The organism is Altererythrobacter sp. CAU 1778, from assembly GCF_054482795.1.
Genome location: NZ_JBTLRP010000001.1, coordinates 432319 through 489989, shown reverse-complemented (window position 1 = coordinate 489989; position 57671 = coordinate 432319). Strand labels below are relative to the sequence as shown.

General features: G+C 64.5%; 44 protein-coding genes, 1 tRNA gene and 1 pseudogene (2 of these 46 only partly in view). 27 read left to right on the top strand and 19 right to left on the bottom strand.

The genetic code is table 11. From position 1 onward, the window contains the following. Nucleotides 1-891: the 3' portion of an aldose epimerase family protein gene (locus ACXYN8_RS02100; protein ID WP_458887630.1), read on the top strand. 258 nt of this gene lie to the left of the window's left edge; only the last 891 of its 1149 coding nucleotides appear in the window; the start codon falls outside the window, past its left edge; the stop codon is at nt 889-891. 18 nt (nt 892-909) lie between these two features. On the opposite strand, the gene ACXYN8_RS02095 is transcribed toward ACXYN8_RS02100, so the two are convergent. The 4 genes from ACXYN8_RS02095 to ACXYN8_RS02080 are packed head-to-tail and all read right to left on the bottom strand — an operon-like array spanning nt 910 to nt 4413. Further along, complete coding sequence (locus tag ACXYN8_RS02095) at nt 910-1833, bottom strand: Gfo/Idh/MocA family protein (RefSeq protein WP_458887629.1); 924 nt, start codon at nt 1831-1833, stop codon at nt 910-912. Then, nucleotides 1830-2819, bottom strand: coding sequence for an AraD1 family protein (araD1, locus tag ACXYN8_RS02090; protein ID WP_458887628.1), 990 nt, complete (start codon nt 2817-2819; stop codon nt 1830-1832). The genes ACXYN8_RS02095 and araD1 overlap by 4 nt, the downstream gene beginning before the upstream one ends. Further along, on the bottom strand, nt 2816-3436 hold the full coding sequence (locus tag ACXYN8_RS02085; RefSeq protein ID WP_458887627.1) for a beta-xylosidase family glycoside hydrolase: 621 nt from the start codon (nt 3434-3436) through the stop codon (nt 2816-2818). Before ACXYN8_RS02085 ends, araD1 begins: the two co-directional genes overlap by 4 nt. Continuing rightward, a complete protein-coding gene (locus ACXYN8_RS02080) occupies nt 3433-4413 on the bottom strand; it encodes a family 43 glycosylhydrolase (protein WP_458887626.1) in 981 nt (326 codons plus the stop codon). The genes ACXYN8_RS02085 and ACXYN8_RS02080 overlap by 4 nt, the downstream gene beginning before the upstream one ends. Before the next feature lie 191 nt (nt 4414-4604). Here ACXYN8_RS02080 and ACXYN8_RS02075 point away from each other — a divergent pair, with 191 nt between their 5' ends. After that, the gene (locus tag ACXYN8_RS02075; protein ID WP_458887624.1) at nt 4605-5414 is read left to right on the top strand and encodes a FadR/GntR family transcriptional regulator; all 810 of its coding nucleotides are present in this window, start codon (nt 4605-4607) and stop codon (nt 5412-5414) included. A gap of 8 nt (nt 5415-5422) precedes the next feature. Here ACXYN8_RS02075 and ACXYN8_RS02070 read toward each other — a convergent pair whose 3' ends face one another. Then, nucleotides 5423-7207 (bottom strand): IlvD/Edd family dehydratase, encoded by a 1785-nt coding sequence (locus ACXYN8_RS02070; RefSeq protein WP_458887623.1) that lies wholly within the window; start codon nt 7205-7207, stop codon nt 5423-5425. 98 nt (nt 7208-7305) lie between these two features. Here ACXYN8_RS02070 and ACXYN8_RS02065 point away from each other — a divergent pair, with 98 nt between their 5' ends. From ACXYN8_RS02065 to ACXYN8_RS02050, 4 genes are all read left to right on the top strand, one after another. Beyond that, a complete protein-coding gene (locus ACXYN8_RS02065; protein WP_458887621.1) occupies nt 7306-8604 on the top strand; it encodes a sugar MFS transporter in 1299 nt (432 codons plus the stop codon). Between the two features lie 144 nt (nt 8605-8748). After that, nucleotides 8749-9255: a 2Fe-2S iron-sulfur cluster-binding protein gene (locus ACXYN8_RS02060; protein WP_458887619.1), complete on the top strand. Its 507-nt coding sequence runs from the start codon at nt 8749-8751 to the stop codon at nt 9253-9255. Then, nucleotides 9252-10238 carry an FAD binding domain-containing protein gene (locus ACXYN8_RS02055; protein WP_458887617.1) on the top strand — a complete coding sequence of 329 codons (987 nt, stop codon included), beginning with the start codon at nt 9252-9254 and terminating at the stop codon, nt 10236-10238. Before ACXYN8_RS02060 ends, ACXYN8_RS02055 begins: the two co-directional genes overlap by 4 nt. Continuing rightward, nucleotides 10235-12430, top strand: coding sequence for a xanthine dehydrogenase family protein molybdopterin-binding subunit (locus ACXYN8_RS02050; RefSeq protein ID WP_458887616.1), 2196 nt, complete (start codon nt 10235-10237; stop codon nt 12428-12430). The genes ACXYN8_RS02055 and ACXYN8_RS02050 overlap by 4 nt, the downstream gene beginning before the upstream one ends. A 119-nt stretch (nt 12431-12549) precedes the next feature. Here ACXYN8_RS02050 and ACXYN8_RS02045 read toward each other — a convergent pair whose 3' ends face one another. The 4 genes from ACXYN8_RS02045 to ACXYN8_RS02030 all read right to left on the bottom strand — a co-directional run bounded on the left by ACXYN8_RS02045 (nt 12550) and on the right by ACXYN8_RS02030 (nt 16948). Continuing rightward, a complete protein-coding gene (locus tag ACXYN8_RS02045) occupies nt 12550-13326 on the bottom strand; it encodes an alpha/beta fold hydrolase (RefSeq protein ID WP_458887614.1) in 777 nt (258 codons plus the stop codon). 61 nt (nt 13327-13387) lie between these two features. Next, nucleotides 13388-14482: a sensor histidine kinase gene (locus tag ACXYN8_RS02040; protein ID WP_458887613.1), complete on the bottom strand. Its 1095-nt coding sequence runs from the start codon at nt 14480-14482 to the stop codon at nt 13388-13390. A 91-nt stretch (nt 14483-14573) separates the two neighbouring features. Continuing rightward, a complete protein-coding gene (locus ACXYN8_RS02035) occupies nt 14574-15599 on the bottom strand; it encodes a LacI family DNA-binding transcriptional regulator (protein WP_458887612.1) in 1026 nt (341 codons plus the stop codon). A 14-nt stretch (nt 15600-15613) separates the two neighbouring features. Beyond that, nucleotides 15614-16948 carry an MFS transporter gene (locus ACXYN8_RS02030; protein ID WP_458887610.1) on the bottom strand — a complete coding sequence of 445 codons (1335 nt, stop codon included), beginning with the start codon at nt 16946-16948 and terminating at the stop codon, nt 15614-15616. 177 nt (nt 16949-17125) lie between these two features. Between ACXYN8_RS02030 and ACXYN8_RS02025 the strand changes: the two genes are divergently transcribed. The 3 genes from ACXYN8_RS02025 (at nt 17126) to ACXYN8_RS02015 (ending at nt 21655) form a co-directional block, all read left to right on the top strand. Beyond that, the gene (locus ACXYN8_RS02025) at nt 17126-19600 is read left to right on the top strand and encodes a TonB-dependent receptor (RefSeq protein WP_458887608.1); all 2475 of its coding nucleotides are present in this window, start codon (nt 17126-17128) and stop codon (nt 19598-19600) included. A gap of 91 nt (nt 19601-19691) precedes the next feature. Then, nucleotides 19692-20783 (top strand): glycoside hydrolase family 68 protein, encoded by a 1092-nt coding sequence (locus ACXYN8_RS02020; protein WP_458887607.1) that lies wholly within the window; start codon nt 19692-19694, stop codon nt 20781-20783. Beyond that, a complete protein-coding gene (locus ACXYN8_RS02015; protein ID WP_458887605.1) occupies nt 20780-21655 on the top strand; it encodes an ROK family protein in 876 nt (291 codons plus the stop codon). The genes ACXYN8_RS02020 and ACXYN8_RS02015 overlap by 4 nt, the downstream gene beginning before the upstream one ends. Before the next feature lie 60 nt (nt 21656-21715). On the opposite strand, the gene ACXYN8_RS02010 is transcribed toward ACXYN8_RS02015, so the two are convergent. Then, a complete protein-coding gene (locus ACXYN8_RS02010) occupies nt 21716-24304 on the bottom strand; it encodes a glycoside hydrolase family 9 protein (protein WP_458887603.1) in 2589 nt (862 codons plus the stop codon). Nucleotides 24305-24529: 225 nt separating this feature from the next. On the opposite strand from ACXYN8_RS02010, the gene ACXYN8_RS02005 reads away from it, so the two are divergent. The 5 genes from ACXYN8_RS02005 to ACXYN8_RS01985 all read left to right on the top strand — a co-directional run bounded on the left by ACXYN8_RS02005 (nt 24530) and on the right by ACXYN8_RS01985 (nt 33887). Further along, nucleotides 24530-26986 carry a glycoside hydrolase family 9 protein gene (locus tag ACXYN8_RS02005; protein WP_458887602.1) on the top strand — a complete coding sequence of 819 codons (2457 nt, stop codon included), beginning with the start codon at nt 24530-24532 and terminating at the stop codon, nt 26984-26986. Nucleotides 26987-27148: 162 nt separating this feature from the next. Further along, on the top strand, nt 27149-30322 hold the full coding sequence (locus tag ACXYN8_RS02000) for a DEAD/DEAH box helicase (protein WP_458887600.1): 3174 nt from the start codon (nt 27149-27151) through the stop codon (nt 30320-30322). A gap of 31 nt (nt 30323-30353) precedes the next feature. Continuing rightward, entirely contained in the window at nt 30354-30659 is a 306-nt protein-coding gene (locus ACXYN8_RS01995) for a PadR family transcriptional regulator (RefSeq protein WP_458887598.1), read from the top strand. Beyond that, nucleotides 30656-31297: a hypothetical protein gene (locus ACXYN8_RS01990; RefSeq protein ID WP_458887596.1), complete on the top strand. Its 642-nt coding sequence runs from the start codon at nt 30656-30658 to the stop codon at nt 31295-31297. The genes ACXYN8_RS01995 and ACXYN8_RS01990 overlap by 4 nt, the downstream gene beginning before the upstream one ends. Before the next feature lies 1 nt (nt 31298). Next, nucleotides 31299-33887 (top strand): hypothetical protein, encoded by a 2589-nt coding sequence (locus tag ACXYN8_RS01985; RefSeq protein ID WP_458887595.1) that lies wholly within the window; start codon nt 31299-31301, stop codon nt 33885-33887. Nucleotides 33888-33983: 96 nt separating this feature from the next. Here ACXYN8_RS01985 and ACXYN8_RS01980 read toward each other — a convergent pair. Continuing rightward, nucleotides 33984-34057: transfer RNA gene (locus tag ACXYN8_RS01980), tRNA-Gly, on the bottom strand. A 106-nt stretch (nt 34058-34163) separates the two neighbouring features. On the opposite strand from ACXYN8_RS01980, the gene ACXYN8_RS01975 reads away from it, so the two are divergent. Beyond that, on the top strand, nt 34164-35219 hold the full coding sequence (locus ACXYN8_RS01975; protein WP_458887594.1) for a LacI family DNA-binding transcriptional regulator: 1056 nt from the start codon (nt 34164-34166) through the stop codon (nt 35217-35219). On the opposite strand, the gene ACXYN8_RS01970 is transcribed toward ACXYN8_RS01975, so the two are convergent. Then, a complete protein-coding gene (locus ACXYN8_RS01970; protein ID WP_458887593.1) occupies nt 35200-36291 on the bottom strand; it encodes an AI-2E family transporter in 1092 nt (363 codons plus the stop codon). The genes ACXYN8_RS01975 and ACXYN8_RS01970 overlap by 20 nt on opposite strands. Before the next feature lie 158 nt (nt 36292-36449). On the opposite strand from ACXYN8_RS01970, the pseudogene ACXYN8_RS01965 reads away from it, so the two are divergent. After that, nucleotides 36450-37700 (top strand): annotated as a pseudogene (locus ACXYN8_RS01965) (serine hydrolase domain-containing protein); the annotation flags it as partial. Between the two features lie 83 nt (nt 37701-37783). Here ACXYN8_RS01965 and gyrB read toward each other — a convergent pair. After that, the gene (gene gyrB / locus ACXYN8_RS01960; RefSeq protein WP_458887592.1) at nt 37784-40312 is read right to left on the bottom strand and encodes a DNA topoisomerase (ATP-hydrolyzing) subunit B; all 2529 of its coding nucleotides are present in this window, start codon (nt 40310-40312) and stop codon (nt 37784-37786) included. Between the two features lie 125 nt (nt 40313-40437). On the opposite strand from gyrB, the gene ACXYN8_RS01955 reads away from it, so the two are divergent. Together ACXYN8_RS01955 and ACXYN8_RS01950 are read left to right on the top strand one after the other, a co-directional pair. Continuing rightward, complete coding sequence (locus tag ACXYN8_RS01955) at nt 40438-41136, top strand: ZIP family metal transporter (protein WP_458887591.1); 699 nt, start codon at nt 40438-40440, stop codon at nt 41134-41136. Nucleotides 41137-41425: 289 nt separating this feature from the next. Next, nucleotides 41426-42967, top strand: a complete 1542-nt coding sequence (locus tag ACXYN8_RS01950) for a class I adenylate-forming enzyme family protein (RefSeq protein ID WP_458887590.1) — start codon at nt 41426-41428, stop codon at nt 42965-42967. Here the strand turns inward: ACXYN8_RS01950 and ACXYN8_RS01945 are convergent, their stop codons facing one another. After that, nucleotides 42968-44194, bottom strand: coding sequence for a TCR/Tet family MFS transporter (locus ACXYN8_RS01945; protein ID WP_458887589.1), 1227 nt, complete (start codon nt 44192-44194; stop codon nt 42968-42970). 118 nt (nt 44195-44312) lie between these two features. Between ACXYN8_RS01945 and guaA the strand changes: the two genes are divergently transcribed. The 4 genes from guaA (at nt 44313) to ACXYN8_RS01925 (ending at nt 48415) form a co-directional block, all read left to right on the top strand. Beyond that, on the top strand, nt 44313-45902 hold the full coding sequence (gene guaA / locus ACXYN8_RS01940; RefSeq protein WP_458887588.1) for a glutamine-hydrolyzing GMP synthase: 1590 nt from the start codon (nt 44313-44315) through the stop codon (nt 45900-45902). Between the two features lie 83 nt (nt 45903-45985). Beyond that, nucleotides 45986-46993 carry a zinc-dependent alcohol dehydrogenase family protein gene (locus ACXYN8_RS01935; protein ID WP_458887587.1) on the top strand — a complete coding sequence of 336 codons (1008 nt, stop codon included), beginning with the start codon at nt 45986-45988 and terminating at the stop codon, nt 46991-46993. Nucleotides 46994-47005: 12 nt separating this feature from the next. Next, nucleotides 47006-47722 carry an endonuclease III domain-containing protein gene (locus ACXYN8_RS01930; protein ID WP_458887585.1) on the top strand — a complete coding sequence of 239 codons (717 nt, stop codon included), beginning with the start codon at nt 47006-47008 and terminating at the stop codon, nt 47720-47722. A gap of 6 nt (nt 47723-47728) precedes the next feature. Continuing rightward, nucleotides 47729-48415: an endonuclease III domain-containing protein gene (locus tag ACXYN8_RS01925; RefSeq protein ID WP_458887584.1), complete on the top strand. Its 687-nt coding sequence runs from the start codon at nt 47729-47731 to the stop codon at nt 48413-48415. Here ACXYN8_RS01925 and ACXYN8_RS01920 read toward each other — a convergent pair. The 4 genes from ACXYN8_RS01920 to ACXYN8_RS01905 all read right to left on the bottom strand — a co-directional run bounded on the left by ACXYN8_RS01920 (nt 48388) and on the right by ACXYN8_RS01905 (nt 51284). Further along, complete coding sequence (locus ACXYN8_RS01920) at nt 48388-48813, bottom strand: hypothetical protein (RefSeq protein WP_458887583.1); 426 nt, start codon at nt 48811-48813, stop codon at nt 48388-48390. The genes ACXYN8_RS01925 and ACXYN8_RS01920 overlap by 28 nt on opposite strands. Nucleotides 48814-48905: 92 nt before the next feature. Then, nucleotides 48906-50327 (bottom strand): metalloprotease TldD, encoded by a 1422-nt coding sequence (gene tldD / locus ACXYN8_RS01915; RefSeq protein WP_458887582.1) that lies wholly within the window; start codon nt 50325-50327, stop codon nt 48906-48908. Between the two features lie 43 nt (nt 50328-50370). Then, a complete protein-coding gene (locus ACXYN8_RS01910; RefSeq protein ID WP_458887581.1) occupies nt 50371-50925 on the bottom strand; it encodes a DUF4402 domain-containing protein in 555 nt (184 codons plus the stop codon). Nucleotides 50926-51026: 101 nt separating this feature from the next. After that, a complete protein-coding gene (locus ACXYN8_RS01905; protein ID WP_458888887.1) occupies nt 51027-51284 on the bottom strand; it encodes a zinc-finger domain-containing protein in 258 nt (85 codons plus the stop codon). A gap of 79 nt (nt 51285-51363) precedes the next feature. On the opposite strand from ACXYN8_RS01905, the gene ACXYN8_RS01900 reads away from it, so the two are divergent. Beyond that, nucleotides 51364-52326: an ABC transporter ATP-binding protein gene (locus tag ACXYN8_RS01900; RefSeq protein WP_458888886.1), complete on the top strand. Its 963-nt coding sequence runs from the start codon at nt 51364-51366 to the stop codon at nt 52324-52326. Beyond that, a complete protein-coding gene (locus ACXYN8_RS01895) occupies nt 52323-53057 on the top strand; it encodes a class I SAM-dependent methyltransferase (protein ID WP_458887580.1) in 735 nt (244 codons plus the stop codon). The genes ACXYN8_RS01900 and ACXYN8_RS01895 overlap by 4 nt, the downstream gene beginning before the upstream one ends. Before the next feature lie 30 nt (nt 53058-53087). On the opposite strand, the gene ACXYN8_RS01890 is transcribed toward ACXYN8_RS01895, so the two are convergent. Beyond that, nucleotides 53088-53477, bottom strand: a complete 390-nt coding sequence (locus tag ACXYN8_RS01890) for a hypothetical protein (RefSeq protein ID WP_458887579.1) — start codon at nt 53475-53477, stop codon at nt 53088-53090. Between ACXYN8_RS01890 and nadB the strand changes: the two genes are divergently transcribed. The 3 genes from nadB to ACXYN8_RS01875 all read left to right on the top strand — a co-directional run. Beyond that, a complete protein-coding gene (nadB, locus tag ACXYN8_RS01885; protein ID WP_458887578.1) occupies nt 53467-55053 on the top strand; it encodes an L-aspartate oxidase in 1587 nt (528 codons plus the stop codon). The two genes, ACXYN8_RS01890 and nadB, sit on opposite strands and share 11 nt — an antisense overlap. 26 nt (nt 55054-55079) lie before the next feature. Then, entirely contained in the window at nt 55080-55976 is an 897-nt protein-coding gene (locus tag ACXYN8_RS01880; protein ID WP_458887577.1) for an alpha/beta fold hydrolase, read from the top strand. Between the two features lie 506 nt (nt 55977-56482). Beyond that, nucleotides 56483-57671: the 5' portion of a ribonucleoside-diphosphate reductase subunit alpha gene (locus tag ACXYN8_RS01875; protein WP_458887576.1), read on the top strand. Its footprint extends 845 nt past the window's final position; 1189 of the gene's 2034 nt are visible here — the first part of the coding sequence; the start codon lies at nt 56483-56485; the stop codon falls past the right edge of the window.

Sequence of the window (57671 nt, the reverse complement as noted above, 5' to 3'; positions counted from 1 at the left end):
GATTACGAGGCGTTGCCGAATTACTTCGGCGTCACCGTGGGCCGCTATGCCAACCGTATCGGCGGCGGGCGCTTCTCGCTCGACGGACGCAGCTTCCAGCTGACGCAGAACGACGCGGCCAACTCGCTCCACGGCGGGGTGGATGGTTTCGACAAGCGCGTGTGGCGGATCGCGAAGGTCGCGAACGGCCCGGTCGCGCGCGTCGTCATGACGCTCGACAGCCCGGCCGGGGATCAGGGCTATCCCGGCAACGCCGCGGTGCGCGTGACATACACGCTCGACGACGCGGGCGACCTCGGCATTCTGTTCGAAGTTTCGACCGATGCGCCGACCATCGTCAACATGACCAACCATGCGCTGTTCAACCTTGCCGGCGTGGGGGCGCCGCAAGGGGCGATGGATCACTGGCTGATGATGCCGGCGAAGACCTACACCCCGGTGAACGACGCACTGATCCCCACCGGCGAATTGACGCCGGTGACAGGCACCGTCTTCGACTTCCGGCAGCCGCGCCGGATCGAGGACGGGTTGCGCGATGCCAAAGATCCGCAAATCGTCATCGGCCGCGGCTATGATCACAACTGGGCGCTCGACAAGGGACGCACCGCGCAACCCGAACTCGCTGCCCGGCTGGTGCACCCAGCATCGGGTCGCGTGCTCGAAGTACTGAGCACCGAGCCCGGCTTGCAGTTCTATTCGGGCAACTTCCTGGTCGGAACCGTGGTGGGCAAGGGTGACACGGTCTATCGTATGGGGGACGGGATCGCGCTGGAGCCGCAGAACTATCCCGACGCACCGAACCGTGCGAACTTCCCCAGCGCGCGCGTCGATCCGGGCAAGCCCTATCGGCATCAGATGATCTACCGGGTCTCCACCGCGCCACCGATGTAACCGGGCGACGGATCGGCCCTATTCGGAAAAAGGCGGAGCGATCACGCTGCGACAGCGCAGGAAGGCGTCTGCCACCAGTTGCAGCGGCGTGAAGTCGGCTTCGCTGCAACCTGCTGCGACCGCTCGCGCGAACGCCGCGTAGATCCCTATATATTCGCGATCGGTCCCCTCGCTTTCGCCGTCTGGCAAACGAAGAATGCGCCCGCCCTGCGAAAGGGTCAGCCTTCCTTCGTCGGTATCGATGGCGATATCCCAGGTCTGCGGACCTTCCTGAAGGAAATCGAGCGTCACGCTAACGGGCACACCGGCGCTGTCGTGCATCCGGATGTATCCCGCGATGGGAGCTGCGCGATTTTCCGGCACGGCGAGATGCCCGCCCTCCACCATCAGCGGACGGGGGAGGATCATTGTCGCGATGGACAAAGCATTGATGCCGGGATCGAACACTCCGAAGCCACCGGATTCGAAAATCCAGTCCTGCCCCGGATGCCAGACGCGCACGTCCTCGCGCCAGTCGATGGTAACTGCTCGAATGGTCTTGCCCTTCAGCCACTTGCGCGCAGGCGCAACGCCATGGGCGAAGCGGGAATGCCAGGCGGCGAACAGAACCGTGCCGGTGTCCGCAGCCTTGGTCGCGAGTGCCTGCGCCGCGGATACGGTCGCAGCAGGAGGCTTTTCGACCAGCACGTGCTTTCTCGTGTGCAGGGCCATGTCGGCGAGTTCGTACCGCGCTTGGGGCGGCGTGCAGATCGCCACCGCATCGATTGCGATATCGCTCGCCAGCAAGCTTTTCAGATCGCTGAAGTGGGGTACGCCGTCGCGTGGCTGCGCGTTCGGATCGACCGTTGCGGCCAAGGCAAACGCGGCATCCCCCTCGATAGCAGGGAGGTGCTGGTCGCGGGCGATCTTTCCCAGCCCGACGATGGCGATCCGAATGGTCAAAGCGCCTTCACTCGCATCGGCTGTTCGGCTTCGTCCAAGACGCGCAGGGTGTTGATCAGAGGCAGGGTGAAAGGCGGCGCCTCGATCTCGAACACGTCGCCGTCGCGGGTCGTGAAACCATCCGCGAAACTGGCGGTCGACGTCCCAAAGAAGTGGACGTGGACGTCATCGGGCCTGCAGAACAGCTCGTATTTAAAATGATGGTGCTCCAGGTTCGCCATGGTGTGGGCCATGTTCGCTTCGCCCGTCAGGAACGGTTTTTCCCACTCCACGCTCTCGCCGCGCCGGATGCGGGCCGTGCCGCGAATATCCTGCGGCAGGGTGCCGACGTACAGTTCCGGTCCGAGCGAGGCCTGCCGCAATTTCGAATGCGCCAGCCACAGGTAATTGTGCTTCTCGGTAACGTGGTCGGAATACTCGTTGGCGAGGCAGTAGCCCAGGCGATAGGGCGTGCCGTCGGGACCGATCAGGTAAATGCCGGCGATCTCCGGCTCTTCCCCGCCGTCCAGCGCATAGGGCGGAACCTTCAGCGGTTCGCTCGGTCCGGCAAGGTGCTGGCCGTCGCCTTTCCAGAACCATTCCGGCTGCTGGCCGACTGCACCTGCTTCCGGCTTGCCGCCTTCCAAGCCTTCGAGGAACATCCGCATGGAATCGGTCGCGTCGCCGGCGGCGGCCGCCTTGTGCATCCGGTCGCGCCCCTCCGCGCTGCCGAGATGGGTCAGACCGGTTCCGGCAAGGGTAAGATGGGCGCTGTCCGGATGATCGATCGGCGCAAGCAATCGACCCGCCGCCAGTTCTTCCGCGGGATCGACGCGCTCTCCCAGTCCGGCCCGAGCCACGGCATCGAAAAGCGCAATTCCGCTGGCTATTGCATGACTTGCCAGGTCCAGCGTCGATTCGAACCCCTCGACCACCGCGGTCTCGCCGTCGACCGTCGCCAGAACCTGTCGCTGCCCGCCTTGCGTGCGGCGCTGTAGAAGCATCATTGCGCTAGATCTCCCTTAAGTCGTTCGCCGCCGTCAAAAGCGTGCAGCGCGATCATTGTCGGTGCCCCCGAAGGATCGAATGCGATTGAGAAACGCGACTGGTGCGCGCTTGCCAGGGGCTGCCATGGTCCATCGACCGGCGCGAAGTAGAAACGATATTCGCCGCGCTCCCGCACCATACGCAATCGCACCTTGTCGCCGAAGCTGCCGGGCAATGGTGCCGTGGCGAGCAGTCGCCCCGCATAGGCCACATCGCCCGCTTCGTGCACCCGCACGGCGACCAGATCCGCCGGAGTGATCGGTTCCGTCTGCAGCGAAATCCATCGCTCGCCATCCTGCATGATCGCCAGCCCAGCGACGTCGCCGTCGGCGATTTCGGCGTATTCGAGCACGACGTCGACAGTCATGTCACCGCCGGGGTCGTCGATCGCGTGCACGGACGGTGCCCTGTCGGACAGCAAATTGCCTGCCGCTGTCAGCTGGACCGGATCATGGCTGACCGTGCCGCCAGAACTATCGGCAATGGTGATCGCGCTGAAGCGCGCCACCGGCGCTGGTTGGGCGGCAAGACCGGCCCCCGACAGGCAGACCGCGGCAATCGTCGGCAGAACCTTCACTCCGCAAGGATTCCCGCCTGTGTCTGTTCGACCGGAAGTATGCGCCCTGCCTCATCGAAAAGCAGTCGCTCGACCGCCACGGCACGGCGGCCAAGGCCACCCGGCTGATCTCCGACCGTCAGCGTTCCGACGTGATAGAACAGGTACCACTCGCCCTTGAATTTCGCGATACCAGGATGGATCGTGAAGCTGTTGGCCGCGCTGCCGGTGATTTCCCCCTGCCGCGTCCATGGGCCGGTGATCGACGGAGCGGTGGCGTAGGAAATCCGTTCGTCCGGCCCGAGCCGCTGGTCCATCGAGGCATAGGCGAGGTAATATGTGCCGTTTCGTTCGAACACCCACGGTCCCTCGACGAAGTCCGGCAGTTCTATCTGCCGGATCGGGCCGGCGAAACTGACCATGTCGTCCGCAAGTTCGGCCATGTAGAGGTTGGCGTTGCCCCAGAAGAGATAGCTCTTCTCATCCGGGTTGGTCCACACGGTCGGATCGATATCGTCCCAATGATGCGGGCCGGCGGTATCCTCGTTCTTCACCAGCGGACGGCCGAGCGCATCGCGGAACGGGCCGAGCGGATTGTCCGCCACCGCGACGCCGATTGCCTTGCCATGGCTGCCCTGCGCCTCGTCATGTTCGACTGCGGTGTAGAACCAGTAACGACCGTTCTTTTCGTGGACCTGGCTGGCCCAGGCATCGCGGGATGCCCAGCTGAAGTCGGTCGGGCGCATGATCGACCCGTGATAGGTCCAGTCCTGCATGTCGGTGGTGGAATAGGCGAGCCATTCCGTGATGTTGAACATCTGGTCGCCGCGCGCCTCGTCATGTCCGGCGTAGAGGTAGAGCCGGTCACCGACGACCAGCGGCGCGGGATCGGCGGTGTGGCGATCCCGGATCAGTGGGTTTCCGGCGTTCTCGAAACTGGCCAGTCCCGCCGGCGGGGTTGCCAGTGTGCAACCGCTTGCCAACGCGGCAGCCGTCAAGATTACGAGGGCGTTCGATACGCGCCCTTTCGCCACACGAAATGCTCTCACGCCTGCCATCTTCACAACCATTCTCCCGATCTCGTCCGTTCATTACTCCGACAAATCGAACTGTCAAAGCGTCACGGGTGGCACTGGCCTGGCTTGTCACGCGGATTGATTTGCAGGCGGGGGAACGCATAGATGCGGCCATGCGACAGCCAACCAGTCCATCGCCGACCAAGCGTGACACCAACAAGCACGGAAATTCGCGCGCGCCTGCGTTCGACGACACTCCGAAGACGAGCGGTCGGCGCGTGCGCGGCGCGATCTTCGACTATCTGGGCGAGCTGATCGTCACGGGAAGCGCGGGGGTCGGAGACACCCTGCCCGGCGAAGTCGAGACAGCGGAAAGGCTGGACATCTCGCGGGGCACCTATCGCGAAGCCGTGAAAATGCTGGCGGGCAAGGGACTGGTCGAAAGCCGCCCCAAGACTGGCACTCGCGTGCAGGAGCGGTCGCGCTGGAACCTGCTCGACCCCGACGTGCTGCGCTGGGCTTTCGCAGGCCGTCCGGACCCTTCCCTCGTCGCCGACCTGTTCGAGATGCGCGGCGTGGTGGAGCCTGCAATCGCCCGGCTCGCGGCGTCGCGCCGCGACGACGAGCAGGCGCAGCGGATGCGAGAGGCACTGGCGACAATGGCGGCCAAGGGCCTGCGATCACGGGCCGGTCGCGATGCGGATCGGGTGTTCCACGAAACGCTGCTGGAAGCTTGCGGCAACGAGGTGATGCAATCGCTCGGCGCCAGCATCGGCGCAGCGGTCGCCTACACCACCTTGTTCAAGAAGCGCGCCGGCGGGTTGTCGCGCGACCCGGTGCCCGACCATCAGCGCGTGATGGACGCAGTCGATGCGCGCGACCCCGACGCTGCCGAACGGGCCATGGCGGAGCTGCTGCTGCTCGCCCGGCAGGATACCGACCAGGCCTTGCAGGATATTACCTCGCCGCAAGACCGGGCCTGACGCACCGGTCAGTGGTTGTCGCGCGGCAGGCCCTTGGTACGCACGATCTGCCGGTATTTCTCCGCCCCTTCGAGAATCGCACCGCTATCCATCTGCCCCACGAGAGCGCGCTGGATTTCCTGCCACGGCGTTTGCGATTCCGGATAGGCGAAGCCTCCGCCAGCCATCAGTTCCTGGCTCCGCCGGTCCAGTTCTTCCGGCTCGATCAGCAGGTTGACCTGCGCCTTGGCAAGATCGACGCGCAGCCGGTCGCCGGTCCGCACCAGAGCCAGCCCGCCATTGACCGCAGCTTCCGGCGAGACGTTCAGGATCGAGGGACTGGCCGAGGTACCCGATTGCCGCCCGTCGCCAATGCAGGGCAGAGCGTGCACACCCTCGGCCAGAAGATACGCCGGCGGTCGCATGTTCACGACCTCAGCCGCGCCGGGATAGCCGACCGGACCGGCCCCGCGCATTATCAGCAGGTGACGGTCGGTGATGCCGAGCGCGGGGTCGTCGATGCGGGCGTGGTAATCTTCCGGCCCGTCGAACACGACCGCCGGCCCTTCGAAAGCATCGGGATCGTCGGGATCGGACAGGTAACGCGTGCGGAATTCCTCGCCGATGACGCTGGTCTTCATGATCGCCGCGTCGAACAGGTTTCCGGACAGGACGATGAAGCCGGCATTCTCGCGGATGGGATCGGACGCAGGCCGGATAACGCGCTCGTCCTCGGTCGTGGCCGAACGGCAATTGTCGCCGATCGTCTTGCCGTTCACGGTCAGCGCGCTTTCGTGGATCAGACCGAGTTCCATGAGTTGCGCGATCACGGCAGGAACTCCGCCCGCACGGTAATAGTCTTCGCCAAGATACTCGCCGGCCGGTTGCATGTTGACCAGCAGGGGAACCGCGTGGCCGTGAACGTGCCAGTCCTTCAGTTCGAGCGATACGCCCAAGTGGCGTGCCAGCGCTGCCAAGTGGATTGGCGCATTGGTCGATCCTCCGATGGCGGAATTGACGACGATGGCATTGAGGAAGCTTTCGCGGGTCATGATGTTGGAAGGCTTCATGTCTTCCTCCACCATCGCGACGATTCGCTTGCCGGTGAGATAGGCTGCTTCCTGCCGGTCGCGGTAAGGGGCCGGGATCGCGGCGCTGCCGGGCAGCATCATGCCGAGCGCTTCGGCCAGCGAGTTCATGGTCGTCGCCGTGCCCATCGTGTTGCAGTATCCGGTCGAGGGCGCGCTGCTCGCGACCATCCGGATGAAATCGGTGTCATCGATCTTGCCTTCGGCCAGCAGCTCTCGCGCTTTCCACACGATGGTGCCGGAACCGGTGCGCTCCCCCTTGTGATAGCCATTCAGCATCGGGCCGACCGATAGCGCGATGGCGGGAATGTCCACTGTGGCCGCTGCCATCAGGCAGGCAGGCGTGGTCTTGTCGCAGCCGGTGGTGAGCACCACGCCGTCGATCGGGTAACCGTACAGCAGCTCGACCAGCGCAAGATACGCGAGGTTCCGGTCCAGCCCCGCGGTCGGGCGCTTGCCGGTTTCCTGAATCGGGTGGACCGGAAACTCCAGCACGATGCCACCTGCCTCGCGGATGCCTTCGCGAATGCGTTCGGCCAGCACGAGGTGGTGCCTGTTGCACGGCGACAAGTCGCTGCCTGTCTGCGCGATACCGATGATCGGCTTGCCGGATCGCAGCTCCTCCAGGCTGAGCCCGAAGTTCAGATATCGCTCCAGATAAAGCGCGGTCATGTCGATGTTATCGGGATTGTCGAACCAGGCCTTGCTGCGAAGTTTGCGCGTCATGTTCCCCTTCCTGTCGGGCCGCGCTTGACGCGCCGCCCGTTGCCACGCATTACTCCTACAAATAGCGGTCTAGCAAGACCTGTGGGGAGACATCGGGAATGGCGCAGGTGAACGGGACACAAGGTGCCGCGATCGAAGGCGGTCAGGCATTCAACTACAAGCCGGCCCTGGCGCTGCTGGCCTCGCTCTTCTTCATGTGGGGCTTCATTACGGTCATCAACAACACGCTGCTGCCGCATCTGCGCAGCGTGTTCGAGCTGAGTTACACGCAGACTACGCTGATCGAGAGCGTGTGGTTCATCGCCTATGGCGTCATGGGCATGCCAAGCGCCTTCCTGATCGAAAGGACGGGTTACAAGCGGGCAATCATCATCGGTCTCGTCATCATGGCGATCGGCGCGGTGGGCATGGTCCCGGCAGCGCACCTGCCGTCCTATGGCATCACCCTGCTGGCGCTGTTCGTGATCGCCAGCGGAATCACCTTGCTGCAGGTCGCCGCCAACCCCTACGTCGCGGTGATCGGCCCGGCGGAGAGTTCGGAGTCGCGTCTTACGCTGGTGCAGGCCTTCAACAGCTTCGGCACGTTCCTGGCGCCGTATTTCGGGGGCTACCTGATCCTAAGCCGAACGGTGGGCGGTACCTCGCTGGAAGGGACGCAACTGACCGCGGCGGAACGGCTGGCCGATGCCCGTGCGACCGAGCTTCCCTATATCCTCGTGGCGATCGTCCTGCTGATTATCGCCGTGATCATCTGGCGGTCGAACCTGCCCAAGCTCGGCTCGGCCACCAATCGCGTCGCGCGCGAAGAACGCAAGAAGCTCTCGCTGTGGCATCACCCCAATCTGGTCTGGGGCGTGCCGGCGATCTTCATCTACCTGATCGCGGAAATCGGCGTTGCAAACCTGTTCATCAACTTCGCCATCCTGCCCGATATTGCGGGCATCACGCCTGCCGAAGCGGCGAACTACCTCGTCCTGCTGTGGGGCGGCATGATGGTGGGCCGCTTTGCCGGCGCTTTCATCATGCAGAAGTTTCCCGCCGATAAGACGCTGGCCGTCTTCGCCCTGTTCGCGCTGGTGGTGATGGTGGGTGCAGCCACTCTGGATGGCCCGCTCGCCATGTGGTGCCTGATACTCGTCGGGCTGGGACACTCGATCATGTTCCCGGCGATCTTCGCCATGGGGATCAAGGGGCTCGGACCGCTCACGGAGGAGGCGTCCGGCCTGCTTATCACCGCCATCGCCGGCGGGGCTCTCGTGGTGGTGCAGGGTTGGCTTGCGGACAGCTACGGCCTGCAGAACAGCTTCTGGCTGACGGTGGCGTGCGAGGTCTATATCATCTGGTACGCACTGCGCGGATCACGGCCGAGAGCGACGCCGGCTACACCCGCCGATTGATCCGACGTTGGAGCGCCGGGTTCGGACCAAAAATTTGGCCTTCGCTGCCATCCTGACGGAGGCGACCAAGGCAAATTGTCCAGCAATTTTCGGTCTCGGGGACACCTTTGGCGTTTTGATCATTGGTGAACCGAGGAGGCCAATTTGTCCGACACCATTTCCGTCAACGGCTCGCCGCACGAACTGCCGAACGACCCGCGTATATCGCTGCTGGATTTCCTGCGTCACGATCTCGGCCTGACAGGCACGAAGAAGGGCTGCGACCACGGCCAGTGCGGTGCGTGCACGGTCATCGTCAATGGCCTGCGAATCAACAGCTGTCTTACTCTGGCCGCGATGCACGACGGCGACGAGATCACGACCATCGAAGGGTTGGGCACGCCGGAAGAACCGTCCGAACTGCAAAAGGCATTCGTCGAACATGACGGTTTCCAGTGCGGCTATTGCACGCCGGGGCAAATCTGTTCGGCGACGGCGATGTTGCAGGAAATTGCCAACAACTGGCCCAGCGATGCGAGCGAAAGCCTCGACGGCGAGATGTCGCTTTCCGGCGAAGAAATCCGCGAACGGATGAGCGGCAATCTGTGCCGCTGCGGTGCGTATGCGAACATCGTCGCTGCCATTGCCGACGTAGCGGAGAATAACGCATGAGACCCTTCGCTTACGACAAGGCACGCAGCGTCGAGGATGCAAGCAGGCTGACCGCGGACGGGAACGCCATGGCGATCGCGGGTGGCACCAACCTGCTCGACCTGATGAAACTGCAGGTCGAAACGCCGGAGCAACTCGCCGATATCAACCGCATCGGCTTCGGCGCTATAGAGGATACGCCCGACGGCGGATTGTCGCTCGGCGCCCTGGCGACCAACACGGCAACCGCCGTCCACCCGCGTGTGCGCGCAGACTACCCCGTGCTGTCCCGAGCCATCCTGTCGGGCGCGACGCAGCAGCTTCGCAACAAGGCCACCAACGGCGGCAATCTTTGCCAGCGCACCCGCTGCTTCTATTTCACCAACATCGACCAGCCTTGCAACAAGCGCGATCCGGGCAGCGGCTGCGGCGCGCTGGGCGGCATTGCCAAACTCCACGCGATATTGGGGACGAGCGATCAGTGCATCGCCACCTATCCCGGTGACATGGCCGTGGCGCTGAGCGCCCTCGACGCGACGGTGAACATCGCGTCAGCCAAGGGCGAGGAACGGTCCGTCCCCGTGCGCGACTTCCACTGCCTGCCGGGCGATACACCCTGGCGAGACAACGTCCTCGAAGACGGCGACATCATAACAGGTATCAGCTTGCCGGCCCCGGTCGGAGGCACGCAGATTTATCGCAAGGTGCGGGAGCGTTCCTCCTATGCGTTCGCGCTGGTCTCCATAGCCGCGGTCGTCGAAATGGAAGACGGCCAGTTCACGCGGGCAGACCTCGCGTTCGGCGGCGTCGCCCACAAACCATGGTACGATCCGCGCATCGGCGAAGCGCTGGTCGGCCAGGCTCCGTCGCCGGAACTCTTTGATCGCGCAGCTGACATCCTGCTCGAGACTGCAGAGGGTTTCGGGGAGAACGATTTCAAGATTCCGCTTGCCCGGCGAACATTGCACGCCGTCCTCGAACAGGCAGCCAGAGACGCAGCATGACAGTACATTTCAAACAGGACGAGCCGGACACGAGCAACCGCCTCGACGGCATGAAGCAGGGCGTGCTCGGCAAGGGCATCTCCAGGGTGGAAGGGCTCGCCAAGGTCACGGGAACCGCGCCCTACGCCGCGGAATATCCCGTCGAAGGCTGCGCCGAGGGTGTGCTGGTCACATCGACCATCACGCGGGGCAAGGTCACCGGCATGAACACGGATGCCGCGCTCGCGATGCCCGGCGTTCTCGCTGTAATCGATGATGCGAGGCTCACTACCCGCGCCGCGCAGGGCACTGCCGACGAGGCGCCCCAGCAGGATCCGAAGACCGTCTGCTACTGGGGCCAGCCCATCGCGCTGGTGGTGGCCGAGACGTTCGAACAGGCCCGCGACGCGGCCAAGCGGCTGGACGTCGAGTATCAGGAAGACGCCGGAGCACCCATCGATCCGGACGCGGTCGAAGGCGAGGAACAGGACGACGATACGGTTCATCAGGGCGACCTCGCCCATGCGATGGCGGAGGCGGCCCATTCGGTCGATGTGACCTATACGACCAAGGGTCACGCATCGGCAGCGATGGAGCCGCATGGCGCGATTGCCCAGTGGGATGGCGACAAGCTGACCGTCTACGCCTCGTTGCAGATGCTGAACTACAACATCAGCGAACTCGCCGACGCGCTCGACATGGAGGAAGCCGACATCCGGCTGATCTCGCGCTTCGTGGGCGGTGGCTTCGGTTCCAAGCTGGGCATCAGCGAGGACGTGGTGGCAGCGGCCATCGCGGCGAAGGACATCGGTCGACCGGTGCGGGTCATCCTTTCGCGCCAGCAGGTGTTTCAATGCGTCATGCGACGTTCGGAGACGACCCAGCGGCTGCGCCTTGCCGCCGGTGCGGATGGCAAGCTGACCGGGTTCGGCCACTACGCGCTGGCATCGAACCTGCCGGGCGAAACCTTTTTCGAACCGGTCCTGCAGTCGTCGCATTTTCTCTACGATGCGCCAAACCGTGAACTGAAGATCGACGTTGCGCGCATCCACCGGATGACCGCCGGTTCGGTCCGCGCCCCCGGCGAAGCGGTGGGTATGCCCGCCCTCGAAGGAGCGATGGATGTGCTTGCCGAGAAGATCGGCATGGACCCGGTCGAACTGCGCCTCGGGAACATTCCGGACAAGGATCCCGAAGAAGACCTGCCGTTCTCGTCGCACAAGCTGGCGGAATGCCTGAACCAGGGTGCCGAGGCGTTCGGGTGGGACAGAGGCCCGCGTAAGCCGAGGCAGACCTGCGAAGGCGAATGGTGGGTCGGTACCGGCATGGCCAGCGCCGCCCGCGTGCACAACATCGCGGAAGCGAAGGCTCGCGTGACGTTGAAGGCGGATGGAACCGCGCTCGTCGAAACGGACATGACCGATATCGGCACCGGCACCTACACCATCATGGCCCAGCTTGCCGGCGAAATGCTCGGGCTCGATCCCACCAACGTCCTCGTGGAACTGGGCGATACCCGCCATCCGCGTGGCCCGGGTTCCGGCGGCAGCTGGGGAGCGGCGTCGATAGGTTCGGCCGTATATGTCGCGTGCAAGGCCATCCGCGAGGAAATCGCGGACAAGCTGGACGTTGACGAAACCGACCTCGATCTGGCGAATGGCAAGGCCGCGTCCGGTCAGACGCTCGTCGACCTGCTCGGCGGCAAGGAAATTGCGCGCGAAGGCCATTACGAACCGGGAGACATCGAGGACGATTTCACCGCGTCGGGTTTCGGCGCCTTCTTCGCGCAGGTTCGCGTTAACCGTTTCACGGGCGAAACGCGGGTGGACCGGATGCTCGGCGCCTTCGGCTTCGGCCGCGTCCTCAACCCCAAGACCGCGCGGTCGCAGTGTCTTGGCGGCATCACCTGGAGCATCGGCGTCGCCCTGACCGAAGCGCTGGAATTTGATCCGCGCGATGGGCACCTCGTCAACTGCGACCTCGCGGAATATCACGTGCCCGTACATCGTGACGTACCCGATCTGGAGGTGGTTCTGGTGGAGGAGCGTGACCCCGCTGCTAGTCCCATCCAGGCGAAGGGCATCGGCGAACTGGGCATGTGCGGCGGCGCTGCGGCCATTGCGAATGCCATCTACAACGCCAGCGGAGCGCGCATCTTCGACTATCCGATGACGCCGGATCGGGTGCTGGCGGCCATGCCGAAGACGGACTAGTCAGCCCGTCTTCGGTTGTTCTTCGCGACGCTAGAGGAATTCGAGCGGAAGAAATTTGCCTCGCACACCGCGCTGCGTGGCCTTCGAGGTGCGTTGGTTCAGTCTTGCCACAAGAGGGCTCAGGCCCTGGCGTCGAGGATCACCCGAACCGTTTCCTTCGGCTCGTCCCACATCGGAAAATGACCGCTCTCTTCGAACCAGTGCATCGTCGCCTGCGGGAACTCGGCCATCGCCCTTTTCGCCTGTTGCGGCAGGCACAGCCGATCCTTGCGACCCCAGCCGATCACGACGGGGTGAGCCGTCTGCTGCACGCCCTTCTGCGTCGGTCCGCTAGCGAGGTCGTTTACCAGTGAATTGAATGTCTCGGTCTCCGCGAACGAGCGCAATTCGGTCAGAACCACGGCAGGATCGAGCGCCCAGGGCTTCGCGGAGAGCTGGAACATCAGCGCCGTTCTACTGGCGACATTGCCGGTGACGGCAGGAAGCGCTGGTTTCATGGCCCGCACGAGGGCGATCGACGCCGTGATGGTGGTCTTGAAGAAGGTGCGCTCCCATCCCTGCCAGAACCCGCCCGGATCGAGCGCTACGGTCGCACCGGCGCGGCCGCGCCGAACCATCTCGAGGACGAGCCGTGCGCCCAATGAGCTTCCGACCATGTCGACCCCTGCAAGGTTCTCGGCCTCCAGCCATTCGTCGAGGCTGCGCGCCAGCCCGTCAAACGTGCCGCTGTCGGCTGCTGCAGGTGTTTGGCCATGACCGGGCAGATCGATGGCGATCACTTCCCGGCTCTGAGCGAGAGTGTCCGCTATCGTGTCCCACGATCGCATACTTCCGCCAAGTCCATGGACGAGCAGAAGGGGTTTGCCGCGGCCGGACCGCCTGTGATGAAGGTTCATGGGAGCACAACGCCCCGCGATGGCTTTATGGTCCGTGCGACTTGATAAATGTTCAATCCGGCTAAGCTTTGGCCGAGTTGCTCCCCAACCTCAGTTCCATCCCGTCACCGCTGGCCTGCCAGTGCGGAGCGATGCTCAACGAAGAAGCGATCGACTGGATCACCCGCGTTCCCAGGCCCGACCCCTTCGCGGCGAGTTCTGCGTCCGCTGCGCCCGCGGATCCATTGTCGCGGCAGACGAGTGACCATCGATCGCCCTGCGCTTCGATCTCGATCGTGATCGAACCGTGACCCGACCCGAAGGCGTGCTTGACGGAGTTCGAGACGAATTCGTTGACGATCAGAACCATGGAATTGGCCAGTTGCGCGCCGACCCGGTCATCGCCCACGGTTATCGTGAGTTCGATCCCCTCGGGGAGCAATTGTCGCAGGTCCGTCTCGATCCGGCTGAACAGGGATTGCAGGCTTACGGAAGCCTGACCGTCCAGCTCGTGCAGCTCTGCATGGAGCGACGAGAGGGAACGGATGCGATTGCTCGCATCTTCCAGCGCGCGCTTTGCGCCCATGTCGGTCTCCCTGCGCGCCTTCATCGATAGCAATGCGCCGATCGACGCGAGCGAATTCTTCACCCGGTGGTCGACTTCCCGCCGCAGGGTCTGCTCGCGCTCCAGCGCGCTGCGAAGGTCGAGTTCGCGCATGATATGGCGCGACAGCACGCGCAGCACCTTGCGCTGGTGGTCTGACAGCGCGCGCGGCTTGTGATCGAGAATGCACAGCGTTCCCAACGGAAGGCCATTCGCCCCTTTCAGAACCGAGCCTGCATAGAAGCGGAATCCGGGATCGCCGTGGCACAGCGGATTGTCGGCCATGCGCTCATCATCGAGCGTGTCGGGTATCTCGATGTAATCGCCCTGCAGGATCGCGTGCCCGCAAAGGCTCGTCTCGAGCGGGGTCGACCTGACGCCCAGCCCGATCTCGGCCTTGAACCACTGCCGGTCCTCGTCGATGAAATTGATGACCGAAACCGGGGCTTCGCAGATATCCGACGCAATTTCGACCAGTTCGTCGAACTCGCGCTCCTTTTCGGTATCCAGGATTCCGTACCGCCGCAGTTCGCGCAAACGATCGTTTTCAAGCGGGTGTCGCTCAGGCTTCATCGGCTCCGACTAGCACCGTCTTGGTGCAAGCGAAAGCAAACGCGCCTTTCAGGCACCCCACATTCTTCCTCTTCGTGCGACCCGAAGAGGTCTAGGCTGTTCCCCTCACGATCAGTGCGGGGGGCATCACGATACTTTCCGTATCCTCACCGTTCACGCGGCGCAGAAGCAGGTCGACGATGGCGCGCGCGCCTACGGCGATGTCCTGGCGCACCGTGGTGAGAGCAGGCGAGGTCTGTTGCGCGATGGGCAGGTCGTCGAAACCGACCAGCTTGATTTCTGCGGGAACATCGACCCAAAGCTCGCGAAGCTCGCCCAGGCAGGCAAGCGCCAGCAGATCGGTGGCGGCGAACAGCCCGTCGAAGCGGCCCCGGACATCACGCATGAGAGTGGCGATCTCGGCGGTCATGCCGGAGGTTGCGAGATGTGCCGGAAGCTCGGCCAGTTCCAGTCCGAAGGACTGCGCCACCTGCCGGGCACCTGCGTAGCGGGCAGCGAATTCCGGCGCGTTGATGTCCCCCACGAACGCCAGACGCTTCGCGCCCGCGGCAATCAGTCGCTCCGCTGCCAGCTTTCCGCCGAGCAGATTGTCGGTCCCGACCACGCAATGCCGCTGACCCTCGCGATGCTGGCCCCAGACGACCATCGGGCGGTAACCGTCTGCGATGTCCTCCAGCCGGTCGAACTGGTCCGACTGGCCGACCACGATGACCCCGTCGATCATGCCCGAACCGATGAAGGGATCGAGCCAGTCCTCGTCCGCCGCAGGCACGACGCGGCGCAGCATGAGGTCGTATCCGCGCGCGGTCAGTTCGTCCGCCAGATGGCCCAGCAGGGTAAGGAAGAAGGTGTCCGACACCTGCTGCTTCTGTTCGTGCCCAAGGGGAATGATGACGCCGATCACGCCGGTCTTTTGTCGACGCAGCCGGCTGGCCATCTGGTTGGGGCGAAACCCGTGCTCGCGCGCCAGCGCCTCGATCTTCTCGCGCGTCTTCGTGTTGACGAGGCTCTTGCCCGCCAGCGCGCGCGAAACGGTACCCGCCGAAACCCCGGCCAGCCGCGCCAGATCGCTTATCGTGCGAACGGAGTTCTGATCGGAGGAAGAATCTTGGGACATCGTGATACCCTAGCCTAGCTCGTACGCGGCTGCATTACCTTTGGCACCGGACGCCCGGCATCGACGAACATCGTGGCGATCGCGCCAATGATCATCAGCGCGCCGCCCAGCAGCAGGACGTTGCGCGGGTCGCCCCCCAGCACCGGTTCGTAGATCAGCGGCATGGTCAGCGTCTGGATGAGCATGGGGATCACGATGAACATGTTGAAAATCCCCATGTAGATGCCGTTGCGCTCCGGCGGGATAGCATCGGCGAGCATGACGTAGGTGTTGCCCATCATTCCTGCCCAGCCAATCCCGATGCCCAGCATCAGCACGAACAGGGCGGCCGTAGTCTCGACGCCGGGGATCAGCAGCATGGCGACGCCCGAAGCCATGAGGCAGAACGCGTGGGTCAGGCGGGCGCCCAGCCGCCGCACCACCGGTATGAGGAAGAGCGCGCCCAGGAAGGCCACGAAATTGTAGAGCGCACCCGCCTGCTGCGTGGTCAGCGTGGCATCTCGGAAGGCGGCCGTCGTCGGGTCCGCCGTGTCGTAGAGCGAGCGGCCGACGGCGAAGGTGATATACTGCCAGTAGGCAAACATCGCGTACCACTGGCACAGCATCGCTATGGAAAGCTGACGCATCGCACGCGGCATCTCGCGCATGGCGCTGCCGATTTCGCCCAGCGTCCCACCGATGGTGAGAGGCTTGGCGGCCAGCTCTGCCTGTTCCGCCTCGCTCAGCGGAAGTTCGGGCACCCGCCACACCGACCACGCGATGGTGCTAATCGAGAGAATGGCACCGATGATGAAAGCGATCTTCACCACGACCGGAATGCCGTTCGCATCGAGCACGTCGCGCGCCACGAAGCTCGTCAGGAGTGTCGGCGCGAGATAGGAAAGCGTCTGGGCAAGACCGGTAAAGGCGCTTTGCGTCAGAAAGCCGACGGAGCGCTGCTCTGGCGCGAGACGATCGGCCACGTAGGCGCGATAGGGCTCCATCGTGATGTTGTTGCCCGCATCGAGGATCCACAGCAGGCTTGCCGCCATCCACAAGGCGGAGGAGTAGGGCATGAGGAACAGGCTGATCGAACAAATGATCGCGCCGATCAGGAAGTAGGGGGTGCGCCGACCCAGTCGCGAGGACGTGCGGTCGCTCATCGCGCCGATGATCGGCTGGACGAGCAAGCCCGTCATCGGCCCGGCCAGCCAGAGAAGCGGCATGGTCGCTTCCTCTGCGCCGAGGAAACCGTAGATCGGCCCCATGTTGGCCTGCTGCAGCCCGAAGCTGAATTGCAGGCCGAAGAACCCGATGTTCATCTCGACGATTCGCGGCAGCGAAAGTCGCGGTTTTGTGCCGCTGAGCATGGCAGACGATCCTCTATCCGGGCGCTTGTCGCGCCTTGTTGTGCAGCTTGGGTGACACGATTCAAAGGCAATTGCAATCGATTGCAAGAAATCTGTTGCAATCGATTGCAGCAATCCTATTAATCGTGGCGAATCGCACGCCGCATGAGCAGTGCGACGTGATGAGGAGTGGATCACATGACCTTGCGTTTTGTCCTTGCCGCTGGCGTTGCCCTGTCGGCTTTCTCGACTTCCGCCTATGCCCAGGATGCCGGCCCCGCCGCCGAAGACGAGGGGGTGATGGATGGTACGACAATCATCGTCACCGGCGTCGCGCGTGCCCAGAACCAGCTGGAAAGCTCGGTCTCACTTAGCGTGGTCGATGCAGAAAGCATCGCCGATCTCAACCCCCGTTCAGCTGCCGATCTGGTGCGCCAGATCCCGGGCATCCGCTCGGAAGCGTCCGGCGGCGAAGGCAATGCCAACATCGCCGTGCGCGGTATTCCGGTCTCCACCGGCGGTGCGCGTTACATCCAGTTGCAGGAAGATGGACTGCCGGTTCTCGAATTCGGCGACATCATTTTCGGCAATGCGGACAACTTCGTGCGGGCCGACCGCAACGTCGGCAGGGTGGAAGCGGTGCGCGGCGGTTCGGCCTCGAGCTTCGCTTCCAATTCGCCGGGCGGCGTGATCAACTTCATCTCGAAGACCGGGGAGACCCGCGGCGGCTCCATCGCGGCTTCGGTCGGCCTCGACCATGAAACCTACCGGTTCGATTTCGATTACGGTGCGCCGCTGGGCGAAGACACCTATTTCCATGTCGGCGGCTTCTACCGCACCGGCGAAGGTGCACGCGACGTCGGCTACAACGGCAGCAACGGCGGCCAGATCCGTGCGAACATCACGCAGGAATTCGAAGGCGGGTATATCCGGTTCTCGGGCAAATACCTCGATGACCGCACGCCCACCGTCCTGCCCCAGCCCGTGTTCGTGGGCGGCACCAACGCCGATCCGGATTACCAGGCGATCGCCAATTTCGATCCGCGCAGCGATGCGCTCTACAGCCGCTACATCAACAACAACGTCACGCTCGACGGCAGCAACAATCCCGCTGTCTACGATTTCCACGATGGCCTGTCGGTCCAGTCCAAAGCCTTCGGGGTCGAAGCACAGTACGAATTCGCGCCCGGCTGGACGCTGACCAACCGCTTCCGTTATTCGGACAATGCGGGTGCGTTTCTCTCGCCCTTCCCGGCCAGCGCCGGCGCGGCGCAGGAGATCGCCAACGGCATCGGGGGCGCAGGTTCGCGCATCGTCTACGCCAGCGGACCGAACGCGGGCCAGACGGCCAATGCGGCGTCCATCGGCGGGAACGGCCTGCTGACCAACATCGTCAACTTCAACACCCGGCTGGACGACCTCGGACTGGTGGCGAACGATCTTCGCATCGGTCGGGACTTCGATGTCGGCGGCGGTGTGCTGTCCTTCACCGGCGGTTTCTATGCCAGCCGCCAGAACGTCGACACCGACTGGTTGTGGACCAGCCACGTGCAGACCGTAGAGGGTGACGGCAAGGCCGTGCTGGTGGACATCATCGATGCCAACGGCAACGCGGTGACGCAGAACGGCGTCGTGGGCTTCAGCGCCGCGTTCTTCGGCAATTGCTGCCGCCGCAACTACGACGTGCGCTACGACACCTACGCACCGTTCGCATCGATGACCTACGAAACCGGTGCGCTGACCCTCGATGCCAGCGTTCGCTACGACTACGGCAGTGCGGACGGATCGATCACCGGTTCCGACAGCGGGTTCGGCAACGGGATTACCAGCTTCGACTTCAACAACGACGGCGTGATCAGCCGCGCCGAAGCCTCGACCGCGGTGCTCCCCCTGGGAAGTGCACGGCCCGTGAACTACGATTTCGACTACTTCAGCTTCTCGGTCGGCGCGAATTACCTGCTGTCGGACGACCTTTCGGTCTTTGCCCGTTACAGCCAGGGCGGTCGCCACACGGCGGACCGCAGCCTGTTCTCGCCGGCAGTCAGCACGCTCGACGGCAGCCTGCCGGGTGGGGATGACGACGGTGTCGTCGCCAATGTCGATCAGCTGGAAGGCGGCGTGAAATACCAGGCTGGCGGCCTGCGTCTCTACGGCACGGCCTTCTATGCCAAGACGGCCGAAACCAATGTCGAGATTGCCCCGCTGGAACTGACCGACAACCGGTACAAGGCCATCGGCCTCGAACTGGAAGGCAGCTATTCGGTCGGACCCTTCTCGATCTCCGGCGGCGCGACCTACACCGACTCCGAAATCGTCGATGCACTGGACGACAGCGTTATCGGCAATACGCCGCGGCGCCAGGCGGACTTCGTCTACCAGGGCACGGCACAGTACGAGAACGACTTCGTGACCGCTGGCGTGAACGTGATCGGCACGACCGACAGCTTCACGCAGGACAGCAATCAGCTGGTGCTGCCCGCCTACACGCAGGTCAACGCCTTCTTCGCCGTGCGCCCGCTCGAACGGCTGGAACTGTCGCTGAACGCCAACAACCTGTTCGACACCTTCGGTTATACGGAGGCCGAAGAAGGCTCGATCCCCGGCAACGGCATCGTGCGCGCACGTTCCATCGCGGGACGTACGGTGGTTGCCTCGGTACGCATCGATTTCTGATCTTCAGGATCGGAAAACCTCGGGCCGGCGGACGGACCTTCCCAACGTCCGCCGGCCAACTCCCCCGCTGCTCGAACGAATGGATACTATCGTGACCAGCGCCTGGACCAGCGAACACATCGCGGCACTTGCCGGCCAGTCCGCCCAGCGCCTGCCGGAACTGAACGCCGATCAGGTCGTCCGCCCGCGGGATGACCTGTATTATTGGGATATGTGGCCGGTGCAGGATCGGGACGGGCGCATCGCCAACGTTCATGGCCGCGAGCTGTGGATGATCCTGACCTCACCCGACAATGGCGATCCGGCGGGACGGCATTTCTCGGCCAAGATTCACCTGCTCGAACGCCAGGGCGAGGCATGGACCGACCTCGGCCCAGTTCTCCTCGATTTCGGCGGCCCGTTCGAGCGGGAATGGTCCGGTTCGGCCATATGGCACGACGGCATCTTCACGCTGTGGTTCACGGGCGCGGGACTGGCGACGCGTCCCGGTGGCTATCAGCAGGCGCTTTTCGAATGCAGGGCCGCAACCGGCGAGGACGGCCTGCCGGTGGACTGGAGCATACCCAAGCCGATCCTCACCCGGATCGGTGCGGAATACATCCCCGCCGACGCGCACGAAGGCGAAGCCGGGCGCATCAAGGCGTTCCGGGACCCCTTCTACTTTCGCGATCCGGCGGATGGCGCCGAGTACCTGGTCTTCACCGCTTCCTCCCCTGCCGGAGACAGCGAGTTCACCGGCGCGATCGGCCTCGCGCAGAAGATCGAGGGTGAATGGCATATACTGCCGCCCCTGATTCATTCCGGCGGCGTGAACAACGAACTGGAGCGGGCACACGTCGTTTATCGCGACGGCAGCTATCTCGTGTTCTGGGCGACGCAGTCGAGCACATTCGCCCCTGACCTGCGCCATGCCCCGACCGGGCTCTACGGTATGGTCGCCGACGATCTGCGCGGTCCGTACAGGCCGCTGAACGGATCGGGCCTCGTTCTCGCCAACCCCGCCTCCCGCCCTTCGCAAGGCTACAGCTGGTCGGTCACCCGCGAATTGCTGGTTTCCAGCTTCGTCGAGACTCTGGGCGGTGATGGCAACGCGTTTGCCGGCGCGCCCGCGCCGCTCACTGCCCTCGAGATCGATCCGAAGGCCGGCCGGGCCATGCTGGCCGACGCCGTCGTCGAATCATGACCGGCGGACTTCTCGGCGCAATCGAGGCAGGCGGCACGAAGTTCGTCCTGGCGGTTGGCGAAGGACCGACCCGGATCACCGCGACGCATGAAATCCCCACGCGCGATCCGCAGCAAACTCTCGCAGAGGCCAGCGCGTGGTTCGCCGCGCAAGGGCCGCTGCGATCCATCGGTATCGCGAGCTTCGGTCCCGTCGAACTCGATCGCGCATCGCCCAAGTGGGGGCACATCCTGCAGACCCCGAAAGCGGGTTGGTCCGATTGCAATCTGGCGGGACACTTCGCGGAGGTCTTCGGTGTGCCCGTGGGGTTCGAGACCGACGTCAACGGTGCCGCGCTGGGCGAATATCACCACGGCGCGGGAATCGGTGCATCCTCGCTAACCTACATTACGATCGGGACCGGTATCGGCGGCGGCACCGTGATCGACGGTCGGCTGGTGCATGGCGCCGGGCATCCCGAAATTGGCCACGCCTTTCCGCGACGGGCGGCGGACGATCACCAGTATCCGGGCAATTGCCCGTTTCACGGCGAATGCGTCGAAGGCCTTGCGAGCGGACCCGCAATCCTGGCGCGCTGGGGGGCGAGCCTGTCCGACCTGCCGCCGGACCATGAGGCGCACGAGCGCGTGGCGGGCTACATCGCGCAGCTGTGCCACAGCGTCTTCGCGGTGATGGCGACCGAGGTCATCGTGCTGGGCGGGGGCGTGATGAATACTCCGCACCTGCACGACAGGGTGGCACGGCAGGTGCGCGCCCTCGATGCAGGCTATCTTCCCAATCAGGAGCTTCGCCGCATAACGTCGCCGGCGCTCGGGTCGGCGGCAGGAATAACCGGCGCCATGCTACTGGCGCAGTCTGCGTCACGCACATGACGTCCTGCCGAGTTGGCGCTGAACAGGCTTAGCCTCCAACCATTGCCGGCGCGCGGCGTTTCACTGCGCGCCGCCACCTGCTCGCGCATTGGCTGCCTCGCCGTAGATGGCATCGGCAGCGAGCGCGAGGAACATATAGTTCGTCGCCCCGCCCCCCATCACATATTCGCCCTGCTGCCAGAAAAACGGCCATTCCTTCAGTTCCGGCAGATCGGGTCGTACCAGATTGGTGCCCGAGATCACGCCGCCCGGAATATACGACCAGTCGGCGCGATTGACGCCGTATGCGACTGTCGGGGAATTGACCCCCACGCCGGACACGAAGCTTTCGTTATTCGCACCGGGATGCACGCCGAAAACGAAGTTCAGCGCGTTGAGAAATCCATCCCGCGACGTCGCCTGCGGCCAACCCTTGTGAAAGAACCACTGCCGCACGCCGAGTGACTGGATGGTCCAGCCCGCGCCCCAGATCTGCGGTTCGTATGGCACGCCATAAGGGCTGTCGGTGCGCGCGCTCGCTTCCACTTCCTGCTGATGCTTCATTACCGCCTCGGCAAGGCGACCGCGAAAGCCCGCGGGCAGCCGATCCTCGATCGAAGCCAGCCGCCAGGCGCTGTTGGCGACGTCCGCCAGGATCGCGGGCTCCATGGCAGAGAGGCGTTCGATATACTCGCGCTTCCCCGTCGTCTCGGCCAGTTCGGCCAGCGCGAAGGTCTTGTTCGGCACATCGTTCGAGCGCGCGAACGCCAGCGCCGTTATCTCTTCGGCGGCAGCGATGGCTTCATCCGCCAGCGGCGAGCCATGGGCGCGCATCACCCGTCCGGCCGCCGCCAGTCCGCCCGCGACATAAAGCTCGCGATCGGGATTGTCTTCGGTGAAGACCCAGCGATCGTCCCACCGGATCGGATCGCCGTTATTGTCGACACCCAGCTCGTCGACCGCCTGCTTCGAGCGGTTGTCGGTGTGGTTGGCTGCGTCCCCCAGCATGACGTAGGCGCGCAGACTGGGCGTGATGATCCCGCGATACAGCCTGCCCAGCGCGCGGTAACCGCCGAGCACGTTGAGGAGACCGTGCTCGATTTGCTGAACGGCATCGTTGGCGCCGTCCGGATCGTGCATTTCGACCACGCGGTTCGTTTGGTCGATCGTGGTCGCATCGTAGTCCAGCCCGAATTCCTCGACCATCTTGGCGAGCATGTAGATCGTGCCGATCTGCGATTCCACGCGCAGGTCGTAATCGCCCGCATCGTGCCACCCGCCGCGGTCGAGATCGGGGACATGGTCTCCGGGCTGATAGCTAGTGAGCGTCGCGTCGCCTTGCACGTAGCCATCGAAGTGATTGAGCGAAATCGGTGCCATCAGCGCATCGTCGAGGTGATCGCGGCCATGCCAGATGCGGTATTTCTGATTCACCTGCATGTGACACATCTGGACGGGAAGGAAATATTCGAGCGTCGGTTGCCAGGCGTGGCGCGAATAGACCGCCGCATCGATGCGGAACGGATGCGAGGTCACCCCGCCATATTCCACCTGATACAGCCCGGGCTGCGTGACCTCGGTGAAGTCGAAATGCGCGTAGTCGTAGCGCAGGAAATCGCCCCATTGTTCGGGGCTTTCGGACTTGACCCGTACCCTTCCCTCGGCCCCGAGACGATAAAGCACCGCTTCGCCCGAAGCGGCGGTGCCACGGGCCAGTTCGATCACCGAGCGCTTGGGCTGCGCGGGTGCATATCCGATCTGCGACACCTGGATGACCGGGCGGTAAGTCCAGTCGGGATCGGTTGTTGGCGTGACTATCCATTCCACCGCCGCCTTCGTCGCACCTGCCGGAATGGCGGTGCGCACGATGAACCAGCCGTTGGGATGGGCCGATCGTCCGTCGATCAGTTCCAGTTGTCCCGGCCCTGCGTTGCGGAATTCGATCCGCTGCGTCGAAGTTTCGGGTGCGACCGTCAGGCGCTGTCCGGTGGCGAGAGGTGCTGCAAGGACCTGTCCGTTGGGATCCTGCACCGGTCCGTTGGCCTGCACTGCACGGGGCACCGCTACTGCCGGGCCGTCGAGCGTCACCAGCGGTCCCGCGGGATCGCGATGGAACAGGCCCGTGGCATCGTCCAGCAGCCAGGCGCGTCCGAACAACTCGCCGGGAAACAGCTCCATGTTGAACCCCGCGCGGCCGACCCATTCGGCCGGCAGTGGCTGCGCAAGATCGACCGTGATGCGAAACGCATTGCCGCCCGCGGGCGTCACCGAGACGCTGTAGTCAAGATCGAGATCGGGATAGAAGATCGGGTTGAAGCCCTTCCCGTTCTTCGACGGATCGGGATAGCGCAGCGTCTGGGTGATGGTGCCGGTGGCAGGATCGATCGTCCGCTGTCCGGCCGATACGGGCATCGGTGACCACTGGCCCGGTTCCGGCTCCAGCCGCAGATCGCCGTTCGCCGCCACCCTGCGCCCGTGCTGAATGATCGTGACCCCGGTCTGATGGCCATCGGGGTAGATGTCGTCGAACACGATGACGTCCAGCCCATCGGCAGAAAAATATTCGCGGTCGGCGTCCAGCGCCAGATCACCGGAATTGCCGTGGTCGTCCGCTGCCGCGAGCATGAAGGGCGCAACCCCGCCCAGCAACAAGGCTTTCACCCCCTTCATCGATCTCTCCCCAAGCTTTTGTTAGCGCTAATCTCACAGGTTCCGGACCGCTTCGCAAGCCGCTGGCTGCGATTGACGGGACGCGCGCGAAGCTCCGCCCAAGAGAAGGCGCTTGCCAAGTGGTAGCGCTACCAACATGATGGGAAAAAACAGTGGGAGAGTACGATGGGTTGGCGGCGATTTGCCTGCGGTGTTTCTGCAATCGGCATGGGCATTGGCGCAACGATGGCGGCAGCACAGGACACGCCGCCGGTCGAGCTTTCCGAAGCCGAGTATTTCACCGCCCCCGGCGCGGACGTGCTGGTCTTTTCAAACTGGTATGACGGGCTGTTCGCCGATTCAAAGATCAGCGGCGTCGAGATCATCCAGCAGGGCGAAAGGATCGCGACCAATGGCGATGTCCGGCTCTCTGCAACGCCGGGGCAGTGGGATCCCATCGGGCGACTGGTCGAACGCAAGGTCGACCGCGCGGCGGGCCGGGTCGAGGTGCTGCTGGAATATCCCGATTACGACTTCACCTACCGCATAATCGCCCAGTCGGAAGGCAGCTCAGTCCTGCTTTCGGTCCTGCTCGACAGCCCGCTTCCCGAGCAACTGGCGGGCCGGGCCGGTTTCAACCTGGAATTCCTCCCCTCCGCCTTTTTCCGCCAGAGTTATTTCGCAGATGGCGTGGCGGGTGCGTTCCCCCGTTCGCCTTCGGGAAACATGGTTGCAGGCGGTGAACGCAATGCTGCGAGCGGGCGCGATTTCGGACCGGGTGCAGAACCCTTGCCTATGGTCGAGGGGCGCAGGCTGGTGCTCGCGCCAGAGGACGACACGCGCAAGGTCACTGTCGAATCGCTGACGGGGAACCTTGCCCTCTACGACGGGCGCAACCAGGCCCAGAACGGCTGGTTCGTGGTGCGCGGCAATCTGCCGGCGGGTCAGTCGGGCCGGGTTCTGCAATGGCGGCTCACGCCCAACGCGATTCCCGGCTGGCTGCGCGAACCGGTGATCGGCCATTCGCAGCTCGGCTACGTCACGGCACAGGCCAAGCGCGCGGTGATCGAGCTGGACCGGCGCGATGCGCGCGGCGGCGCGGCGCGCCTCGTGCGGATCGAACCCGATGGTTCGGAACGCACTGCGCTGGAAGGCCAGCCGGAACGGTGGGGCGACTACCTGCGATACCGCTATGCGACGTTCGACTTCTCGCAGATCCGAGAGCCGGGTCTGTACCGGATCGAATATCGCGACCAGCGCACTTCGGCCTTCCGTATCGCCGAAGACCTGTACGAGACGGCCTGGCATCCCGGGATGGACGTGTTCATGCCGGTGCAGATGGACCATATGCAGGTCAACGAAGCCTATCGGGTCTGGCATGCAGATTCACACCGGGACGACGCCCGGCAGGCGCCGGTCAACCACGAGCATATCGATCTCTATCGCCAGGGACCTTCGACGGATACGCGCTTCCAGCCTGGCGAGCATATTCCGGGGCTGGACGTGGGCGGATGGCTCGATGCCGGTGACTTCGACATTCGAACCCAGACGCAATACGCCGTAATTCTGGACCTTGCGCGCTTGTGGGAAGATTTCCGGATCGAGCGGGACCAGACCCTGATCGATCACACCCTGCGTCGTGTCGAAATCCATGTTCCCGATGGCAAGCCGGACATTCTGCAGCAGATCACGCACGGCGTGCTGTATCTGGCGTCGATGTACGATGCTGTCGGCCATGCCATTCACGGCGTCGTGGAACCGGACGTCGCCCAGTACACCCATCTCGGCGATGCCGCTGCGAAGACCGACGGGCTGATCTACGATCCGTCACTCGCTTTCGGGGTGCGCACGCCGACCACCAGCGGAACGCCCGACGATCGCTGGGCCTTCACCTCCCGTGCCAGCGCACTCGATTTTGGCAGCATTGCCGCCCTCGCCGCGGCGTCGCGCGCGCTGGCGGGCTATGACGATGCCCTGTCGGCAAAGGCGCTGTCGATTGCCGAGAAGGTCTGGGCCGAGGAACAATCACGTCCGCCCTTCACGTTCCAGCACGGCAACACCACCGGTGGCTGGTTGCCCGGCGAAGAATTCACCGCCACGGCAGAATTGCTCATCGCGACACGCGAACCGCAATATGCCGAGCGGATCGAGGCCCTGTGGCCGCAGATCGCTACACGAGCGGAGCAGTATATCCTCACCGCGCTGCGCATCCTCCCGCTGATGCCGGAAGAGTGGCGAGCCGGGATAGAACAGGGCGCGGGCGCCATTGTCGCCCGCAAGGAACCGACCACCGGGGCCAATCCCTACGATGTGCCGATCACCACCGGCGGGTGGGCGGGGAACCGCGCCATCCTGCAGACCGGACTGGTGGACCATGCCATCCACAAGGCGTTTCCGCATCTGAGCGACGGTTCGGGCGTGTTCCGTGCGCTGGATTACCTTCATGGCACGCACCCGGCATCCAACACCTCGTTCGTGTCCGGCGTCGGCGCCAATTCGAAGGAGGTCGCCTATGGCAGCAACCGGGCGGACTTTTCCTTCATTCCGGGCGGCGTCGTGCCAGGCGTGCTCGTCATCAAGCCCGACTATCCCGAAAATCAGGACAACTGGCCGTTCTTCTGGGGGGAAAATGAATACGTGGTCAACATGACGCCCAACTACGTCGCGCTGGTCCACGCCGCGATCGACCTGCAATCGGAGTAACCCGCTGACAGCGAATGTCATGGGGGCCTCAAACAGTCGATTACCTGCTGCGAACTGCGGCGGCGTGCCGATCGGGGAACACCCTCGTCGTTCGGGTCTTCCTATCTCTGCGCGATCGGCCATCCCCCAGGTCCGGCGGCGAAGCGAGAAGGCTGCCTGACATTGACCCCGACCGATGACGAGAACGCTGCGGTAAGCGGCATGGGCGCAAGGGTGCTCCGCATCCTGCGAAGCACGGGCGATGGGCCGGTGCTCTACCTGTGCGACGACGACACCGAGGCCGAGGGCCTTGCCGCGGTTCTTACAGGGCTGCTGCCGGACATGGCGGTCGTCCATCTGCCTGCGAGCGATACGCTGCCCGGCGACGATGCGCCCCCATCCCCGGCCAATGTCGGGCACCGGGTCACCGCCTTGCGGCGCCTGCGACAGCTATCGTCCGAAGGCAGGGCTGACGACATCGTCGTCGTGACGACGGGCGAGGCTGCGGCGCGTCGCTATCTTTCCGCGGAAGCCTTCGATGCCGAACCCCCATCCATCCGCGTGGGTGATTCGATCGATCCCGAACGGTTCGGTGAAGAAGCCATCGCGCTCGGCTATTTCATCGACGACCGCATCGACGAGCCGGGCGAAATTGCCATCCGAGGCGAAGTCATCGACCTCTACCCTGCCGATGCCGGTGGCCCTGTACGGATAGACCTTGCCGACGGGCGCATAGCGGCGATCCATCATTTCGATGCCGTCACGCAATTGCGCGGCGACGCCTGCGAAGCGATCGAGATCGGCCGCGCAACCGAGCCAGAGGGGGACGCATCCGCTACGCTCCTCGACCACATGGCACCCGGCACCATGCTCCTGTCGTCGAAGGCCGAAAAGCGGCGCGAGCGGTTCACGCAACTCGCCCGCCGCGCGGCGAAGGATGCAGCGACCGACATCGATGCTGTCGACAACGACCGCTGGAAGGCCGCGCTCGAACCCTGGCGGCGCGGGAGCCAGGCTGGTTCCGCCAGGATCGAGGGTATTCCGCGCTTCGCCGAAGCGAAGTCGCCCGCGCGGGCGGCGAAGCGCTTTCTCGAGGCCGAGCGCGCGGCGGGCCGTCCCGTCGCCATAGTGGGCAGCGAGCGCGATCTGCGGTTTCTCCGCAGCCGCCTGGGCGAGGCGTTCGAGATCGTAGAAAATTGCGAAAGCCTGCGCGATCTGCCCGGCGTGGGTGATGGGGATATCGTGTTCCTTTGCGCCCCGCTGGATCGCGGCGCGCGGGACGATGGCCTCGCGCTGGTCGCTGCGGCGGATATTCTCGGAACGCGGGCGCTGCTGGAAGCGGGACCTTCCGCCGCGCGACAGGTCGGGCTCGCTGGCGTGGAAGTGCGTCCGGGCGATTTGGTAATCCATGAGGAACACGGGTTTGCGAGCGTTATCGGCCTGGAACCCGCACCCGGCGCGGATGGGGGCGAAGTGATCGCACTCGAACATGCCGATGACGCGCGACGGCTGGTGCCGGTAAGCGATGCGGGCCTGTTGTGGCGCTATGGCGGCGATCCCGAAAGCGTGAAACGCGACAAGCTCGACGGTACCGGATGGGACAAGCGCCGGGCCGAGATCGACAAGGCCATCGCGGAAACGGCAAGGTCGCTCATAACGCTGGCCGAAGAACGGGCCGAACTTTCGGCACCGGCGATGGAACCCGATGCCGCGGCATACGAACGCTTCGTGGCGGGTTTCCCCTATAACGAGACATCCGATCAGGCGCGGGCCATCGCGGCGGTGCGCGACGATCTTGAATCGGGCAAGCCAATGGAACGGCTGGTCATCGGCGATGTCGGCTACGGCAAGACCGAAGTTGCGCTGCGCGCTGCGGCCGTCGCTGCCTTATCGGGGTATCAGGTCATCGTCGCAGCACCGACCACTGTGTTGGCGCGGCAGCATCTCGAAGAATTCACGCGCCGTTTCGCCGATACCGGGATCACCGTCGCCGGCCTGTCCCGTTTGACGAGCGCAGCGGACAAAAAGTCGGTCGTGGCCGGTCTGGCAGACGGAACGATCGGCGTCGTCGTCGGCACGGCGGCGGTCGTGGGCAAGTCGGTGAAATATGCCAGGCTCGGTCTGGTCGTGATCGACGAGGAACAGCGCTTCGGGGCAGCCGACAAGGCCAAGCTGCGCCAGGCGGCCGACGTGCATCTCCTGGTCATGAGCGCGACGCCCATTCCCCGTACCCTGCACCGCGCGATGATCGGGCTGCAACAAGTGTCAGTGATCGCCACCCCGCCTGCGCGCCGGCAACCGGTCCGCACGACCATCAGCGACATGGACGATCCGGCGATCGGCCTGGCGCTCCGACGCGAGAAGATGCGCAAGGGGCAAAGCTTCGTCGTCGTCCCGCGCATCGCCGACCTCGCCCAGATGCGAAAGCGGCTGGGCCGTCTCGCGCCCGACCTTTCGCTGGTCGAAGTGCATGGCAAAATGCCTGGCGCCGATCTCGACGAGGCGATGGTGCGCTTCGCCGGTGGCAAGGGCGACATCCTGCTTGCAACCAACATCATCGAAACCGGGCTCGACGTACCGCGCGCGAACACGATGATCATTTGGCGGTCGGACCGCTTCGGCCTTGCGCAATTGCACCAGTTGCGCGGACGCGTGGGTCGCGGGCGCAGACGCGGTCAGGTCATCCTGACCACCGCGGGCGAGACAGTTTCGCAGGCCACGCAGAAACGCCTGCGCACACTTGAAACCTTTGACCAGCTCGGCTCCGGCTTCTCCATCGCGGGGGCCGATCTCGACCAGCGCGGCGGCGGCGATATCCTGAGCGACGCGCAGGCGGGGCACATGAAGCTGATCGGCGTCGAACTCTACCAGCATCTGCTCGAAGGCGCGCTACGGCGTGCGCGCGGCGAAGCGCAGCGGGAATGGTATCCCGAGATCCGAACGGGCACGACGGGCGCCTTCCCGCCCGACTGGATCCCCGAAGTTGAGGTTCGGCTCAATCTCTACATCCGCCTCGCCCGGTTGAGCGAGCGTGCGGAACTGGAGGCTTTCGAGGCGGAACTGGCCGACCGGTTCGGTCCGCTGCCGGACGCCGCACAATCGCTGATCGACCGCGCCCTGCTGACGATACTCGCGCTCGAAACCGGGATCCGCGCCGTCAATGCCGGTCCCAAGGCAATCGCCCTGACACCGGCGGTCCCGCGGGAGGAGGCGTTGCAGGCTGCCGGTCTGGTTGCAAGTGACGACCGGTGGCTTTCCACCCCGGACGAACCCTTTGCCGAACCGGCGCGCGCGGCAATCGCCATCCTCGAAACGCTTGCGGATGGTTCGCCTCCATCCGGTATGAAACCGGATTGACTCTTAAATCTACATATGTATCTAAAAGCGCATGAAGCGCAATCGTGGTCCTTCCCGGCAGATGATAGCCCTGCTCCTGGCGATGGAGGAGATCGCGCCGGAATGGGTCCACGGATACGACCTGATGAAGCGCACCGGTCTGCAATCGGGCACCCTGTATCCTGCGCTGATGCGAATGGAGGAACGCGGTCTGGTCGAAGCCGAATGGCGCGCGGCGGAACGGCCGGGGCGACCTGCGCGGCACGCCTACCGCCTCAGTGCCGAAGGACACGCTCTGGCGCGCGAATGCCAGACTAGCGGGGGGACCGATCCCCACACGCGCGAGGCGATCGCGTGAAAACTGCTTTCGCCCGCGCCCTCATGGCTCTCGCCGCGGTTGCACTCGGGCAACATCGCAGCAGCTGGGCAGAGGCGATGCAGGCCGAGTTTGCCATTGCCGAGGAGCATGGCGAGAGCGTGGGATTTGCGCTCGGCTGCCTGTGGTCCGCGTGGCGCGAGCTTCCTTTTCATACCGAAGGCCAGCTCGCCCTCGCACGGTACACACTGATTATCGGCGCCATGCTGCCAGCGGCGGGGCTTGTTTTCGCCGGACTTACGATGGGCTACCCGTTCGTGCAGCACCCCTACGCCGATACGATCGAGTCCGTGGCACGCCACCTGACGGGTCTGCCCACGCTCAACGAGGGCAATGCCTTCTCACTTCCGTTCCTATTCGCCATCGTCGCGGTCGTCGCCTGCTGTAATACCGCCGCAGCCTGGTATGCGTCAGAGCAGCGCTGGGACGCCGCATACCGGATGTTGCGCCTGTCGGCGGCAAGTCTGGTCACGCTCGCAATTCTGGCGGGGGTCACCGTTATGGACGGAACCTGCGTAGCCGTGCCCTTGCTGGGAACGCTGGTGCAGCTATTCGCCGTCACTCAGCTCGATGGCCTGCACCGAGCCCACGGAAGTGCTCTGACCGGGCGCACCGGCTGAGATGCCTGCCCGCCGCGGCAACCGGCGATCACGGCCGCTCCGGCGCTTCGCGACGTTCACGGCCCGGGCGGCGTTAGCCGCCGGTGGTCTCGTCCATGGAGGTGCGGCGCTCGCCCAGGATAGTGACGGGATCGATGCCCAGTCCGACACCGCGATAAACGATTTCGGCGGCACGGTCATCATCGTAAGCGGCCAACGCGGCTCCGCCATCGCCGATGTCGCTCCGGTTACCGTGCTGAATGCAGATGCGCTGAATGCGATCGGCGCTAACAGTATCGACGACATCAATCAGGCGATTTTGGGCCAGACACAATCCGCTGACGGCTCACCGCCGATCTTCCTGTTGAACGCGCAGCGGGTGTCCGGCTACGAGGAGATCGGCTCGCTACCGCCCGAGGCGATCGAGACTGTGGAGGTACTGCCCGAACAGGCGGCGCTGCGGTTCGGCTTTCCCCCGACCAGGCGAGTGGTCAACTTCATCACCAAGACGCGGTTCGACCAGGTCGATTTGTATGCTGCGATGGGCTCGACCATCCCGTTCGGCAGCGCAACCGAAACCGCGCGCACCGGCTATACCCGGCTTCGCTCCGGAGCACGGATGACAGCCAATCTCGAATACGCGCATACCGATCCCCTGCTGAATTCCGAACGCAATCTTGGCCCCGACCCGGACGTGCCCTTCGATGCGACCGGCAACGTTACCGGTATCTCCGGGGGCGAGATCGACCCTGCCCTGTCCGGACTCGCCGGTCGGCCGGTGGTGATCGCTCCTGTGCCTGGCCCGGACGGCGATACCGGCAGCCTGGCGGATTACGCGGCGGCGGCAGGCGTTCCGCGCCTCTACGATGTCGGTTCGCTCGGCTCGCTGGCGCCGGGCAAGGACACGATCAAGGGCGAGGCGGTGCTGGCCGACCTGATTGGCGACACGCTGGCAGGATCGCTGACCGCCTCGGTCGAGCATGGCCGCGAGCGGACGTATTACGGCCCCGCCACCGCGCGCCTGATCGTGCCTGCGGAAAATCCCGTATCGCCCTTCGCGACCGATGTGCTGCTCAACCGCTATCTTGTCGAGGCTGAACCCTTGGGCGAGCGCAAGCGGACCACGACCATAGCGGCGGGGGCGAGCCTGCGCGGCGCGATCGCGGGTTGGCAGTGGGACGCCACGCTCGCGTTGAAAGAGACGGCGATCCATGCCCGAAGCGGGCGCGGAATCGATATTACGCGCGCCAATGCCGCTATCGCCGCCGGCGCGGATCCCTTCGCGCCGCTCGATGCCGCTCTGCTGACCGACCGCCAGATCGACCGCACCCGCCAGCGCACGCGATCGGTCGAAAGCAAGGCGGTGATGAGCGGCAATCCGTTCGACCTGCCCGCGGGCAGTGCCACCGCGACGGCGACGCTCGATGTGGCCCGGCTGGGCACGACGTCTTCGCTGGAGGGCGAGGATCCCTTTTCGCTCGAACTGGGCCGCACACGGTACGAAGGCGGGCTCGCGCTCGACCTGCCCATCGCCTCGCGCAGCGCGGATGTGCTTCAGCCGCTTGGCGACCTGTCGCTGAACGCGGCGGCAAAATTGCGCCATGTCGACGGTTTCGGCACCCTGAGAGACCGCACCTTAGGCATCGCGTGGTCGCCGGTCGAAGGCGTGCAACTCAATGGGACGGTTCAGCACGACGAAGCCGCACCTGATCTGACCCAACAATCCACCCCGCCACGGCGGATCGAGGACGTCCCGTTCTTCGATTTCGCCAGCGGACGTAGCGAGATCGTCACTCTGTTCACTGGCGGCAATCCAGACTTGCTGGCGCAAGGCCGCACGGTGCGGACGGCATCAGTCGTGATCCAGCCGATCCGCGACAGCCAGCTGAGACTCAATCTCTCCTACACCGACACCGATACGCGCAACCAGACCGGGACAATCTTCGCCAACTCGCCCGAGACCGAGGCGCTGGTCCCCGACCTCTTCACGCGCGACGCCAGCGGCGCGTTGACCGCGGTAACTTTTCGCCCGATCAACTTCTTCGCCGAACGCGAGCGAAAACTTCAATTGTCGCTGACATCGAGTGGGAAAATAGGCGCTCCGCCAGCCGCCCCGGCCGAAGGCACCGCGCCCCTGCCCGACGACCGAGCGACCTACTATCTGGGTCTCGTGCCGATCTTCGCCCTTACGGACGACCTGCAGCTGCGCGCCGAGACGCGCACGCTCGATCTGCTGAATGGCGACAGCGTCGGCAGCTACAAGCCGCCGTTCTCGGGCTACGGCTATGCGGGCGTGAACAAGGACGGCTACGGCGTGAACGGCAGCTTCTACTACGGCGGCCCCCGCCGGATCCGCAGCGATGTGCCATCATCGGACCTGACCTTCGCCAGCATTTTCCAGCTGAACCTCACCGGCTATCTGCCAGTGCAGGCGCTGGTTCCGCGGGCCACCGGGGCGGACAAGCTGCAATTACGGATCGAGGGGAAGAACCTGCTCGACGCACGACAACAGGTAACGGACGGCAATGGCCAGACACCTTATCGCTACCTCGCGGACGTGATCGACCCGATAGGCCGAACCGTCACGGTCTCACTACGCAAGCGCTTTTGATCGAGCTTCGCAGCGGCCTGCGTTTGGGCTTCGATTTGTCTAAAATGTGCCAATAGCGGACGGCCCTGAACGGGCTTTGTGAATGAATGGCACCGCTGGAGCGGGTGAAGGGAATCGAACCCTCGTCGTCAGCTTGGGAAGCTGCTGCTCTACCATTGAGCTACACCCGCGGCCGGAAAGCGCTTTGCAATGGCGGTGCGGGGTGGTCAATCCCTCTTGGCGGCACGCGCGCGCACTCTCGCTTTCGCCGGAGCATTTGCTAAAGGGCGACCAGCCATGGCCAGCCGCGAACCCATCGTCGACCTGCCCGAGCCTTCGCGCCGGGTCACCTCTTTCGACGTGGCCGAGCGCGCGGGCGTCAGCCAGTCGACGGTCTCGCGTGCGCTTTCCGGATCGCAGGTCATCACCGAGGATACCCGCGCCCGCGTGGTCGCGGCGGCGCGCGAGCTGGGATATTTCGTCGATTCGAGGGCCGCACGGCTTCGGACCGGGCGCACTGGCGCAATCGGGGTCGTGGTGATCGGGCGGCAGGGCGATGGCCCCAGCGAATTCAATCCGTTTCACTACGTCCTGCTGGGCAGCATCTGCGCGGCGGCATCGAAAGCCGGCTATCAGGCACTGGTCAGCTTTCAGGCCACGCCGGACGAATTCTATGGCGAATATGTCGAACGGGGACAGGCAGACGGGCTGATCGTGATCGGCACGACCCTCAATTCGCTGGCCTGGGACTATTTCGGCGAGATTGCTTCCGCCCATGCCAGCATGGCGATCTGGGGCGCGCCGATCGCGCACCGCGCGCGGGTGCGTTCGGACAATCGCGCCGGGGCACGGCTTGCCATCGCGCGGCTCGTGGCAGCAGGGCATGAGCGGATCGTGTTCCTGGGCGAAACGGATTCGCCGCAGCAGCAATTTCGCGAGCGCTACGAGGGCTATTGCGCGGCGATGGAGGCCCACGGTCTCGTCCCGCAGGAGCCGGTGACGGCCGCAGGCGCGACGCGCAACGCGCAGGGCTATGGCGCGGTGGACGCGCTGCTGGCCGAAGGGCGTGACTTCGACGCGGTTTTTTCCGCCTGCGATGCCATGGCTCTTGGCGCGCTGGAGCGGCTGGGCGAAGCTGGGCGCGATGTGCCCGGCGAGATCGGAGTGATCGGGTTCGACGGGCTGGGAAGCGGGACGTATTCCAACCCGCCGCTGACGACGATCGAGCCGGATTTCCAGCGCGCGGGCACCTTGCTGGTCGACGCTGCCCTCGCCGCACAGCAGGACCAGGTGGAACAGCTGGTTCCCGTGCGGCTGATCGAACGGGCGAGCGTCAGGCCCCCTCTTCGCTGACGTCCATTCCGCCGGCAAGCGCGGTCGCCCGGCGCTGCTCCTGCAGGATCGACCAGCTGGCGAGGAACAGGCCTGCCATCAACGGCCCGACCACGATGCCCGACAGGCCAAGCAGCGCGATGCCGCCAAGCGTGGTCACCAGTACCAGCCAGTCGGGTATGCCCGTGTCGCGGCCGACCAGCATCGGGCGGAGCAGGTTGTCGGCAAGACCGATGACCGCGACGCCGCTGACGATCACCAGCAACCCCTGCCACACCGCGCCGACCGCAAGCAGGTAGATCGCCATCGGCACCCACACCAGCGCCGGACCGACTGCGGGCAGGAAGCTGGCTATGGCCATCAGCACGCCGAAGAGGAGCGCGGAGGGAATGCCGACGATCCAGAAGGTGAGAGCGCCCAGCGCCCCCTGCACCACTCCGACGACCATGGAGCCCTTCACCGTGGCGCGCACGATCGCGACGAAGCGTTCGGCAAGACGCTGCGCCACCGAGTGCTCTAGCGGCAGGCCGCGCCGCACGGCGATGCCGATGCGCCGCCCGTCACGCAGCAGGAAGTAGGTCACGTAAAGCCCGACGCCGAACGCCAGCACGAAGCCGAACACGCTGCCGCCGATCGACAGCGCCTGCCCCGCGATCAACCCGGCGCTTTCGCTGAGGAAGTCCTGCACCCGCACCTGCCAGTTGGCAGCGTCGGTCAGGCCGGAGTTGTCGATCGCGTTGCGCATATTGCGCGGCAGTGCATCGTGGATCTGGTTGAGTACGGCGATCATGTCGATCCGCCCGTCCTGAAAAGCTCTTACGATGCCCGCCGCCTGGTCGACCACCGCGCTGCCGATAAGGAACCCCGGTACGATGATGGCAATGAAGATCACTAGCAGCGTCGCGATGGCGGCGCGGTTCTGCCCGCGCAGCCGCATCATGAACCAGCGATAGAGCGGCTGGAACATGATCGCCGCCAGCACGGCCCACAGAAGCGGCGCGATGAAGGGCCACACCACCAGGACGAGGCCGAGGCTGACCGCGCCGAGAAACAGGAAGAACCCGCCCTGTTCGATCTCGCGCCCCTGAATCATTCGCTTACTCCCGTCCGCATCGCTTCGCTTCAGGGCATTGGCCCGAAAACGCACATGCCGCAATCGACTGGCACCATATCGGAAACTGTTCGGCGGCCAATCCTGCTGAAGGAAAAGAGTTTATCGTCGACAGCATTGCTCGGCGTGGTGCACAGAAGATGAAACGGCCTCGGCCGGGCGATTGGGGAGGTTTTGGAATGGCCAGAGCATGGCTTCTGCTTGCAGGCGTGTTGGGAATGGCGGGTTGCACCCAGGCGACGCCGCCGCAATCGGCGCAGGCAGCATCCTACGCACCGGATTGCCAGGCGATCGGCGCGTTCCTCGACAGTGCCGTGAGCGACGGCCGGGTCGCCGGCGCATCGACGCTGGTCTGGAAGGACGGCAGCGAAGCGTGCTTCGAAAGCGCCGGCCTTGCCTCGCGCGAAGACGGGAGACCTTTCGCGCGTGACACGCTGGTGCAGATATTCTCCATGACCAAGCCGGTAACCGGCGTTGCCCTGATGCAGTTGTGGGAACAGGGCAAGTTCGGGCTCGACGATCCGCTCTACTGGCATCTTCCGGAATATCGCACGCTGAAGGTTGCGACCGAAGTCGGCAGCGATGGCGAGCTGGTCCTGCGCGATCCGTCGCGCGCGCCGACCGTGCGCGACGTTCTGCGCCATACGGCGGGGTTCACCTACGGCGGTTCGGACGAGCCGGCAGATCGCGTGTGGTCGCAGCTCGAACCGCTTTCGCCGGACAATACGCTGGCGGAATTTTCCACCAAGATGGCGCAGGTGCCGCTTCGCGGCGATCCGGGAACGCGATGGATCTATTCGGCCAGCGTCGACGTGCAGGCCCGGCTTGTCGAAGTCCTGTCCGGCATGGCCTTCGACGAATACGTCGCCGCGCATATTTTCACGCCCCTCGGCATGAACGACAGTGGCTGGAAGCGCGATGCCGCCGACCTCGACAGACTGGCGCGTATCTACGTCGCAGGGCAGGACGGCGCCCTCGCTCCGATGCCGCGCGAGGAGTGGCTGACACCGAACTTCTCCGGGAAGCCGATGACGATGGGCGGCTCCGGCATCGTCACCACGGTCGACGACTACATGCGCTTCGCGCGGATGTTGTTGAACGATGGCGAGCTGGACGGACAGCGGGTGCTGCAACCCGCCACCATCCGCGTCATGTCGACCGAGATGCTCGACCCGCGCATTTCGACGGACAACCGGATGTGGTTGCCGAGCAAGGGTACGGGTGGCTTTGGTTTCGACTTCTTCGTCCGCACCGCGCCACCCGCCACGGCGGGGGAGAACCGCGGCACGGTGGGCGAATTCTTCTGGGACGGATTCCCGTCGATGCTGTTCTGGGTCGATCCGCAGCAGGACATGGCGGTCGTCTTCGCGACGCAGAAGGTGCCGTTCGACAACCCCCTGCACCACGATCTCCGCGACGCAGTCTACGGCGCGCAGTATTCCGGCGTGGCGGGGGGAGAAACCCCCCCACGCGGTTACACGTCTAGGTTGGCAACGTTCAGCGCGTTGTTCTGGATGAACTCGCGGCGCGGTTCGACCACGTCGCCCATCAGTCGGGTGAAGATCTCGTCCGTCACGTCGGCGTCTTCGACCTTGACCTGAAGCAGAGCGCGATTTTCCGGGTCGAGCGTGGTTTCCCACAGCTGCTCGGCGTTCATTTCGCCCAAGCCCTTGTAGCGCGCGATGGACAGGCCCTTGCGCCCCGCCGCCAGCACCGCGTCGAGAAGCTGGGTCGGACGCGAAAGCGCGCCGTCCTGAGTCGCTGCCGGTGCTTCGGTCTCGTCCTCGCCGTCCGCATCTTCCGCCTGCGTGGCATCGCCGGCCTTCACCAGCCGCACCGGCTGCGCGTAATTCTCTGCGAACTGCGCGGCGACGGAATGCAGCTTGCGCGCTTCGGCGCTGGTCAGGAACTTGGCTTCGATCTCGTGCGCATCGGTAACGCCGCGCCAGACGCGGGCGAACATGACCGAGCCGTCTTCGCGCACATCGGCGCTCCATTTCGCGTCATCGTCGCCTGCTTCCAGCCTCTGGGCAGCAAAGTTCATTGCCGCCTGCCGGTCGGACAGTTGGAGTTCCGGATCGAGCGCACCCGACAAGGCCATCTGTTCGACGATACCCTCGTCATACTTGCGCGGAATGAAGCCGAGCAGGTAGCGCATCCGGAGCGCGTGATCGACCAGCTGGCGCAGGCCCGTTGCGGCCACAACGCCTTCCGGCGTTTCCAGCACGCGACCATCCAGCCCGCCGTCGACGAGATAGCGGTCCAGCGCGGCCTGATCCTTCAGATAGACCTCGCTGCGCCCCTTGTTCACTTTGAACAGCGGCGGCTGCGCGATGTAGAGGTGCCCGGCCTTGATGATTTCCGGCATCTGGCGATGGAAGAAGGTCAGCAACAGCGTGCGGATATGCGCGCCGTCGACGTCGGCGTCCGTCATGATGACGATCTTGTGGTAGCGCAGCTTGTCGAGGTTGAACTCGTCGCGCAGGCCGGTACCCATCGCCTGGATCAGCGTGCCGACTTCCTTGGACGAAATGATCCGGTCGAACCGGGCACGCTCCACATTCAGGATCTTGCCCTTGAGCGGCAGGATCGCCTGCGTCTTGCGATCGCGGCCCTGCTTGGCGGAACCGCCGGCGGAATCACCCTCGACCAGGAAGAGTTCGCATTTCGTCGCGTCGCGTTCCTGGCAGTCGGCCAGCTTGCCCGGCAGGCTGGCGACGCTCATCGCGCCCTTGCGGCTCATTTCGCGGGCGCGACGGGCGGCTTCACGGGCGGCGGCGGCGTCGATGATCTTCTGGATGATCGACTTCGCGTCGTTGGGGTTTTCCTCCAGCCATTCCGACATCTTCTCGCCCATCAGGCTCTCGAGCGGCTGGCGCACTTCGGAACTGACCAGCTTGTCCTTGGTCTGCGATCCGAACTTGGGGTCGGGCAGCTTGACCGAGACGATGGCGGTCAGGCCTTCGCGCATATCCTCGCCCGAAAGACTGACCTTTTCCTTCTTCATCAGCCCGCTGGACGTCGCGTAATTGTTGAGCGTGCGGGTCAGCGCGGCGCGGAACGCAGCGAGGTGCGTGCCGCCGTCACGCTGCGGGATGTTGTTGGTGAAGCACAGCACGTTCTCGTAGTAGGAATCGTTCCATTCCAGTGCGACGTCGATGCCGATGCCGTCCTTTTCCGCACTGACGGAAATCGGTTCCGCGACCAGCGCCTGCTTGTTGCGGTCGAGATATTTCACGAAGGCCGCAATGCCGCCTTCGTAGAACAGGTCGTGTTCCAGCGGGTCTTCATGGCGGTTGTCGCGCAGCAGGATCCGCACGCCGGAATTGAGGAAGGCCAGCTCCCGGTAGCGATGCTCAAGCCGGTCGAAATCGAATTCGATGACGTTCTTGAAGGTCTCCTCGCTCGCCTTGAAAGTGACGCGGGTGCCCTTCTTGAACCCGTCTTCGTCGGGATTCTGTTCCACCTTGGGTGCATCGCCCACGATCCGCAGGCTTTCGACCGCATCGCCGTGTTCGAAGCGCATCCAGTGTTCCTTGCCGTCCCGCCAGACGGTAAGCTCCAGCCATTCGGACAGCGCGTTGACCACGGAAACGCCGACGCCGTGAAGGCCGCCGGAAACCTTGTAGGCGTTGTCGTCGGACGTGTTCTCGAACTTGCCGCCCGCGTGCAGCTGGGTCATGATGACCTCTGCGGCGGAGACGCCTTCTTCCTTGTGCATGTCCACCGGAATGCCGCGTCCGTTGTCCTCGACGGAGACGCTGCCGTCGGCGTTCAGTTCGATCAGGACGAGGTCGCAGTGCCCTGCCAGCGCTTCGTCGATGGCGTTGTCGGAGACTTCGAACACCATGTGGTGCAGGCCGGAACCGTCATCGGTATCGCCGATATACATTCCGGGGCGCTTGCGGACCGCATCCAACCCCTTCAAAACCTTGATGGAATCGGCGCCGTAGCCGTTCTTCTTCGGCGCGTCGGGCGCCGTGTTCACAGTGTTCTCGTCCATATCGATTATATAGGCGCTGGCAGGGGCATTCCCAAGCAAAACGCGCCTTTTATCCACCGGGTTGGCCCGCTGATGCGACCTTCGGAAACCGAGCGGTCCGATCGCGCGTTTGCAGGCGCATGGGAATGACCTTTCTCGTTGTCGGAGTCGTTTCCGGTGCGCTGCTGATCGGCGCGGCCTGGGGCATCTGGGGCAAGCTCGGCGAGCGAACCGAAGGCTGGCTGATCGCGCTTGCGGGGGGTGCCTTGCTCCTCTCCGTCGTCAGCGAACTGATCGAGCCCTCGATCGAGAAGAGCAGCGTGGTTCACGCCATGATCGGCGTGGCCGCAGGAGCGCTGGTGTTCGCGCTGGCGGACTATCTGATCGACGAGAAATGGGGTTCGGAATCCGGGGGCGGCTTGCTCGCGGCGATCACGCTCGACGGTGTGCCGGAAAACCTCGCGCTCGGCGTCGCGCTAATCGGGGCGGGACCGATGGAAGTCGCGGCGCTGGCAGGTTCGATCCTGCTATCCAACCTTCCGGAAGCCGCAGGCGGCGCGAAGGCGATGGCGGAGGGCGGCAATTCCAGGGCCAAGGTGATGTGGCTGTGGGCTGGAACGGCGCTGCTTCTGTCTGCCGCGGCAATCTTAGGCAACATCGCGCTGGAGGGCGTTGGCGAGGAAGTGCTCGCCGTGATCCGGTGCTTCGCCGCCGGGGCGGTCGTGGCCAGCCTCGCGACGGAAGTCTTCCCGAAGGCCTACAAGGAGGATGCCCACTGGGCTGGCGTGGCGACCGCGCTGGGCGTTATCCTTGCCTTCCTGCTCGGCTCGCTCGCGTCAGGGTGACGCCGGACACGAAAACGGCCGCCCCGCCATATGGCGAAACGGCCGGTTCCGTTGGGCTCTGGCGCGGGATGCGTCACCGCTGCCTAGCCATCGATCGCCATGGGGGAGAGGGGGAGAACGGCGATCGATTTCGGAGGCGCATCTATGCCTGCGATTGCATCATCGCAAATGCGAAAATTTCGGCCCGAGTTGCAAAATTTGCAGCGGAGAAGTTGCATGCGGCGCAACCGTAACTGCGCTCGCCCATCTTCGTCTCGACTCGCCGCGCGCTTGCGTTAGCATGGCGTCCATGACGACCATCCAACACCGGCTTGCCCAGCCCTTCGGCAGTTTCCCTGGTATCCTGTGCGAATGGTCGCAGGAGCGGCCCGACGCCCTCGCGTTGAAGGACGAGCGTGGCGAAATTTGCTGGGCCGACATGGTGGAAGCGGTCGAACGCATCGCCGCGCGCCTTCAGGAAACCGGACTGGAAAGCGGGCAGTCCGTCGCGATCCTCGGTTATTCCAGCATCGAATACGCGCTGGTCTTCCTCGCGGCCGTGCGCGCGGGCGGAGTGGCCGCACCGCTGACCACCAGCGCCAGCCGCGCACAGCTCGAAGGCATGGCGAAGGACAGCGGGGCGAAACACCTGTTCATCGACGCGGCCAAGCGCGCGGAACTGGGGAGCGATTTCGCTCCTGCGCTCGATCACGTCGCGCTGGAAGATGTCGAGCAGTGGATGGCGGGCGCCGGCATTGTCGCCACGCCATACGAACCGCGGCCGGGAGATCCGTTCAACATCATCTATTCTTCCGGCACCACCGGCATCCCCAAGGGGATCGTCCATTCGCACCAGATGCGCTGGAACCAGTTCGCCCGGAGCGCGGCAGCCTATCTGGAGAGCGGCGGAGACGTCGTTTCGATCGCTTCCACGCCGCTCTATTCCAACACCACCATGGTCGCCTTTCTCGCCCCGCTGCTGGCAGGTGGAACCGTGCGGGTGATGGCCAAGTTCGATGCGCGCAAGTGGCTGCAATGCGCGCAGGACGACGGCACCACCATGACCATGCTGGTGCCGGTCCAGTACCAGCGGCTGATGGACGTGGAGGACCTCGAAAGCTTCGACCTGTCGGCCATGCGTCTCAAATATTGCACCAGCGCCCCCTTCTCCGCCGAGTTGAAAGCAGAGGTGCTGGCGCGGATGCCGGGCGGTCTGACCGAGATTTATTCGATGACCGAAGGCGGGGTCGTCTGCATCCTTTCCTGCCACGAATTCCCGGACAAGCTGCACACCGTGGGTCGCCCGGCGCCTGGCAGCCAGATGCTGGTGATCGACGATGAAGACAATCCGGTGCCTGCCGGTACGCCCGGCCACCTCGTCGGCATCGGGGCCGCCATGATGAGCGGGTACAAGGACCAGCCGGGCAAGACGCGCGAGGGCTACTGGACCAATCCGGACACCGGAGAGGACTGGCAACGCATGGGCGACATCGGCCGGGTGGACGCGGACGGCTTCGTCGAACTGGTCGGCCGCGCCAAGGACATGATCATTTCCGGCGGGTTCAACATCTATCCCGTGGACCTGGAGAACGAACTGGCGAAAGAAGCGGACGTGCTGGAGGCTGCCGTGATCGGCGTGCCCAGCCGCCAGTGGGGCGAAACTCCGGTGGGCTTCGTCACCTTGTCCGACGGCGCGCGCAGCGTCGATGCGATCCGCGAGGCGGTGAACGCGCGCCTCGGCAAAACGCAGCGCCTCTCCGAACTGCACGCCATCGACGAGATGCCGCGCAGCCATATCGGCAAGCTGCTCAAGACCGAACTGCGCGATATGCTGAGCGAACCTGCCGTCTGATCAGCCAGCCGCGTGCCGCTTTGCCCGGCTGGCGGCCTTGAGGAAGATCAGCAGCACCAGCACCGCGATCCCCGCCGAGACGATCAGCGGCATGGAAGGGAGGTCCGCAATCGCATCCACCCCGGTAAAGCGCGCGAACAGGATGGTGTAGAGCGGCGGACCGACGATGGCGGCGAGGCTTCCCACCGCCTGCGTCGCGCCCTGCAATTCGCCCTGGCTGCTCGCATCCACTGCGCGGCTGTTCAGCGCATTTATCGAGGGCATGATGAGTCCCTGCAATCCACCCACGATGATCGCAGCGAACACCATCCAGTCCGCGCTCGCGACAGTATAGATCGCCGCCGCCGCGCAGACCGATGCGATGCCGAGCGTCACTGCCCCGCGCTCGCCCAGCCGCGGCACCAGCAGGCGGATGCCGACACCCTGCACAAGCGCGCTGGTGATGCCGACCATCATCAGCGACAGGCCGATCTTCCATTCGGTCCAGCCGTAAGCGGCGATGGCGAAGTATGCCCAGATCGAGGGGTAGACGAGATGCGCGAGCTGCCACAGCGCCAGCGCGGCGACAAACCACAACACGGTCGGGCTCTGGCCGGACAGCGCCTTCAACGCGGAAAAGGCATTGGCCCGCGCAAGGCGGAAGGGTCGGCGGTTCTCCGGCGCGAGGCTCTCCTTCAGGAAGAAAAAGCCGAACACGAAATTCGCCAGCGCCAGCGCCCCTGCCGCGTAGAAGGGCACGCGCGGCCCCAGCTCCCCAAGGAAGCCGCCGATTGCCGGACCGAGGATGAAGCCGAAACCGAAGGCCATGCCCATCAGCCCGAAGCTCTCGGCGCGTTTTTCCGGCGGAGTGATGTCGGCGAGATAGGCGTAGGCGGCGGAATAGCTTGCCCCGGTCATCCCGGCGATCACGCGCCCCGCCACCAGCCACCACAGGTTCGGCGCAAAACCCATCAACAGGTAGTCGATCCCGAAGGCGAAGATCGCCGCGAGCAGCACCGGGCGGCGGCCATACCGGTCCGACAGATTGCCGAGGATTGGCGCGAAGACGAACTGCATCGCGGCATAGCCTGCGCCCAGCCATCCGGCCCACAACGCCGCGCGGTCCACCGGAATGCTGCCGAGGTGCATGATCAGCTGCGGCAGCACCGGCATGACGATGCCGAAGCCGATCATGTCGATCAGCACCACCATGAACAGGAAGGTGATCGCACTGCGCTGCCCGCTCATGGCTTGTGTCCCTCGTCCCCTGACAACGACCTATGCCGCGCGCGTGTGATTGGCAATCGCGCATGGCGCGCGGCCTCATGCTGGACAGAGCCGCGCGCGAGCCACTAACGGGGAGGCCATGGCCGACGCACATCCTTCCGATTCCCTTCACCCAGACTCCATCCTGATCGTCGATTTCGGCAGCCAGGTGACCCAGCTCATCGCGCGCCGCGTGCGCGAAGCGGGGGTCTATTGCGAGATCGCACCTTTCACGCTGGCGGAAGACGCCTTCACGCGGATGCGCCCCAAGGGCATCATCCTGTCCGGCTCCCCCGCAGGCGTGCCGGAAGAAGGCAGCCCTCGCGCGCCGGCCATGCTGTTCGAAGCGGGCGTCCCGATCCTCGGCATCTGCTACGGCCAGCAGGTGATGAGTCACCAGCTTGGCGGCGAGGTGCGGCCCGGACACGAGACCGGGGAAGGCGGCGAGTTCGGTCGTGCGTACCTCACCGTGACCAAGGAATGTGCGCTGTTCGACGGCCTCTGGAACGTGGGTGAGCGGCATCAGGTCTGGATGAGCCACGGCGACAAGGTCACGCGCTTCGCCGAAGGGTTCGAGATCGTCGCCACCAGCGACGGCGCGCCCTTCGCCGTCATCGCGGACGAAGCGCGCAGGTTCTACGGCACGCAGTTCCATCCTGAAGTCGTCCACACGCCCGACGGCGCCAGGCTGCTCTCCAATTTCGTGCGACACGTCTGCGGACTGGCGGGCGACTGGACCATGGCCGCCTATCGCGACACCAAGGTCGCCGAGATCCGCGCGCAGGTGGGAGACAAGCGCGTCATCTGCGGCCTTTCGGGCGGGGTCGACAGCTCGGTCGCGGCAATCCTAATCCACGAGGCGATCGGCGATCAGCTGACCTGCGTCTTCGTCGACCACGGCCTGCTGCGAATGAACGAGCGCGAACAGGTCGAAACGCTGTTCCGCGATCATTACAACATTCCGCTGGTCGTCGTGGACGCGGAAGAACGCTTCATGACTGGCCTTGCCGGCGTCACCGACCCGGAAAAGAAGCGCAAGTTCATCGGCGGCGAATTCATCGCCGTGTTCGAGGAAGAGGCGAACAAGCTCGGCGGGGCGGAATTCCTCGCGCAGGGCACGCTCTATCCCGATGTGATCGAAAGCGTTTCCTTCACCGGCGGGCCGAGCGTCACGATCAAGAGCCACCACAATGTCGGCGGCCTGCCCGAACGCATGAACATGAAGCTGGTCGAGCCTTTGCGCGAACTGTTCAAGGACGAGGTGCGCGAACTGGGCCGCGAACTGGGCCTCAACGAACAGTTCGTGGGCCGCCACCCCTTCCCCGGACCGGGCCTCGCCATTCGCATTCCCGGCGAAGTGACGAAGGAACGCTGCGACATCCTGCGCAAGGCCGACGCGATCTATCTCGACGAGATCCGCAAGGCTGGCCTCTACGACGCGATCTGGCAGGCTTTTGCCGTGCTGCTCCCGGTCAAGACCGTCGGCGTGATGGGCGACCACCGCACCTATGATTCGGTTTGCGGCCTGCGCGCCGTGACGAGCACGGACGGGATGACGGCAGACGTCTATCCCTTCGACGCCGCTTTCCTGACCGGCTGCGCCACCCGCATCGTCAACGAAGTGCAGGGCATCAACCGCGTGGTCTACGACTACACGTCGAAGCCGCCCGGCACGATCGAATGGGAATAAAGGTGATTTCTGCCGTAACGGAATGAACAAAGCGCGCAGTGGCCCGTTGCGAAGGAAACCCGCGTTTCCAATGGAGCCCTGATATGAAAGCCGTTCAAGTCCGCAACCCCGCCAGCCTCGACAGCCTGGAGGTGGTCGACATCGCCGATCCCCGCGCCCCAGCCGCAGGCGAGGTTACGGTAAAGCTTCATGCCTCATCGCTGAACTTCCACGATTACGCCGTGGTCGCAGGGATGATCCCCACCGACGACAAGCGCATTCCCCTGTCCGACGGCGCAGGAGAAGTGTTTGCCGTAGGCGACGGTGTCGAGGAGTTCGCGGTCGGCGATCGCGTCATTTCGACCTTCTTCCCACGCTGGAAGAACGGCGCACCCCCGCTCGGCAGCTTCGAGACGACCCCCGGCGACGGTATCGACGGGTTCGCCTGCGAAATGGTCACCAAGGGGACCGATGCGTTCACGCACGCGCCGCAGTCGCTGGATTACATCGAATCCGCTACCCTGCCCTGCGCTGGCCTGACCGCCTGGCGGGCGCTGATGGAAGACGGCAAGCTGGTTCCCGGACAGACCGTCTTGATCCAGGGGACGGGCGGCGTCTCGCTGTTTGCCCTGCTTTTCGCGAAAGCAGCCGGGGCAAAGGTGATCGCCACATCGAGCTCCGACGAAAAGCTGGAAACGGTCCGTAACCTCGGCGCCGACCACACGATCAATTACAAGACCTGTGAGAAATGGGGCGATGCAGCCTACGACTGGACGGACGGCAAGGGTGTCGATCACGTCATAGAAGTCGGCGGCCCCGGTACTGTGAACCAGTCGATTGCCGCTATCCGCCCCGGCGGCCACATCCATCTTATCGGGGTGCTGACCGGCCAGTCGGGTGAAGTCCAGACGGCGGCGCTGATGCGCAAGATGGGCCGTTTGCAGGGTTTGACCGTCGGCAGCCGTGTCATGCAACAACGGATGATAGCGGCAATCGATGCCAATGGCCTGAAACCCCAGATCAGCGACCGCTTCCCGCTGGAAAAGCTGGCCGATGCTTTCCGCCACGAAGAAAGCGGATCGCATCTGGGCAAGATCGCCATCGAGATCTGACAACTTCGCGCAGTGGACCTGCTCGACCTCGGCCCCGATCCCCGCACCGAAGTGCTGCGCCAGTTGCAGCCGCGCCTGGTTCAGGCGTTCGGGCGGGTGGAGCGGGCGGCGGCACAGTGGCGCCAGCCGGAATGGGTGCTCGTGCAGGGCGTCATCGGCGCGCGGACGAAGTCGGAGGTGTCGAACGCCGCCACCGACCGCTTGCGACTGCGTTTTGGCAGTTTCGATCGTGTCGCGGGCGCCCCGCTCCCCGAACTGCAACAGGAGCTTTCCACCCAGACATATCCCAACATCGCCGCCGAGCGGCTGAAAGGCGCGCTCACCGCCCTGATCGCGCGGCGCGGATCGGTCGACCTGTCGCACCTCGCCGATATGGAGACGGATGCGGCCATGCGCTGGCTGGAACAGCTGCCGGGCATCGGGCGCAAGATTGCTGCCGGGGTCATGAATGCCAGCACGCTGGATCGTCGCGCCATTGTGCTCGATAGTCACCACACGCGCATCCTGCGGCGCATGGCGCTGGTCCCGGCCAAGGCCGATACCGACCGGGCCTTTGCCGCGATCATGCCGGTCATGCCGCCCGAATGGAGCGCGACCGATTTCGATGAACACCATTTGCTGATGAAGAAGCTGGGCCAGAATTACTGCCGCCCCAAAGCCCCTGCTTGCGCCGCCTGCCCCGCGCTCTCGCTTTGCCCGACGGGAACCGCGCGCGCACCGGACCGCTGATCCGTCATGCTGAGTGAGCCGCAGATCGAGGAGGTGTATGGCCGGCTGCGGGCCGCCATGCCGGGCCGGACGAAGGGGGCGAAGGGCCCCAAGGGCCAGCCCGATGCTTTCCGGTCCTGTATCTCGTGTATGCTTTCGGCCCAGTCGCTGGACCACAATACGGCCAAGGCCGCGCGACAGCTGTTCGCGCTGGCGAGAACGCCGAAAGCCATGCTTGCGCTCGATGACGAGGCCATCGCGCAAGCGATCAAGCCATGCGGGCTCTACAACATGAAGACGCGGAACATCCGCGCCTTCTGCTCCGCCCTGCTGGAGCGGCATGACGGCGTCGTGCCCGACACGCGCGAGGGGCTGATGGCGTTGCCGGGCATCGGGCGCAAATGCGCCGACATCGTGCTCAGCTTCACCTTCGGGAAGGACGTGATCGCGGTCGACACGCACGTCCATCGCGTGTGCAACCGTATCGGACTGACTGATGCGCCAACCGCCGATCGCACCGCGATCCAGCTGGAGCAACGATCACCTCAGTGGGCGATGCGCGACGGTCATTTCTGGCTGATTCAGTTCGGCAAGCGCATCTGCACCGCACGCGCTCCGAAATGCCCGACCTGCCCGGTCAACGATCTGTGCGAATACTATGCCGCTCGCAAGGCGGCGTCAGGCGATCAGCCTTCCGCGTCGGCCATCCGGTAGGGCACGAAGTCTTCCAGCATGATTACGCCGGAGAAGAAATTGCTGCCCCGGTCATGCGTCGTCACGTTATCGAGACGGCACAATTCGCTGGCCGAACCGCCAAACTTGCGGATCACCAGGTAATCACGGTCATCGAGCGTGCGCGGGCTGCGGGTGCGATTGACCCACAGGGTCTTGCCATCGCGATAGACCAGCGCCGTTCCGTCGATGACCTGGAGGCTGCGGTTTGAAAAGGTGCGGATGCAGCTTTCCGGTTCGCCGGCAACGCGCCCTTCGAGCATCTCGGCCAGTTCTTCTTCGCCCTTGCTGATCCGTGCTTCCGACTGGGCGGCGAGCGGGGTTGCGGCAAGTGCGCTCAGTCCGGCTGCAACAAGTACGAATTTCGGAAGTTTGGCCATGGCGAGTCTCCTGTTCGTGTCATCTTATATCACAAACGGCTGAACGCTAGCTGAGTTTCTGCACCCGGCAGCGCGCTTCGTTTCGCAATGTTTCAGGCCGTGCCGCCGACTGTGAGACCTTCGACCAGCAGCGTCGGCTGGCCGACGCCGGCAGGCACGCTCTGCCCGCCCTTGCCGCACACGCCGATACCTTCGTCCAGCGCCATATCGTTACCGATGCCGATGATCTGGTTCAGCACGCTCGGCCCGTCGCCGATCAGCGTCGCGCCCTTGATCGGAGCGCCAAGCCTGCCGTTCTCCACCTTGTAGGCTTCGGTGCAGCTGAAGACGAACTTGCCCGATACGATGTCGACCTGCCCGCCGCCGAAACTCTTGGCGAAGATGCCGTTCTTCACCCGGCCGAGCAGTTCCGCCGGATCGTCGTTCCCGCTGCGCATGAAAGTATTGGTCATGCGTGGCATGGGCGCGTGGGCGAAGCTTTCGCGCCGCCCGTTGCCGGTCGCCTCCACACCCATCAGGCGGGCGTTGAGGCGGTCCTGCATGTAGCCCTTGAGGATGCCGTCTTCGATCAGCACGCATTCGCGCGTGGGCGTGCCCTCGTCATCGATGCTGAGCGATCCGCGGCGGTTTGCGATGCTGCCATCGTCCACCACAGTGACGCCGCGCGAGGCGACCTGTTCGCCGATGCGGCCCGAAAACACGCTGGTACCCTTGCGGTTGAAATCGCCTTCCAGCCCGTGGCCCACTGCCTCGTGCAGCAGGACGCCGGGCCAGCCGGGTCCAAGCAGCACGGTCATTTCACCTGCGGGCGCGGCGACGCTTTCCAGATTAACCAGCGCCTGCGCCAGTGCCTCGTCGATGGCGCGGTTCCAGTTCGCGTCTTCGAACAGCGCGTCGTAAAGGTAGCGTCCGCCCATGCCGAAGCTGCCCGTTTCGCGGCGACCGTCCTGTTCGGCGAGGATCGAGACGTTGAGGCGCACCAGCGGCCGTATGTCGGTCGCGACGAAGCCGTCGGGCCGAACGATCTCCACTACCGACCAAGTTCCCGAAAGGCCCACGGTGACCTGCGCCACGCGCGGATCGCGGGCGCGCGCGGCGGCGTCGATCTTCGCGATCAGCGCGACCTTTTGCGCGAAAGGTATCGCGTCGAGCAGGCTGGCATCGGTGTAAAGGTGGCGGTTGTTCCCCTGCGGCGGGGCGGCCAGCTTGCGTTCTGCCGAGTCGAGCAGTTGCAGGGTCTCACCCGCCCGGCGGATGGCGGCGGGCGACAATTCATTGGCGTGGGCGAAGCCCGTCATCTCGCCGCTCACCCCGCGCAGGCCGAAGCCGCTGTCGCGCGAATAGTCGGCGGTTTTCAGCCGCCCGTCATCGAAGACGAACGCCTCGCTGGCGGTATGCTGGAGATAAAGCTCCCCATCGTCGCAAGCTTTGAGCGTCTCGGCGGCAAGCGCCTGCGCTTCTTCGGGGGACAGGGAATTGCCGTAGAGCAGCGCGCGCGGATCGAGTTCGGTCATGCCCGCTGATATAGGAAAGCGGCGGCACTATTCATAGTCGCGACTAGAGATAGATGACGTTGACCGAATACGTGCCCTGGTAATTACCGGGCGCCTGGTTCGCGCCGACGGTCAGCGTGCCACCGACGTGGATTTCCTGCACCGGCGCGGTGGTCAGAAGCCGCACGTTGAGGCCGGGGAGCGAAAGCAGGCCGCTGCCGGTGCGGTAGGTCAGCGTCGAGGTCATGCTGGCCCCGCCACCGACACGATTGAGCGTCACGGTCGGATCGCCCGTGACGAGCATCAGGATGCCGAGCGGCGCGTAGGCTTCGAAGCGCCCGCGATGGCGCGTGCTGGCGAGCAGCTTCGGATCGCCGGTCTTGGTGACTGCGCCATTGGTCGCGGCGATCGAAACCGTGCCGGGCGTGGTGCCCGGTACGATCGAGCCATAGGCAAGGTCGTCGGTCTTCGCCAGGGTCAGCGGAGCCACGACGCGTCCCCCCGCCTTGCCCTTGATGCTTGCGGTCTGGGCTGCGGCAGGCATGGCCACGGCGGCACCAGCGACGGCCAGCAAGGCAATCCAGCGCCGAACTGCGCGCGGTGTCGGGTTGTGGGGCAAAACTGCACTCCTGCTTCGATCTTGCCCCATGCATAAGGGCAATCACCTAAACAGGACGTAACACTCGCAGTTAAATTGGTATGAAGGCGGCGTCTCGCGGTTCAGCGATGGCCGGGATCGGCGCCTTCGGAAATGTCGTGCAAGGCGGACTGGTCCACCCCGTCGGCTGGGCCGCCGCGCAAAACGAAGCGGCGGTCGCAATATCCGCAATCGACATAGCCATGCTCGTCGATCTGGAGGTAAATGCGCGGGTGGCCGAGGGCAGACGGCGTGTAGCCGGCACCGGCGCGGATATTGCCCGATCCATCGCAGCTGCAACGCGGGTTATCGACCAAGGTCACTTCGGGCGGTTCGATCATGGCGGATGCCATAATCACCCAGATGGCTGCACGCAATAAGGGGTTTACGGCGCGGCAGGGCTGCCGCATTGCGACGCGCATGACGACCCCAAGCGAAACCGCGCCCGCTTCCGCCCCGCCCGCCATCCGCATCGACAACCTCGTCAAGCGGTACAAGGGCGTGAAGGGAGAGCCGGACAAGCTGGCGCTGAAGGGGGTCAGTTTCGACGTCCCGCAGGGTCAGATATTCGGCCTGCTCGGCCCGAATGGCGCGGGCAAGTCCACGCTCATCAACATCCTTGCCGGCCTGGTCAATCGCACCGAAGGCAGCGCCAGCATCTGGGGCTTCGACATCGGCGACGATCCCCGCAATGCCAAGCGATCGATCGGGATCGTCCCGCAGGAAATCGTCTTCGACCCCTTCTTCACGCCCTTCGAGGTGCTGGAGAATCAGGCGGGATTCTACGGCATCCCCAAGGCCGAGCGGCGAAGCGAGGAACTGCTCGCTGCCGTCCACCTTTCCGACAAGCGCGATGCCTATGCCCGCACCCTGTCGGGCGGGATGAAGCGGCGGCTGCTGGTGGCCAAGGCCATGGTGCACTCGCCCCCGATCCTCGTGCTGGACGAGCCGACGGCAGGCGTCGATGTCGATCTGCGCCGCCAGCTGTGGGAACTGGTCACCGACCTCAACAAGCGCGGCGTCACCATCGTGCTGACCACGCACTACCTCGAGGAAGCCGAGCAGCTGTGTGATCGCATCGCCATCATCAACCACGGCGAACTGATCGCCAACAAGCCGACGCGCGAGCTGGTCGACATGGCGCGCGAGAAGATCGTCTCGGTCACCGTCGAAGGCGAGATCAGCCAGCCGCCCGCCGACGATCAGTTCGTCAAATGCGAACTGACGGGCGAGCATACGTTCGAGATCACGTACAACAAGGATACCATGACCGCCGGGCAGGTGCTCAGCCGCGTACAGGACCAGGGATTCACCATCGAGGACGTGACGACGCGGGAAGCGGATCTGGAGGACGTCTTCGTTCAGCTTACCGCGGCTGCGTGAACGCGCTCTACGACCGCATCGGCATCGATTACGCCAATCTGAGGCGACCGGACCCGCGCATCGCCGCGCAGATAGATGCCGCGCTCGGCCCGGCGAATGCCATCCTGAATGTCGGTGCAGGCGCCGGCTCCTACGAACCCGCCGGACGCAGCGTTACCGCGATCGAACCTTCGGCGGAGATGATCGCGCAGCGGCCTGCCGGTGCCGGGCCAGCCGTTCAAGGTACGGCGGAAGCGCTGCCCTACCCCGACGACAGCTTCGATGCCGTGATGGGCGTCTTGACGATTCATCACTGGACTGACCAGGCAAAGGGCCTTGCCGAAATGCGCCGCGTGGCGCGCGATCGCGTCGTCCTGCTCACCTTCGACCCGGCAAAGCGTGACCTGTGGCAGATGCGCTACTGGCCGCAACTCGTCACGCTCGACGACGGGCAGATGCCGCCGCTCGACTTCTACGCCGAGCACCTCGGTGCGGTTGCGATCGAAACTGTGCCGGTGCCGCACGATTGCACCGACGGCTTTCTCTATGCCTACTGGCGTCGCCCGGCAGCCTATCTGGACCCGCGCATCCGGGCGGGCAGTTCGTCCTTCTGGGCGCTCGACGATCTGGAGGAAGGGCTGGCCCGGCTCGAACGCGATCTTGCCGATGGCACATGGGCGCGCGAGAATGCTGCCTTAATGCAGGCGCAGGACTCGGATTGCGGTTACAGGCTGGTGGTCGCCACTCTCTGAAGCAGCGACCCCCAATTCAGTAAAACGGGTTCAGCGCAGCATCCGGCTGCTCAGTCCCGCATCGTGATTGGCGAGCGGTCGCCATTCGTTATGACCCAAGTCTTCAAGCGCAGTCGAGCAGCGCGGGCAACGCGCAACGCGCTGTCCATGCACCTGCCGGACGGCTTCGGCTTCGATCTTGTGACGCCCGAGCGCGCAGGCGAATATTCCGAGACCCATTGTTCTCGCGACCCTCCAGTCCATGATTTCCCCTGTCACATCCGCCTGATGACGAGGCTTGTCGCGAACGCAAAGCGTGGAATCGACAGGCCGTTTCGTGCGCGCCACCTGTCGCCGCGATGACGCAATTTGTCGGGCCGAAAGAAGGCCATGCTTGCCCTTGGCTTTGCAGAAGTGTTCAAGCGGCGCGATGGAAAACACGCAATACGACGTCATCGTGATCGGATCGGGCGCGGCCGGGCTTACCGCGGCGCTCGCGCTGGCCGAACACAAGCGGGTGCTGGTGCTCGCCAAGGGATCGCTGACAGGCGGCTCGACCGCCTGGGCGCAGGGCGGCATTGCCGCCGTGCTCGATGCCGGCGACACGTTCGACAACCACATCCGCGACACGATGATCGCAGGCGCGGGCCTCAATCGGCGCGAGACGGTCGAGTTCGTGATCGAACGCGCACCCGAATCGATCGAACGGCTGATCGACCTGGGCGTGCCGTTCAACAAGGACTCGGGCGATCTGCACCTGACCCGCGAAGGCGGGCATTCGCATCGCCGCATCGTCCACGTCGACGATGCGACCGGCTGGGCCGTGCAGGAGGCTCTGCTCAAGGCAGCGGAAGCCAACCCGAACATCACGCTGCTGCCGGGTCAGAGCTGCGTCGACCTGATCACCGGCCGCAATGCGGAGCGGTACTCCGGTTCGGGCCGCGTCTGGGGCGTCTATGCGCTGGACGAGGCGACGGGCAAGGTCCGCGCCCATGTCGCGCGCGCGACGGTGATGGCGGCGGGCGGCGCGGGTCGCTGCTACCTCTTTTCCACGGCTCCGCGCGGTGCGACGGGCGACGGCATCGCCATGGCGTGGCGCGCTGGCGCGCGAGTTTCCAACATGGAGATGATGCAGTTCCACCCGACCTGCCTCTACAATCTGGACGTCAAGAACTTCCTGATCACGGAGGCCGTGCGGGGCGAAGGCGGACACCTGCTGCATCCGGAGACCGGCCACCGTTACATGAAGGATTACGATCCGGAACGGATGGAACTGGCCCCCCGCGATATCGTGGCGCGCGCCAACGACGACCAGATCAAACGCTACGGCCTCGATTACGTCCATCTCGACATCAGCCACCAGCCGCCCGAATTCGTGACGGAGCATTTCCCGACGATCCATGAAAAGCTGCTCGGCCTTGGCATCGACATGACCAAGCAGCCGATCCCGGTCGTGCCCGCGCAGCATTACACCTGCGGGGGCGTTCTGATCGGCCTCGACGCGCGCACGGACCTGCCGGGGCTGTGGGCGGCAGGCGAATGCACCGAAAGCGGGCTGCACGGCGCGAACCGGCTCGCTTCCAACTCGCTGCTCGAATGTTTCGTCTTCGGCGAAGCGGCGGCGAAGGACATCCTCGAAAGCTGGGACGAAATGGACACCCCGCCCGCCATCCGCGATTGGGACGAGAGCCGGGTCACCGATTCCGATGAAGAAGTGGTCATCAAGCAGAACTGGACAGAGATCCGCCGCATGATGTGGAACTACGTCGGCATCGTACGGACGACGAAGCGGCTGGAGCGTGCGCTGCACCGGATCGAGCTGCTCGGACGCGAGATCGAGGATTACTATGGCAGCTTCCGCGTCACCACCGATCTGATCGAACTGCGCAACCTGCACCTGGCCGCCGAACTCATCGTGAAAAGCGCGCTCAAGCGACACGAAAGCCGGGGGTTGCACTACACGCTCGACTATCCGGAAACCGATGCCGAGGCGCGCGACACTGTGCTGGTGCCCTAGCGAACCGACACTGGGGGGAGAGAGACATGGCGCAGGTCACGGCCAACGGGCTGACGCTGGAATGCGAGGATTTCGGCGACAAGGGCGATCCCGCGATCCTGCTGATCATGGGGCTCGGCGCGCAACTGACCCTGTGGCCGATCGAGCTGGTCGAAGCCCTGGTCGCGGGCGGCTTCCGCGTAATTCGTTACGACAATCGCGACATCGGGCTCAGCCAGAAATTCGACGGCGCCAGCTTTCCGGGAATCGCGCGGCAGGTGCTGATGGGGAAAATCGGTTTGAAACCGAAGGTGCCCTACACGCTCGCGCACATGGCGGACGACGCGGCGGGCGTGCTCGAAGCGCTGGGCATCGCGAAGGCGCATATCGTCGGCGCCAGCATGGGTGGCATGATCGCGCAGCACGTCGCCGCGCGGCATCCGGACAGATGCCTTTCGCTGACCACGATCTTCTCGACCACCGGCAACCCGTCGCTGCCACCGGCAAAACGCGAAGCAATGGCTGCACTGACCAAGCGCCCCGCGAGTACGGAGCCGGAGGTGCTGGTGGCACACGGCATGATGATCTCGCGCACGATCGGCAGCCCCGGCTACCCGGCCGACGAGGACCGGCTGCGCGCCAACGTCATCGCGGCGATGAAGCGATCGGTCTATCCCGAGGGGATGCAGCGGCAGATGGCTGCGATCGTGCACGATGGCGACCGCCGCAAGATGCTTCGGCAGCTCGACCTGCCGACGCTGGTCCTGCATGGCGAGGACGATCCGCTGGTGTCGTGCGAGGGCGGGCGAGACATCGCGGCCAATATTCCCGGCGCCACGATCCAGACCTTCCCCGGCATGGGCCACGACCTGCCGCTGGAACTGCTCGATAAAATCGCAGATGCGATCATCGCACACGCTCGCGCGGCCCAGCCGCCAGCCTGAGAGCGAACCCGGGTCAGAAAATTTCGCGGCCCGATTCGATTGATTCAAAGGGCTGTCGTGCGTTCTTTCCGGAGATAAATTTTTTCCCGGATTCATTTTGACCCTTGCGCCTGCGAAAACCCTAGGAAGGTCCACGCGTCGCGGCGTGTGGGCTGTGCAACACGCCAGCGGATCGGCGCGCCGATCACGGTAAACGGCGCTTAACCCTCTTGCGCTCGAATCCTACCTGATTCACTATTGGTTGTGGTCGAGCTTTGGGGGGCATCCACTAGACCTAGTAGGTGACGGTTCTGCGGTTTTCCTCCGCAAACCGACGATTCGCCTCGTAACGGGTCGGCGGAATACCCATATCCCAAGGCTGGCCGGTGGGCAGATTGGGGATAAGTTTTTGCCCGCCCGGCCATGCGAATTGCTACGCTGAGGTTTCGGCCCGCGATTCGAACGAAGGCAGAACAGCGGCGCACCGGACGGTGCGTCTGCACAAGGCAACGAACGGGGGCACGACGATGGATTTCAGGACTGGGGATGATGCGGCAATGGGCCTCGAGGATATGTTCGACGACACCAAGACCAGCACCCCCGCGCCCAAGAAAGAGGCACCGGCAGTAAGCATGACAAGCGAAGACAAGGGCAGCGAAACGCTGGTCGCCGAGAAAGCCGGCGAAGCGATGGCCGAAGCCATTCTCTCTGCGGCCAAGGCGGGCGCCGACGACAGCAAGAAGGTCAACGACCGCCGCTTCGTGATCGAAACGAACAGCGAGCGTGACGCGCTGCTGACCGAATTCGGCAAGGAAACGCTGATCGATCGCTACCTGCTGCCGGGCGAAACCTTCCAGGACCTGTTCGCGCGCGTCGCGGATGCCTATGCCGACGATCAGGATCACGCGCAGCGTCTGTACGATTACATCTCGCGCCTGTGGTTCATGCCGGCAACGCCGGTTCTGTCGAACGGCGGCACCAATCGCGGCCTGCCGATTTCCTGCTATCTCAACTCGGTTTCCGACAGCCTCGACGGCATCGTCGGCACCTGGAACGAGAACGTGTGGCTCGCCTCCAAGGGTGGCGGCATCGGCACCTACTGGGGCAACGTGCGCGGCATCGGGGAGCCGGTCGGCCTGAACGGCAAGACCAGCGGCATCATTCCGTTCGTGCGCGTGATGGACAGCCTGACGCTGGCGATTTCGCAGGGCTCTCTGCGGCGCGGATCGGCCGCCTGCTACCTCGACGTCAGCCACCCGGAGATCGAGGAATTCCTCGAAATCCGCAAACCGAGCGGAGACTTCAACCGCAAGGCGCTGAACCTGCACCATGGCGTGCTGCTGACCGACGAATTCATGGAAGCGGTCCGCGACAATGCGGATTTCGACTTGAAGTCGCCGAAGACGGGCGAAGTCCGCTCCACCATCAATGCTCGCGGCCTGTTCCAGAAGCTGGTCGAAACGCGCCTCGCCACGGGTGAGCCCTACATCGTGTTCAACGACACGGTGAACCGCATGATGCCCAAGCATCATCGCGATCTGGGCCTCAAGGTCTCGACTTCGAACCTGTGCAGCGAAATCACCCTGCCGACAGGTGTCGACCACCTGGGCAACGATCGCACGGCGGTTTGCTGCCTGTCCTCGCTCAACCTCGAGAACTGGGACGAGTGGAACAGCGACAAGATGTTCATCGAGGACGTCATGCGCTTCCTCGACA

Bases quoted from the DNA above. Each gene is read 5' to 3' on its own strand.
- araD1 (WP_458887628.1), bottom strand. From the start codon at position 2,819: ATGATGCTTCTACAGCGCCGCACGCAAGGCGGGCAGCGACAGGTTCTG.
- ACXYN8_RS02075 (WP_458887624.1), top strand. From the start codon at position 4,605: ATGCGACAGCCAACCAGTCCATCGCCGACCAAGCGTGACACCAACAAG.
- ACXYN8_RS02070 (WP_458887623.1), bottom strand. From the start codon at position 7,207: ATGACGCGCAAACTTCGCAGCAAGGCCTGGTTCGACAATCCCGATAAC.
- ACXYN8_RS02065 (WP_458887621.1), top strand. From the start codon at position 7,306: ATGGCGCAGGTGAACGGGACACAAGGTGCCGCGATCGAAGGCGGTCAG.
- ACXYN8_RS02055 (WP_458887617.1), top strand. From the start codon at position 9,252: ATGAGACCCTTCGCTTACGACAAGGCACGCAGCGTCGAGGATGCAAGC.
- ACXYN8_RS02050 (WP_458887616.1), top strand. From the start codon at position 10,235: ATGACAGTACATTTCAAACAGGACGAGCCGGACACGAGCAACCGCCTC.
- ACXYN8_RS02045 (WP_458887614.1), bottom strand. From the start codon at position 13,326: ATGAACCTTCATCACAGGCGGTCCGGCCGCGGCAAACCCCTTCTGCTC.
- ACXYN8_RS02040 (WP_458887613.1), bottom strand. From the start codon at position 14,482: ATGAAGCCTGAGCGACACCCGCTTGAAAACGATCGTTTGCGCGAACTG.
- ACXYN8_RS02035 (WP_458887612.1), bottom strand. From the start codon at position 15,599: ATGTCCCAAGATTCTTCCTCCGATCAGAACTCCGTTCGCACGATAAGC.
- ACXYN8_RS02030 (WP_458887610.1), bottom strand. From the start codon at position 16,948: ATGCTCAGCGGCACAAAACCGCGACTTTCGCTGCCGCGAATCGTCGAG.
- ACXYN8_RS02025 (WP_458887608.1), top strand. From the start codon at position 17,126: ATGACCTTGCGTTTTGTCCTTGCCGCTGGCGTTGCCCTGTCGGCTTTC.
- ACXYN8_RS02015 (WP_458887605.1), top strand. From the start codon at position 20,780: ATGACCGGCGGACTTCTCGGCGCAATCGAGGCAGGCGGCACGAAGTTC.
- ACXYN8_RS02010 (WP_458887603.1), bottom strand. From the start codon at position 24,304: ATGAAGGGGGTGAAAGCCTTGTTGCTGGGCGGGGTTGCGCCCTTCATG.
- ACXYN8_RS02005 (WP_458887602.1), top strand. From the start codon at position 24,530: ATGGCGGCAGCACAGGACACGCCGCCGGTCGAGCTTTCCGAAGCCGAG.
- ACXYN8_RS01995 (WP_458887598.1), top strand. From the start codon at position 30,354: ATGAAGCGCAATCGTGGTCCTTCCCGGCAGATGATAGCCCTGCTCCTG.
- ACXYN8_RS01985 (WP_458887595.1), top strand. From the start codon at position 31,299: ATGCCTGCCCGCCGCGGCAACCGGCGATCACGGCCGCTCCGGCGCTTC.
- ACXYN8_RS01975 (WP_458887594.1), top strand. From the start codon at position 34,164: ATGGCCAGCCGCGAACCCATCGTCGACCTGCCCGAGCCTTCGCGCCGG.
- ACXYN8_RS01970 (WP_458887593.1), bottom strand. From the start codon at position 36,291: ATGATTCAGGGGCGCGAGATCGAACAGGGCGGGTTCTTCCTGTTTCTC.
- gyrB (WP_458887592.1), bottom strand. From the start codon at position 40,312: ATGGACGAGAACACTGTGAACACGGCGCCCGACGCGCCGAAGAAGAAC.
- ACXYN8_RS01955 (WP_458887591.1), top strand. From the start codon at position 40,438: ATGACCTTTCTCGTTGTCGGAGTCGTTTCCGGTGCGCTGCTGATCGGC.
- ACXYN8_RS01950 (WP_458887590.1), top strand. From the start codon at position 41,426: ATGACGACCATCCAACACCGGCTTGCCCAGCCCTTCGGCAGTTTCCCT.
- ACXYN8_RS01945 (WP_458887589.1), bottom strand. From the start codon at position 44,194: ATGAGCGGGCAGCGCAGTGCGATCACCTTCCTGTTCATGGTGGTGCTG.
- guaA (WP_458887588.1), top strand. From the start codon at position 44,313: ATGGCCGACGCACATCCTTCCGATTCCCTTCACCCAGACTCCATCCTG.
- ACXYN8_RS01935 (WP_458887587.1), top strand. From the start codon at position 45,986: ATGAAAGCCGTTCAAGTCCGCAACCCCGCCAGCCTCGACAGCCTGGAG.
- ACXYN8_RS01925 (WP_458887584.1), top strand. From the start codon at position 47,729: ATGCTGAGTGAGCCGCAGATCGAGGAGGTGTATGGCCGGCTGCGGGCC.
- ACXYN8_RS01920 (WP_458887583.1), bottom strand. From the start codon at position 48,813: ATGGCCAAACTTCCGAAATTCGTACTTGTTGCAGCCGGACTGAGCGCA.
- tldD (WP_458887582.1), bottom strand. From the start codon at position 50,327: ATGACCGAACTCGATCCGCGCGCGCTGCTCTACGGCAATTCCCTGTCC.
- ACXYN8_RS01905 (WP_458888887.1), bottom strand. From the start codon at position 51,284: ATGATCGAACCGCCCGAAGTGACCTTGGTCGATAACCCGCGTTGCAGC.
- ACXYN8_RS01900 (WP_458888886.1), top strand. From the start codon at position 51,364: ATGACGACCCCAAGCGAAACCGCGCCCGCTTCCGCCCCGCCCGCCATC.
- nadB (WP_458887578.1), top strand. From the start codon at position 53,467: ATGGAAAACACGCAATACGACGTCATCGTGATCGGATCGGGCGCGGCC.
- ACXYN8_RS01880 (WP_458887577.1), top strand. From the start codon at position 55,080: ATGGCGCAGGTCACGGCCAACGGGCTGACGCTGGAATGCGAGGATTTC.